We start from the raw sequence: 55,703 nt of genomic DNA, 5'->3' as shown, positions 1-55,703 counted from the left end.
CCGCGATCGGCACCTCGCCGGAGCTGCGGATCGTGGCCAGGCTCGGCGTCGGCCTCGACAACATCGCCGTGGACGCCGCCACCGACCGGGGTGTCTGGGTCACCAACGTGCCCGACTACTGCGTCGAGGAGGTCGCGGACCATGCCGTCGGCATGGTGCTGGCCTGGACGCGAGGCATTGCCCTCTTCGACCGGGACGTTCGAGCGGGCCGCTGGAACCCCGCCGGCGCCCGGCTGCGCCGCCTGTCGACACTGACCTGCGGCGTCGTCGGGTACGGACGCATCGGACGCGCCACCGCCGGCCGACTCGGCGCGTTCGGCTGCCGGATCCTGGCCCATGACCCGCACCCGCCCAGGGACACCCCCGGCGTGGAGATGGTGGGCCTGGAAGAACTGCTGCGCCGCAGCGACGTGGTGATCCTCCACGTACCTCTGACACCGGACACCCACCACATCATCGGAGCGGAGCAACTGGCCCTGATGCGGCGGGGCGGCCTGCTGGTCAACGTCAGCCGCGGCGGCCTGGTGGACACCGACGCGGTGATCAAGGCGCTCGACAGCGGACACCTGGACGGAGCCGCCTTCGACGTCCTGGAGAGCGAGCCGCACGTCCCCGACGGACTCTTGGCCCAGCCGGGCGCGCTGCTCACCCCGCACGTCGCCTTCTCCTCCGACGCCTCGGTCACGGAACTGCGCCGCCGAGCCGCCGAGGAAGTCGTACGGATCCTGGCGGGCGAGGCACCTGCCCACGCCCGCAACAGCCCCCGCGGTCTGCCCTCCGGGTCGGGTGACCGGCGATGACCTCGCTCTCCGAGCCGTTGAGCCCGGACCCGGTGCCGGACGCCTCGCTCACCGACTTCCTGCTCACCCACGGGCTCGCCGAGCCCGGCGAGGCCGCGCGGTGGACGCCGCTGGCCGGCGGTGTCTCGTCGGACCTGTGGCGGGTGGACCTGCCGGGACGCTCCCTGTGCGTGAAGCGGGCCCTGGCCCGGCTGCGGGTCGCCGCCGACTGGCGGGCACCGGTGTCGCGCAACGCGTACGAATGGGCGTGGATGCGGTTCGCGGCCCGGCACCGGCCGGACAGCGTGCCGGAGCTACTGGCCCACGACGCCGAGGCCGGCCTCTTCGCGATGGCGTTCCTGCCGCCCGAGCGGTACCCGGTGTGGAAGGCGCAACTGTTCGCCGGCCAGGTGGAGGTGGCGACCGCCGCGTCCGTCGGGGAACTGCTCGGCACCCTGCACGCGGCAAGTGCGGGCGACGCCGCCCTCGCCACGGAGTTCGCAACCGACGACAACTTCCACGCCCTGCGCGTCGAGCCCTACCTGCTGGCCACCGCGGCGGCGCACCCGGAGCTGAGCGACACCCTCCATGGCCTCGCCCACCGGACGGCCACGACCCACCGGGCCCTGGTGCACGGCGACGTCAGTCCCAAGAACATCCTCGTCGGTCCGGCGGGGCCCGTGCTGCTGGACGCCGAGTGCGCCTGGTACGGGGACCCGGCCTTCGACCTGGCCTTCTGCGTCAACCATCTGCTCCTGAAGAGTCTGGTGGTACCCGGGCACCGAGCCGCTCTCCTCGGCTCCGCCCGGGTCCTGGTCGAGAAGTACATCCGGTGCGTCGACTGGGAGCCTCGGCAGGCCGTTGAGGCGCGGGTCGCGTCACTGCTCCCGGCGCTGCTGCTCGCCCGCGTGGACGGCAAGTCCCCGGCGGAGTACCTCACGGACGACCGGCACCGGATGTTCGTACGCACGACGGCAGCCGCCCTGCTGAGGGCGCCCGCTCCAACGACGGCGGACGTCCTGGATTCCTGGGCGGCCGCGCTCGAAGTCGCTCCCACCGAGCCCGGCGGCGACCGCCCGGACTGACCGAACCGACGGAATCGCCGGACCCACCGACCCGATCGACCCGATCGACCCGATCGACCGAGGAGAGACACATGCGCAGAGTCGTCACCGGCCATGACGAGAACGGCAGGTCGGTCGTCGTCAGCGACGGCCCCGTCCCACGCAGCCGGGAGTTCACCAGCCTGCCGGGCTGGGTGTCCCGCCTGCCATGGGCGACCGAGCCCGGCGAGCAGGTCAGCCGGACCGGCGAGGACCCCACACCGAAGATCACCAGCCTGGTCCCGGCGCCCGGCGGCACACGGTTCATCGTCCTGACCTTCCCACCGGACAGCGCGATGGCCGACCCGGCGTTCGACCCCGTCGCCTTCGACCGGGAACAGCGGGCGGACTCGCCCGGCATCGCGGACCTCATGGAACCCGACGGCATGCACACCACGCCGACCATCGACTACGGCATCGTGCTCCAGGGCGACATCGTGCTCGAACTCGACGACGGTAACCGCACCCCCCTCTCGGCAGGGGACATCGTGATCCAGAACGGCACCCGACACAGCTGGCACAACCGCAGCGGCAGCCCGGTCACCATGGCCTTCGTCCTTGTCGGAGCGGAGCGTGACGGCTGACAGGGGCGGAGCGGTTCCCGGACCGGCGCCAGGTCCGCGCTCCCCGCGCTGGTGGATGTGAGCCCCACGGTGTCGACGACCCGTGGGGCTGACGCCGTTCGCCGGAGCCGGCCGACGGAGCCGGACACGCGTCAGTCGATGGTGTGCGGCCCGCGGGAGCCGGCGAGCGTCTTCTCGGCGTACTGAAGGAACGCGCGGGCCCGGTGTGTGGGGACGACGTGCGAGGCGTGGGCGATCACGAGTTCGACATCGTCCAGCGGGTCGCTGAGCGGCAGGGATGCCAGCGGAAGTCCTTCGACGCTGGTGTCGGTCGGCCAGCTCTGGATCAGCGTGGCGAAGCCGAGACCACGGGCGACCATGCTGCGGACGGCCTCGATGCTCGAGGTCCGGTACTGGATGTTCGGCCGTGCGCCAGCGAGGGAGAACCAGTGGTCGGCGTTCTCCCGGGCGGGCGGCTCCGCGTAGATGATCAGTGGCTCGTCCGCCAGTTCGGCGAGTGAGACCGACTCGCGCCCCGCCATGGGGTGGCCGGCGGCCACGATGACGTACGGACGGCTCGCGCGGAGCGTCGTACAGGACAGTCCGGCCTCTTCCCCGAATGCGTACAGCAAAGCGACATCACATGATCCCTGGATCAGGGCTTGTCTCAATTCGTCCTGCTGGCCCTCGATCAGTTCCAGGTCGACCGCCGGGTGGAGCCGGGTGAACCCGTCCACCAGGAGTGGGATCAGGAAAGGCGTCAGAGCCGCATAGCAGCCGACTTTCAGACGGCCTGCCAGTTGCCCTTCCTCGGCCTGGGCGCCGGCCGTTATCTCGTCGGCCTGAATCAACATGGCCTGGGCGCTTCCGAGAATCCGGCTGCCCGCCTCGGTGAGAGAGACCCCTTTCGCCCGACGCCGTATCAGCAACTGGACACCTAGGCGGCGTTCGAGGTCGGCGATGGCCGTGGAGATGCTGGCCTGGGAGGCGTGGCACCGCACCGCTGCCGCGCTCATGGAGCCGGTGTCCGCCACAGCGACGAAGTATTCCAGCTGCCGGAGGGAAAAACTGGCTGCCATTTCTCTCCTACTGCCATCGGAACTCTCAATAAGCCTTATCGGAAAGTTCTGCTTTTCCTGGCCGTAACGCGGATGTCATCCTAATCCGCAGATCACCTGTGGAAAAGGCTCGTTTTCCGAGCGAGCTCCCGCGTGCCCGACGAGGAGACCTTCATGACCACGCTTCTTGACCCCACCCGATCCACAGAACGAGGAATCGGCGACGGCGTGCTCGGCCGTGTCCGCCCGCTCCTTCCCGAGATCGCCGCACGCTCGGCCGAGGGAGAGGACGCCCGGGCGGTCCCGGCGGAGATCGTCGCCGCGCTGCGCGAAGCCGGTGTCTTCCGGATGGCCCTGCCCCGGGTGTGGGGCGGCGAACAGTACGGGCTTCTGGAAGGGGCCCGGGTGGTGCGGGAGATCGCCCGGGCCGACGGCTCGACCGGCTGGACCGTCCAGGCCGCGTCGATGGCGTGGTTCTTCGTACGGTCGCTGCCCCGCGAGACGCTGGAGAACGAGGTGTTCGGCAGCGGCGCGGATCTGATGCTCCGCGGAGCGGTGGCTCCGAAGGGACTGGCGACACCGGTGAAGGGAGGTTACCGGATCAGTGGCCGTTGGCCGCTGGCGAGCGGTCCGTTCACCCCGGACTGGATGCTCGGGGGATTCCTGGTCGAAGGGGCGCCTCCGCTGCCGGACGGCCGCCCGGACATGAGGGTCGCGCTGTTCCGGCCCGCGCAGGTCACCTTCCTCGACACCTGGGACGCGGTCGGCCTGCGCGCCACGCAGAGCACGGACTTCGCGATGGACGACGTCTTCGTGCCCGAGCACCACACGGGGCCGATGTTCGGCGACAACAACATCCCCGCACCCCTTTACGACCTGCCCTACTCACCCACCGGAGCCTCGCACGACGCCGTCATCCTCGGCGCCCTCGACGCCGCGCTCGACGATCTCGCCGAACTCGCCGCCACCAAGCGGCCGGCGTTCGATCCGAGGGCCCTCCTCGGTGAGGACCCGGTGTTCCAGGAGCGGTTCGCCGAACTCCGGTTGCGGGCGGGGGCCTTGGCCGCCCTGTCGGAGCAGACCGGACGTATCGTCATGGACCGTGCCCTCGGGGGAGAGGCGCCCACCCCGGTCGAGTGGTTCGGCTACAAGGGCGCCACCCAGCACATTCACCACGAGGGCATCCGGATCCTCAACGAGATCATGACCCTCTCCGGGAGCGCCGGCCTCTACAGCGCCAGTCCGCTCCAGCGCCGTTGGCGCGATGTCCGCTGCGTCTCCCAGCACGTGGTCGGCAACACGGGTGCGATGCGACAGCTCGGCGCGGTCCTCTCGGGACAGAACTGACACCCCCCCGCACCCGACTGAGGAAGCGATGACAACGCCCCTGCCCCTGCCCCTGCGCCTGCCTCTGCCGGTGCCCCTGCTGCTGTCCCTGCCTCTGACCTTGACCCCCGTCCCGCGAACCCCCGCGATCCGCGCTGAAGCCGGGCCGCACCGCACACACCGACACCGGAAGGGTGGCCCTCGATGAGCCCTCTCCACGCGACACCGACCAACCCTGCCCTGCTGCGCCAGGCGTTCGGCTGCTTCCCGTCCGGGGTGACAGCCGTGTGCGCGCTCGACTCCGGCACCCCGGTGGGCATGGCCGCGAGCACATTCACCCCGGTCTCCCTGTCACCCGCCCTGATATCGGTCTGCGTTCAGGACACCTCCACTACCTGGCCGAAACTGCGGCGGCGAAGCCACGTGGGTGTGAGCGTGCTCGCCGAAGGCCAGGACGAGATCTGCCGGTCGCTGGCAGGCAAGGAAGGCGACCGGTTCGCGGGAGTCGACTGGGACGCGGACGACAACGGCGGCGTTTACGTCCACGGCGCCAGTCTCTGGCTCAGCTGCTCACTGCACGCCGAACTCCCCGGCGGTGACCACACGATCGTCCTGTTGGAGATCCAGGGCCTGCGGGCCGAACCCGACCGTGAACCCCTGGTGTTCCACAACAGCAGGTTCCGACGCCTGGCCGTTTCATGAGCAACGGCCGCTGCGGGCCACCGTCGGCATATCGGCATTCGTCGTCCGTCCGCAGCCGGTGCGGCGGCCGGCACTCGGATCGGGCCCGTCGCGCAACACCGTGGACCTTCGGATCGGGGTGCGGATCAGGGTGTGGATCGGGGTGATCGAACCGGAGGGGCCCGGAATAGGGAGCGGCGACAGCGGCACGACAACGCACGGCCGTCGCTTCCTTCACTGGTCTGGGTGTCGTGGTGAGTGCGAGGAAGCCGGGGCGGGCGGGGCACCAGGTTCTTCCTGCAGATCCAACACGCCCTGCAGCACCTGGCGCAGGCTCCTGACCGCGCGTTCCAGGCGGGCGGCCGAGGTCCTCACCGTCGCTCTCGATGCCTGTGCCTGGAGCTGTCCGGTCAGGTCGTGCGCCTGCGTCTCGACGTCGGACAACAGGGTCGACAGCTGCGCCAGCAGGTCGGTCGCGACCTCGGTGCGCAACAGACCCGCCTGCTGGCGCAGTCGCACGTTCTTCTCGTGCAGGCCGACGAAGACGGCCACCTTGGCGCGCAGCACCCAGGGATCGTACGGCCGCGACACATGGTCCACGGCACCGGCCGCATACCCTCGGAAGGTGGCCTGGGGACCCATTTCGTACGCGCTGACGAAGATGATCGGGGTGTCGCGAGTCCGCGAACGGCGCTTGATGTGTGCGGCGGTCTCGTAGCCGTCCATTCCCGGCATCCGGGTGGCGAGTAGAACGAGGGCGAATTTGTCGTCGTTCAGCGCCTTGAGTGCTTCCTCCCCCGACGAGGCGCGGACGAGTGTCTGGTCGAGCGCGGACAGGATGGTCTCCATGGCCAGCAGGTTCTCCGGCTGGTCGTCGACCAGAAGGATCTTGGCCTTCGTGTGTGCCGCAGCGGACCGCGCGGGGGGCCTGGTGTCCGTCTGCCGAGCCACAGCTGGCTGTGGCCGGGCCCGTTCCCGGAGTACCGGGGGTTTTGGGGCAGGGGGAGGCGAGTCGGCGGGTGGTGCGTCGATGAGCGTGGCGACGCCGAGGCGTTTCAGCAGCCGTTCCTCCAACTGGGCGAAGGATTGTTCGGGTGCGCCGACGGCGGCGGCGCCTCCCGGGTGCGCCACCCAGGCGGTGAAGCTCGGTGAGTGCCGGACACACGCTGCCAGGCGGTCGGCGATCAGTCGTGTGGTGCGCAGCAACTCGTGGGCGGGGAGCGTGCCGAGGAGGATGCGCCGTGCGTCGTCGGAGAAGTCGAAGCACTCCGGCTGCGGCGACCGGCCGGTGGTGTCCGCGACGGCGTTGTGCATGAGGCCGCCGAGAAAGACCTCCACGAGGTGCCCGGTGTCCGTCGGAGGGCCCAGGGCCTCCTGCACCATGCGCATGACGGGCGGAGTGAGGGGCGCCACGGCCGCGAGGTGGGCGGCGAGCCGATACGCCTCCGGGCTGGCCGCGCCGCGGAAGCGCAGGACGGCTTCGGCGTCCGGATCCTGCCGGGTCCCGGCGCGCCGGGGCTGGGTGACGGACCGCCCGATGTCCCACAGCGGCAGCACCGCGGTCGCGCTCGGTGAGGCGACCAGCCGGGCCCAGTCGCCGACGGCGGCCGGTGTGGGTTCGAGCACCGGGACGGGGACGGAGTCGAAGCCGACCAGATCGGCCGGCAGTCTCGGGTCGGTGACGTGCCAGGCGGTGGTGGGACCGCCCCTGCGGACACTGGTGACGTGCCACGGCCGAGTCGTGATGCCCGAGTTCGCCCAGAGCCGGTCGGGCAGCGCCTGCAGGATCGCGGTGGGTTGCCGTCGGGCCCACAGAGCCGCCGCCTCGCTCATCCGGCCGTCCCACCAGGCGTCGCCGACGCCGTCGCTGACCACGAGGACAAGGGTGCCGCCGGTGGGGTCGCAGAGCGCGGCCGGCGGAAGGTAGGGACCTTGCTGCCGGTAGGGACGGTTGCTCAGCAACGGGGCATGGGGCCCACGGGTGTTCAGTCCGAGCACGCGGACGTCGCGGAAGGCCCCGGCCCGTTCCATCAGCGTGCGGATCTCGGAGGCCAGACGCTTCCACAGGACCATGGACACGCCGTCGTCGATCAGCAGGGCGAGGGAGAGCCAGCGGCTACGGGCGGGACTCGTCACGGTCTCGGGCAGACCCGTCTCGGCCATGGCGTCCACCGTCCGTGCCACGTCCAGTTCCTGACGGCGCCGATCGGGGAGCCGCTGCCGCAGCGGTCGTAACGCCTTGCCGAGAGTGAGATGACGGCTGGGCAGGACATGGGGGCCCGGGGCGCGTACGGCGTGCGCCCGGTGCGGGGCCGGTTCCGGCCTGCTGCTCCCCTTCCCCCGCGGGGCCGCGTGCAGGGGGAACACGCGGTGCGGGGCGATGTCCGGCTGGGTGCGCGCGCCCGGTCGCGCGGGATCGTCCGCCCCGGGGGCCCGGGGCTCACCCTGCTCTGCGGCCTGCCGTGAGGGGGCGGACGGGGCCGGACGTCGCGCCAACGGACGGACGTCGCCGGGCAGGTTCCTGGCCAGCCACAGGATGTCGAGGAGCTCCTCGTCGGCGAGGTCGACGCCGCTCCTGGCCAGGATCTCTCTCAGACGTCCGACCATGGCCTCATACCGCCCCGCCGAGTTGGTGCAGAACGGCGTCGAGCAGTCGGCCGGCGTCCAGATCGATGCCGCCCTTGCGCAGGAAGACCGCGTTGAGGAGCTGATCGGTCGCGAGCTCTCCGGGCGCGCGGCGGCCGAGGAACTCCTCCAGCAGGTCGTCGATGTCGTGGAGCGCCTCGTGGCCGAGGTGTGCGGCGACGATGTCCCGCAGTCGCTCCTCGTCGGGCTCGGGCAGGTCGAGACGGACGCACCGTCGGAGGAAGGCGGGCGGGAACTCGCGTTCTCCGTTGCTGGTGATGACCACGACGGGGAACTCACGGCAGCGGACGCGGCCGCGGACCACCGGGGCCGGCGCGTCCGGGGTGTCGGTCCGGACGTGGACCGTGGAGTGTTCCTCGGGGAGGCGGCTGAGCTCCGGGATCTCGAACTCGCCCTCCTCGAACACGGTGAGCAGGTCGTTGGGCAGATCGACGTCCCCCTTGTCCAACTCGTCGATGAGCAGGACCCTGGGCCGGTCCCGGGCCAGCAGCGCGTTGCCCAGGGGGCCGAGCCGGACGTACTGGCCGATGCCGGGTTCGGGGGCGTCCGTGTCCCGGTGGAGGTTGGCTTCCCGCAGTCGGCCGATCGCGTCGTAGTGGTAGAGGGCGTCCTGCAGGGTCGAGCGGCTGTTGACCGGCCAGTGCAGGACGCGGCCGAGGTCGAGTTCGTGGGTGATCGCGTGGGCCAGGGAGGATTTACCGGTACCGGGGTGTCCCGTGACCAGCAGAGGGCGGCGCAGGTGGAGGGCGGCGTTGACGATGTCCGCGTCGTCGGGGTCGATCAGGTACGGGCGGGGGCGTGCGGTCCGCGTGCCGTCGGGCTCGTCCGGGTGGAGCCGGCGCCAGGGCGGGGCGGGCGGGAAGGTGACCGCGCGGGGTGCTCCATCGCCCCGGAAGAGCCGCCAGTCCCCGTCGGCGGACGGGGTGGGGTGGTCGGTGGCAGCTGATTCTGCGGCGGTCATGACGCGTGGGCTCCTTCTGAGGGGTCTTGCAGGGTCAGCGATTCGGGGCGCGGTCGCCGGCCGTGCTCTTCCCATACGAGTGCGGGGCGCGCCGGGAGTGTTTCCGGCTCGTCGAACGCCGTCCCGCGGAAGACGCGGACCCGCTCGGGCAGATCGCCGAGCGGGCCGGTGGGGTCCAGGTCTCGCAGCCCGGCCGCGTCCGCGGGGCAGTCGGCCCGCCGGTCCCAGAGGACGACCGGGACGCCGAGCGCCAGGCAGAGTTCGAGCAGTGCGTCCCGCTGTTCCGGGGAGCCGTGGAGCACGACCTGGGTGGTGTCACGGTGAGTGGTCTGCAGCAGTCGCCTGAGCCGTGGCCGAGTGACACGTTCGTCGTCGACCACCAAGGGGGCGGCGTGTCCGCTCTCCCAGCGCCGCCGGTGCTCACGTTCTCTGCCGCGCACCAGGTCGCTCATCTCCGGGCAGCTCAGGGTGATGCAGAACTCGGCGCCGATCGGCTGGTCGGGCACGAACTCGTTGGGTGCCCCGGGGTTCCATTCGTCGATGGGCAGATGGAGGCTGTCGCGGGCCACCAGAACCGTCGCGTGGGGCGCGGCCGTCGGGCCGAGTTCGTCCGCGACGACCTCGACGGCGTCGCGCACCCGCCGGGCCACTTCCTCGGGTGTCCTCGGCACGCTCTCCGCCTCGTGGAGGGGGGTGTGCGTGCCGTCGGCGCGGGCGAGCAGGATGCGGCAGTAGTAGCTCTCGCGCGGTTCGGTCCGCGCGCGGGAGACTTCGACGACGACGCGGGAGAAAGGGGGCGACTGCCGGGCGGCCCAGCGGCCGGCGTCGGTGCGGCGTTCGGCAAGCGCCGCCGGATGGATGCCTGTCCGGGCGGCCACCTGATCGGACCAGCCGCGTAACTCCGCGCCCGCGTCCCTTCCCAGGGCGGCGGCCACGCATTCGACCAGGCGGAGCAGGGCCGGGACGGGCGGTGTGCCGTCCAGTACGCGCTCGCTGTCGGAGACGGACTCCAGGTGCTCGACGACGTGCTCGAGGTCGTCGGCGCAGAGATGCGTGCGGTTCAGCGCGTCGGGCAGCCAGGCGTAGCGCAGGGCCTCGCGGGCGGCGCGAGGTATCAGAGTGGGCTGCTCCTTGCAGATCCCGCGGAGCAGTTCCAGTAAGTTCTCGCACTCGTCCAGGGACAGGAGCAGGCACAGTCCGCCGGCACGGGCGCGAGTGAGGACGTCCGTCAGGCGGGTGCGCTCGTCCTCGCCGGTGAGGGCCGGGGCCAGGGTGCTGCTCAGGGAGGGCAGGGCGCGTGGATGGGCCGCCGCGAGTGCCGCGAGGTCGGGCACGGTCGGTTCATGGCTGTCCGGGACGGTGTATCCGAGCCGCCGTGCGAGGGCGCGGGCGTGTGCCGTGTAGGTGAGCCGGCCGCCGAGCACCGACCACAGGAGCCGCTCGGTCTCCTGCTCGGCCGGGCTGCGTTCCGCCGCGGGCCGGGCCGTCGGGAGGGCGGCGCCGATCTCGGTCAGGCGGGGTGGGCCGTCGGCGTACTGCCGCAGGAGTGCCTCGAAGCCGTCGTCCTGGACGAAGCGATGCGCCGGGAGGGCCCGCAGGCGGCGGTTGCCGTAGGACCGGTCGTCGTGAATCACCACGCCCACCAGGTGGTCCTCGCAGAACACCGCGGTTCCCGAGGCGCCTCCCCAGGCCTTGCGGCCGTCGTCGCGGAGGTCGGGTGCGGGCTCCTGGTCGAGCACGTAGAGGCCGCGAGCCCCGGAGGACAGCGGAGGCAGGACGCCTCGGAGGTGTTCGGCGTCGCGACCGTCATTCGCGGATGCCAGCGGAAAGCCCAGTCCCTCGTAGCGCAGCGGCGCCGTGTCCACGGGGCGGCCCCATCGAACCGACCCCGGTAAGTCGATCTCGTCGTGTGTGAGCAGCAGGGCGACGTCCAGGTCCTGCGGATGGGTCCAGATCAGCCGCGCTCCGGTGCGCAGCGTCTCGCCGCGGCCCGGGTGTCCTACTCTGACCTGGATCTCGTCCCAGTAGGCGCGGCTTTCGCCGTCCCGGAGAACGTGTCCGGCGGTGAGCACCAGGCGGGGTGCGACGAGATAGCCGGAGCCGACGCGATGGAGCATCCGCGTGGTCCCGCTGCGGATCAGCACCAGTCTGTGCGGATCCATCACTCCTCGTCCCAGGACCCGGTTTCGGTGTCGCTGATCTCGGGACCGGAGCCGCCGAGGGCTCGGTCCCGGACCGAGAGTCTCAGCGTCAGTCTGTGGGTGCGGACGGTGGAGTGCTCACCACCCGCGCCGACGGCCGCCACACCGAAGCTGACCTTGCCGTCCCCCTTGCCGCTGTTGCGCAGCTCCAGTTGCAGCTCCAGTTCGGCCTCCTCGATGCCGAACGCGAATTGCTGGTCCGCCCCCAGGTCCTGTGCCCGATAGAGCTCCTGCCGCAGTTCCTCGATCGCTGCGGCAAGACCGATCCCCGCCATCCGAACCCCCCACGCGCACTGTGCCTGCGGAGTAGTCTGCCAAGGTTTTGGGGCCGGGCGCCCGGGGTTCGAGGGAACGGGCGCGTCGGGGTGCGTGTCCGGCGGGTGGGAGACGGATCCGCGCTCGACGTCGCGTGACGTGCGCGTGCGACGACACGAGCCGGGTGCGGCCACCGCGGACGCCACCCACCGCTTGGTACCAGCTGTTACCATGCGGGGTATGGCGAAGACACAGCTGGGCGCGCGCGTGGATGAGGACGTGGCGGCACTCGCGAAGAGGCGTGCTGCCGATCTGGGGTTGAGTGTCGGGGACTACCTCGCCCGGCTGGTGCAGGATGACGCCAGTGGCCTGCGTGCCCGTGGGGTGGATGCGGCCGCCCGCTTCCTGGCCGAACACCAGGAGGTCTTCGACGAGGCAGAGGAAGCCGAGCAGGCGCCTCGCGGAGCGCGGGGAGCGCGCGCGGCCTGATGGAACTGCACATCGACGTTCCCTGGATCCTGCAGGTCGCCGAGGCCGCCGGGGCGAACGATCCGGCGCCTGACGACTACGGCGTTCCGATCTCGGCGGTCGCCCGCCACCGGGCCGAGCTGCTGGAGCAGCCCGTCTACGACGGCCCCTACGCCAAGGCCGCCGCCCTGGTGCACACCCTGGGCCGGTGTCGCTGGCTGGAGCGTTCCAACATGGCTGTCGCCGCCGCCACCGGTGTCATGTACCTCGAAGCCTCGGGGATTCCTGTCAAACCCGCCCGCGAGGACGCCGTAGCCCTCAAGGATCTGCTTCTCGACCCCACCTGCACCGCCGGAAAGATCGCCACACTCCTGCGGACCTGGCCCACGGCCACCTGAAGCCTGCCAGGGCATGGACCGCTCCCGCTCCCGGTCCTGCCCGTCCGAGGACAGACAACTTCGTCGCGGCCGGCTCGGCTTGGCGACGCCCGCGAGAGCCCGGCCTGTTCCCTGTCCGTCAGGCGGATCGTTGCCCCGTGGCGGATGAGCTGGCGGATGAGCCGGCCGTTGAGCCCAGGGCAATGATCCGCTGGATGCCGTTGGAAGTCGCTCGTCGGACGATCGCGAACTTGGCGACGTACTCGTCGAAGGGCTCGATGCCGACTTCCGCACGGAGTTCGTCGATGCGCTCGGGCTCTTCGCACGGCCATGGAACCGGTGATCCGTCCTGCACGCCGGCGATCTGAGCGCCGTAGATCTGCTTACGGCCCTCGTCGACCCGTGTGCGATCGTGCGGAAAGGCCAGCTCGCACGGGCCGGCTGAGCCTGCCGAAACCGACTGCCGCATCAGTTGGAGGGCGCGTCGCTGCCTTCGCGGGCGCGGGCCGCTAGGCGATCACCGTGCCGTGCGGTCAGTCGGCGCCACGCCAACTGCTCGGCGGGGTCGTCGCTGTTGGCGTTGACTGAGGACTGGTGATCTGCAGCGGAGCCCTAGAGTTCGGTCGAGCGCGCGAATCCGAGCAGAGAGGCAACTCCATTGCGGGACACGCTGGACATGCTGGGCGGGCTGGACGAGTTGGACGAGTTCTGTACGAAGGCGCTGTTGCAACACGGCTGTGCGTCGGTCTCCATCGCGGTGGCCGAACGCGACGAGGTCACGCTCACCAGGGCCTACGGCCAGGCGGACGTCGTCAACCAGCGTTCGGCTACCCCGGAGACCGTCTACGGGTTGGCCTCCGTGACCAAGGCATTCACCGCCATGGCCGTCCTTCTGGTCGCCGATGAAGGCCTGCTGGACCTCGACACCCCGATCTCCGGCGCTTACGCGTGGCCCGCCCCGACGCCGCGTCAGCTGCTCCAACACCGGGGCGGTTTCCCGGCGTTCTACGCCTTCCACTACGCGGCCGGCCCGCCGCCGATCGACATCGACCGTTACCGCACGCTCGTACGCGAGCCCGGCACCGATTTCGAGTACTCCAACATCGGCTACCGCGAACTGGGCAGGCTGGTGGAGGCAGTGACCGGCCAGAGCCTGGGCGACTACCTGCGAGGGCAGATCTTCGAGCCGCTGGGCCTGCGCAGCGTCGGCTACGGGCCGGCTTACGACGGTTCGGCCCCGGTCGCCCAGCGCTACTCCGCCGACGGCCGTGCCTATGCCACCTGCTTCAGCGGGCACCCCGCCGCGGGGGCCGGCTGGGCAACAGCCGCCGATGTGGCGCTGTTCGCGCGGGTGTCTCATCGCCTGCTCAAGCCTGCCTCGGTCGCGGCCATGTACGACGGCGTGCCGTTCAGCGAGGATCTCGGCTATGGGCTCGGCCGGATCGTCTCGCGTGGAGCCGGACCGGTGATCCGCAGCCATGGCGGCGGCATGGGCGGCATCGCCACGATGATGATCGATATCCCCGAGCGTGAGATCTCGATCGCCGTCCTGACCAACTCGACCAACAAGGCGGCCCGCGACACCATCGTCGACCACCTGATGAGCAGCCTGGCTCCCGGCTTCCGCAGCAGCCAGCTCAACCCGATGCCCGAACCCACTCGCCCGATGAGCCTCGCGCAGGGTGAATGGAACGGGGAGATCAGCACCGCGGAAGGCGACATCCCGCTGCGGATCGGGATCCGGGCGGATCGCCAGGTGCAGATCCAGATCGCCGACAGTGCGCCGGCCACCGCGGCAGCCACCGCCTCCCAGACTTGGGACCTGCGCGCGAGTGCCCAGCTGCAACTGCCCACGGCAGACGCCCGTATCAACAGCCCGGACTTCGCCCTCGAACTGCGCACGGAGCAGGACCGCCTGGTCGGCCGGGCCATAGCCTTCAAGGGCGGTGACCGGGAGGGCCGGTTGGGCGCCTACCTGGTCCACCCCTGCGTACTGCGGCGTTCCCTCTCATCCCAAACGTGATGGTCGACCCGCACCCGCCAGTCCCACCACCGTGGTCACCCTCACCTGCTCGGTGAACCGCTCGTCCGCGGGGAGTGCCCGCCGGATACGTTCGGCGAAGTCGGCGCGATCGTCCGGTCCGGGCAACTGATGGGCCGGGATTGCCGAACAGACGCCGCCGAACAAATGATCGAAAGTCAGCTCGCCGCTGTACTCGACCACCGCTTCCCGCACTCCGACGAAACCCGCGGCCTCCAGCGCCCGCGCGTACCTCAGCCGATCACGGCCGCTGGTGCCGCAGGACGCTTCCAGCGTGGTTCCCAACCACTCCTCCAGACAGCCACGCAGGCCTCGGGACCAGGCGCTGTCCTGCAACCACAGCGGCGTTCCGTTCGAAATCACCGCGATGCCGCCGCCGCTACGGAGCAGCGGTGACACAGCTCGGAAGAGTTCCTCGTGCCGCATCCAGTGAAGAGCCTGTCCGATCACTGCCAGGGCCAGCGACCGCTCTCCCAGCAGCGCCCCCAGCGCCGGAACGTCGGTGTCGGCGCCCAGCATCCAGGTCGCGTTCCGGATCCCCTGGTCAGCGGCTGCCTCCCGCGCCAGCCGCAGCATGTCCGGCTCGGGGTCCACTCCCACCACGGAACGAACCCGGGAAGCGAAGGGAAGGGCAAGCTGACCAGTGCCACACCCCACGTCGAGTACGACATCGTCCTGCGACAACTCGAAGACTTCCTGCAAGGTGTCGAACACCTGGGAGGGATAACCCCGCCGGAACTTCGCGTAGTACTCGGCCACAGCGCCACTGAATCCCACCGTCATGCCGCCACCCTGCCGGGCATCCGCACCACCGGGAACCTCTCGCACCGGATGGACGCTGTCCGCTGAACCCGAGACAGATCCCCGTACGGCCTGGTGCAACGCATACGTTCCCCGAGATCACGTCAAGCCACCCCGACCATCGACGACGAAAAGCGCTTCACGGTCTCCTCCTGGCCCCGGCATGATTCCCCTCGTGCATGAGGACAGGGACCGACGCGGGCAGGGGCGGTACAGGCTGACGGACACGGGAAGTGGTCATGTCTGGGGCGTCTGCGCCGAGGTGGAGGGCCTGTTCAGGGAACCCCGGCGTGGGACGTACGAATTGTTCGGCTGGGTTCCGGAGGCAACCGAGCTGTGCGGGTGGGTGGGCAGCCGGGTGTGGCTGGTGCCGGAGGACAGGGCGCTCGATGCCTGGCTACTGGAGGACGCGGAGAGCCACGGACGGCACCCGGGAACGGACGGCCTCGTGCTCATCTGTCTCGACGGCTATGACGGCCCGCCCGAGGGACACCGGGCCCCTGTCCGACTGCACGACGGCTACCGGTGGTTGGGCTCCTGCCGGGAGTTCGCGCGCGTCCTGCCGCCGGAGCAGGCAGAGCCCCCGCTCGTCCTGCGGGGGCTCGCCCCGAGTGATCGGCTACGAGGGGCACTGGCGGCGGGCACCCGGCGCGCGCTGGACCTGGGGGAGTCGTGGCTGGAGATACGGGACGACAGCGGCGAGCCGCTCACCGACCGGCTGCTGCGGCCCAAAGTCCGTACGTGGCGCCGGTCCTCCCACGATACGAAGCTGATCGATCTGGAACTTGAGGGTGATCTCGTCCCCGTTCCGGGACACGCCCAGCCCATCTGGGAGCGCCGACTCGCCGGCCCGCCGGACACCCCTGGCGCCTGGGCCGGCCTCGACACCCGGCAACGCGGTGCCTGGCTCGACCTCGTCCGCGAGCGCGGCTGCCGGTTCGAGCACCACGACAGGCCGGCCGGACGCACGTACGAGCTGGACGGCCGGCACATCACCGACGAACCGGGCCTCTATCTGGCGCTCGGCGAGGCCGTCAACGGGCCAGGTGGCTACTTCGGCGGCTGCCTGCACGCCCTCGTGGACTGCCTGCGCGGCAACTTCGGCTACACCGCTCCCGCCCAACTGCTCTGGCGGGACGCCGTGACCGCGCGTGAACACCTGTCCCGCGTCCTGACACCAGAGGGCGAGCCGTACGACCTGGCCGCCACGGTGCTCGAAGTCCTGGCCGAGGGCGGGATGAACGTCACCTGCACATGAATCGGCATCCGCCGCGCCGACGCCGGAGTGACTCATTGGTCATTGCTCATCAGGTGTCGAAGCAGAGCTCAAGTCGGCGGCGGACAGCCTGTGCCACCAGTGCCCGCACCCGTCGGCGCAGTAGCGCTCGCGCCGTCGTCCGTCGGCGATCGCGAGTACGGCTACCAGCAGCCGGAACGCCTTGCGGCGTTCGTCGTCAGGGGTGAGAGCGGCGATCTTCCACAGTTGGTGGTCCATCCGGCCGCGTGTGATCAGGACGGCGGGTGTGTGCGTCGGGCGCAGGCCGGCACGGCGAATGCCCTCCGGTCCGTCCTCGGCGACGGCGCGCGCCTGGACACAGTGGTGGCACAGGAACCGCAAGGCCTCGGACTGTTCCTCCGGCCCGAGTGCGTCGAACCATGCGATGCCTTGTGACATCGGGCGCAGCCCCTGCGCGAGTTCGTTGAGCATGATGTCGCGTGCGGTCACGATCGCTTCCCGTCGGACGAGGAACGACTCGCTGCGGAGGCGAGTCCGGCCCGGTGTCGCCCGCTCCACCGCAGGCTTGCCGCTGCTGCCGCCCTGGTCCGAGAAAGCTTCTGGCCCACGGCCGTGCCGGCCATCATGGGGCCCCGGTCACGGAAACGCCATGACCGGGGCCCAAGATCAGCCACCGCCGAAGGTGCCGACCGCCGCTAGTTCCGGTAGCGGAACACGATTCGGCCGCGTGTCAGGTCGTACGGTGGGAGCTCCACCAGCACCCGGTCCTCCAGCATGATCTTGATGTAGTTCTTGCGGATCTTGCCGCTGATGTGCGCGAGCACGTGGTGGCCGTTCTTGAGTTCCACGGTGAACATGGCGCTGCGCAGGCACTCGACGACCTTGCCCTCGACCTCGATGACGTTCTTGTTCCTCGTCATCGCACCAGCTCCAGGTTGCTGCTCATCCGCCGGGCGCCGATGCCCTCGAACAGTGCCGAGGCCGCCTGGTTGGACTCGTGGACCTCGGTCCAGGCCGTGGCGGACCCGGAGTGGTGCAGCGTCCCGAGTGTGTGGGCCAGCAGCGCCCGTGCGATGCCGCGGCGCTGTTCGCCGGCCCGGACCGCGACCAGTCCGATGCGCGGCCGTTTCACCGTCGCCACCCGGATCAGACCCAGGTAGCGGTCCGGTGCCGCGGCCACCGCGTACTTCGCCGGGTCGACGATGGTGTCGCCGACGGGGCGGGGGAGTACCTCCGCGGGCATCGACTGCCACCCGACGGTCGCCTCGACTTCGGCACGGATCGCGCGGTCCACCGCCCGCAGCAGGCTCTCGTCCGCCTGACCGGCGGGCACGATCGTCACGCCCGGGGGCGGCAGGACTGCTTCGAGCCCTGTGATCCGGGGGTCGGTCGGCACGGTGTACTCCCACTCGCGGCGCCGGATCGTGAAACCGGCCCGCCGCCAGCCGGCCGTCAGCTCGGTGTCGGCTTCGTCGACCACCGTGTACAGCGGCGCCGGCAAGTCCGCCAGCATCGCTTCGGCGAGCCGGTCGAAGGCGGTGTCGTGCCAGGCGTCGATGCTGACGAACATGCGTCCGTCGGGCCGGTGCGCCGCATGTCCCCGGCCGACCACCAGGTCGTCGTCCAGCGCATGCCATTGCCTGTCCGCGACGCGCGTGATCGTCACCGCGTTCTCGCTCAGGCCGGAGGTGAAAGGTTTTGTGTTCATCGGAGTCTCCTCCCAGGAGTGCCTCGATCTCAGGCGCTCCTGGCGACACCGAACGTCAGCCGCCGGACCGTGACGGGTTGAGGGAGCACCCACGGGTAACTGTGTTCACGGGGCTCACCTCCCTACGACGATTTCACGGTCCAGCACGAAAGTAGCAGCGGGTCGCCGCCCCGCTCAATGCATTTTCCTGTGAGCTCGTGGCGGCCCGACATCACGTGACGGGCCTTGTCCCTCCCCCCACTTCCCCCGGATTGACGACCCGTCTGATCATCGGTAGCGCGTCATACTCCGATGAAGCTCACGGTTTCTGCCATGTCCGCGCGCCCGGTACGCAGCCGTGGCACGCCCTCCTTCTCCCGTCCCACCGCGACACCGCAGAACAGCGCGAGGCCGTTGCCGGCTCCGACCGTCTGGCTGACGGTCTTGCGATACATCGTCCACATCACCTGGGGGCAGCTGTGCAGTCCCTCCGCCCTCAGCAACAGCATGACCGTCTGCAAGTACATCCCCGCGTCCCCCCACTGCCCGGGCCCCATCGTCCGGTCGAGGTAGCAGAACAGAACGACCGGCGCCCCGAACGCCTCCGAGTTCAAGGCGGCGATCTTCATGGGCCTGTCGGGGTCGTCGCGCTCGATTCCCAGCGCTCTGTACCGCTGGGCAGCCGCGGCGGAGAAACGGTCCAGATACGGCGAGGTCAGCTCGGCCGGGTACATCGGATAGTCCCGCTCATCACCCGGGTCTCCGGCCAGCGCCCTGGCCGTCGCACGTCTCTTCAGCTCGGCCAAGGGCTCGCCGGTCACGACATACACATGCCACGGCTGAAGGTTGCCACTCGACGGAGCCCGCGCCGCTGCGGCCAGCACTCGTTCAAGCACCTCTTTGGGCACCGGCTCCTCGCTGAACGCCCGTACCGCCCTGCGACTGTTCACGGCTTCATACACATCCACGTCTTCTCGTCCTCCTCCATCACGCGACGGCGGTCCCTTCGAGCTCGACCAACTGGCCGGGGATCGCCAGTCGAGTCACGCCGAGCATCGTGGTGGTCGGCGCCACCCCCGCGGCACCCAACCGTGCCGCAAGTACGCCGTAGTGCGGGAAGAGCAGATCGACGTCGGTCGTGTAGACGTTGAGCCGGACGAGGTTCGCGAGGGACATGTCGGCCTCACCGAGCACAGCCTCCAGGTTGTCGATGCTCAGCGCCAACTGGGCCGCCATGTCACCGTCATGCCGGGGCTTGCCGTCGCCGCTCATCGCGGTCTGCCCCGAGATGTACAAGGTCCGTGTGTGCCCGGAGACGACCTCACCCTGGTTGAATCCCAACTCCGCCGCCGACGTCACCTCATCATGCGGAGGGCGGTCGCTCATCGCGGTGTGGGTGCGGTGTAGGTACCGGGCTTCGGAGGGCGTCGGATGCCTCCCGGCTCAGTGCGCCGAGCTCGCCCAGGGCCTCGGCCACCTCCGACCCGGTCTCCAGGTGGCGCCACAGCTCGTGGAGAGCGGTGGGGTGGAGACGTCCGAGCTGTTCTTGAAGCGCCGTACCGCGATGTCGAGGTCCCGCAGCCAGCCGTCCATGAAGGGGTCGGCCGCCAGCCGGGCCACGTACGCGTCGATCTGGGTGGCCAGAGGCGGAGCGAGCCAGGGCCCGCCGGTCTCCAGCAGCCGGCTGCGCACGGTCGTGTTGAGGAACGACCAGTGCGCCGTGACCTCGGCCACCGCCGGAACGGCCTGCATCCCCGGCCGTGCCGCGCTCCTGAAACCATCCAGGGCACGTTCCAGCGAGCCGTCCTCCAGCAGTTGCCGCAGATCGGTGAGGCCGGCATCGCCCTGGCCCGACTCCCAGTTCCTGATCGCCTGTTGAGCGGCACGCTCCAGCGCGAGCAGTCCGGTCGCCGCCTCATCCAGTACGGCCGAGGGCCCAAGGAGCAGACGGGGAACGGAGGAGGCGAAGTCGCCCGCGACCTGCCCGGCGAGACGCCGCGCCGCACGGGCTTCCACCGCCTCGGCCTGAGCCATCCCGATGCCGCTCAGTACGACCAGGGCCAGCGGGACACCGAAGGCGGCCGCCGTCGCGGACGAGAAGACGTTGAACGCCGCCTCGGCGGGCCGACGACCGGCCCCGTGCCCGATGCCTGTCCTGCGCGGAGCCGATCAGTAGGAGAGCGCGTCCTCCGCGGTGCCGAGGAAGCTGGTGACCGCGCCGTCGTTGACCGTGACGGGGCCACCGCTGATCGGCACTGTCGCCGGGCTCTCGGACGCCGTGAGCGCGACTTCCACCTCGTCGGCACTCTTGCCGCCCTCGGTGTCGGCGCGCGAGAACATGATTCCGGCGTAGGCCCTCTCGCCGGCGTTCAGAATCCAGTCCTCGCCGGTGGGCCCCATGTGCTCGGCGGCGCCGTCGAGTTCGGGAATCGTGATCACCAGCTCGTTCGCCGACAGCAGGCAGGGGTCGCCGCTCTTGTTGGTCGCGGTCAGCAAGGCGTGGTTGACCGGCTTCGAGGCGACGGTGACGCTGTAGCTCAAGTCGCTCGTCTCGCACATGCCCACACCGCCGTCCTGACCGTCGTCGTCCTGGCCGCCGTCGGATCCGGACTCCTCGGATCCGGGCGCCGACGCGGACGGCGTGCTGCCGCCGCTGCCGGAAGAGCCGCCGTTGCCGGAAGAGTCGTCACTGCCGCCACCCGGGTCGGCCGTCGAGGACGCGTCGGCGCCCTTGTCCTTGCCCGCGGTGGATGGGCTTGCCGACGTACTCGGGGAAGCCGTGTCCTTCTCCGCGTCGCCGGCGCACGCGGTCAGTGCCACGATGCCGAGCGAGAGAGCCGCGAGTACGGCGGTGATACGGCGTGAACGAGCTGTGTATGCCATGAGGAGCCCCCCGAAGGTCCGAACGTCCCGGTGATCGTGCCCCATGGGAGCGGTACCTCGACCCGCTCGCATCGAGAGGGAACCATCTCCGAACAGCTCTGTGACACTGCGACCGATCCCGGTACGGACGGCACGGACAGTACTGACCGCGCTGACCGCCCGCGCCCTGGCAGATGCCGCTGGGCGGGGCGGTGGGTGGCGTGCGAGGGCGGCGGCGAGGTGCGCGTGACGATGCGGTCGCGGGAGTCGGAGGTCGCCGCGTTCTCGGTCGACTGCCCGGCCGGGGCCTCCGGGGTGGGCTCGGTGACGATGGACGCCGGCGTGGTACGGACGCCCAACCGGAGCAGCCGGTGGTCGTACGACGGCGCCGCGCGGCCTCATCTCCCGTCCCGTCCCGGCTGGTTGAGCCGCGGAACACCGGTCGGTGCCGGGTCCGCGGCGGCGGTCGGCCGCGTCGAACACCGACCGCGTGACCGAGACACGTACGCACCGCATGATGGTCACATGAATGATCACGATCTTCCGGCAGCGGTGGACACGGCCGCGCTGCTCGCCATGTCCGAAGGGCACCACCCACGCACCGTACGCCCTCTGGGCACTCAGGAGGCCGGTGGCCACCTCGTCAAGGTGTACGCCCTGGAGGCGCCGGGCCGCAGTGTGACAGCGCGGGACAGCGCTGTGGCCCGGCGGCTCGCGGCGGCGCACCTCGAACTCGGCGCCGCCCGCGGATCGCTCGGGCTCGCCGTCCTGATCGTGCACGCGGGCGGCGACGGCGACTACATCCTGGTCCACACCTGGATCGAGGGACACATGTCGGACCTGGCGGTCTTCACCGGCCCGGCCGGGCTGCCCGACCGGCTCCGCCCGGGACGCGCCGGCCTCGCCCCCTGCGTCTGGGAAGCCGCGATCCTCGCCCACGAACGCGACGCGTTCTCCCGGCACATCCTCGACGGCGACACCCCGATCGCCGACCGGCTGGCAGCCTGGCAGGACGACACGCTGACGGGCGGCCTCCGATGACAGGCGCCCCGACCGTACGGCACGCACGCCCCGGCGACCTGCCCCGGATCGTCGAACTGGCCGCCGAGCACGCCGCCTTCGAACGCGCCGCCCCGCCCGCCCCCGACCTCGCGCAACGGCTCACGGCGCTGCTCTTCGACATCCCGGCACCCCGGCTGCGCTGCCTGGTGGCGGAATCACCCAGCGGTGAGGTCGTCGGATACGCCACCTGCGCCCCGGAACTCTCCACCTGGCAAGGCCGCGAGTACCTCCACATGGACTGCCTCTTCCTGAGATCCGGCAACCGGGGCTCAGGCCTCGGCGTACTCCTCATGGACGCCGTGGCGGCCGAGGCGCGCGACCTCGGCCTCGACGAGATCCAGTGGCAGACCCCGGCCTGGAACGACGGAGCGGTCCGCTTCTACGACCGGCTGGGCGCCCACGCCCAACAGAAGTTGCGCTACAGCCTGAGCGCACCGGACTGAGCCCGGTCGACGAGTCGGCTGCCGTCTTCTTCGTCATGTGGCCGACGCCCGAGCACAGACACCGCGACGCCAGGCACTCCGCCCGACAGAAAGCCGAGACCATGGCCATCGACCTCACCGCCCTGCGGGCCCACTTCCCCTCCCTCGACACGGGCCTCGCCTTCTTCGACGGTCCCGGCGGAACGCAGACGCCCCGCCCCGTCGCCGAAGCCGTCGCCGCGACGCTGACCGGCCCCCTGTCCAACCGGGGGACCGTCAGCCCGTCCGAGGCCAACGCCGAGCGCGCGGTCGTGGACTTCCGCGCCGCCTACGCCGATCTCCTCCACGTCCCCGCGAACGGCGTCGTCCACGGCCGCAGCGCCACACAGTTGACGTACGACTTCTCCCGCCACCTAGCCAAGACCTGGCAACCGGGCGACGAGATCGTCCTCAGCCGTCTCGACCACGACGCCAACGTCCGCCCCTGGATCCAGGCCGCCGACCGCGCCGGAGTGACGGTCCGCTGGATCGAGATCGACCCGGGGACGACGACGCTCGACCTGGACTCGTACGAGCGCGCCCTGACGCCTCGGACCCGGCTGGTCGCGGTCACGGCGGCCTCGAACGTGCTGGGCACCAAGCCACCCGTGCGCCGGATCGCCGACCGCGCCCACGAGGTCGGCGCCCTGGTGTACGTGGACGGCGTCCACTACGCCGCGCACCACCTCGTGGACGTACCCGCCCTCGGGGCCGACGCGTTCGTCTGCTCGCCGTACAAGTTCCTCGGACCGCACTGCGGAGTCCTCGCGGCGGCGCCCGAGTTCCTCGAAACCCTGCGCCCGGACAAGCTCGTGCCGTCCCCGGACACGGTGCCGGAGCGTTTCGAGTTCGGCACGCTGCCGTACGAGACCCTGGCGGGCGCCACCGCCGCGGTCGACTTTCTCGCCGAGCTGGACCCGTTCCCCGCCGAACCGGACGCGGCCCCAGAAGGCTCACGCAGGGAGCGGCTCATCCGCTCCCTGGACTCTCTGCACCAGCACGAACTGACGCTGCGCGCACGGCTGCAGGAGGGGCTGGAGTCCCTGGGCGACGCCGTCACCGTGCACTCGAAGGCCCCCGACCGCACACCGACACTCCTGATGACCCTCGAAGGCCGCGACGCCCGTGAGGCCCAGGCACACTTGGCGGCGCGCGGCGTGGTGGCACCGGCCGGTTCGTTCTACGCCTACGAGCCCTTCACCGCGCTCAAACTCGAAGCCCCCGCCCTGCGCGCTGGCCTGGCCCCCTACAACACCACCGACGACGTGGACCGCTTCCTCGACGGGCTCGCCACCTTCCTCCGATGACCGCGGCGAAGCGCGCACCACGCACACCGGCCGGGGATCGGCGGGGTACCACCTTGCCGTGCGCGAACCCCCCGGCTCCGGCGGAGTTCATGCTGAGTCATTCCCGTTTCCGCGCTGCCGCGATTCCGCGTCGATGGCGAGCAGCGCCACCGCACGGGCGGCGCGGGCGGGAGTGCCGCTGCCCTGCAGTACGCACTCCGCGGCGGCCCCATCCGTCAACGTGGCCAACTGCCAGGCCAGCGCCGCCGGGTCCGTCGCGGGCAGCGCCCGTGCCAGCGCGCGCAGCCGTGCCCGGAACCGTGCCTTGTGATCGCGTACGACCTGTCGCCCCGGATGTCCCGCGGGCAGTTCCAGGCCGGCCCGTACGAACGGGCAGCCGTGGAAGCCGGGGCGGCCGGCGGCTCGGGCGATCCTGTCGAACATTTCCGCCACCTGGCGGCGCGGTTCGAGATCGCTCTCCGGCAGCAGCCACTCCAGATGGGTCTCGTCCCTGAACCTCAGCACAGCGACGACCAGATCGTCCTTACTGGGAAAGTGCCGGTACAACGACATCTTCCCGACCGACGCGTGTGTGGAGATCACATCGACCCCGGTCGCGACGATGCCGTGCTCGTAGAACAGGGAACTCGCCGAGCGCAGTACCCGCTCTCGGGCGTCCCTGGTGCCGACCATGAATCTCACGATACAGGTCGGTATCGCTCTTCTCATGGCCGTCTCGCAGGCGGACGATACCGACCTGTATCGTCGTCGGGGTGATGAGCGAGCCCTTCTACCACCGGGCCGGACCCGCCGCGTTCGAGCCGACACGGGCCACCGAAAGCCCCTGGGACCAGTCGCTGCAGCATGGCGGTCCGCCCTCCGCGCTCCTGCTCGGCGAGATCGAGAGAGCGGTGGCCGGCCACGGGCGGATCACCTCCGCCCAGATCGACTTCCTCGGCGCGATCCCGCGCGAGACCGGACAGGTCGAGGTCCGGACACTCCGCCCCGGTCGCCGGGTCCGTCTCGACGCGGCCACGCTGACGATTCGGGGCAGGGTGGTGGCCGAGGCCAGGTGCTGGACGATGGCCACGAGCACCGGCGCGGATCGGCGCGTCGAACACCGCACGTCACCGCTGCCACCCGTCCCGGATGCCACACCTGACCCGCCGTTCCCCGGCTTCCCGAGGGCCTGGCACTATCCCGACGCGATCGAATGGCGGTTCGTGCACGGTGGCGGCGGGGAGCCGGGGCCCGCCGCGGTGTGGACCCGGGTCCGGGTTCCGGTGGTCGAGGGCGAGACCATCACCCCGTTGCAGCGCCTGGCGGTGGTCGCCGACTCGGCGAACGGCATCTCCGGCGAACTCCCGCTGGATCGCTTCCTGTACGTGCCCACCGCACTGCAGTTGAGCCTGCACCGGCATCCGGCAGGCGAGTGGATCCTGCTGGACGCCCGTACCTCACTGTCCGGCGACGGGATCGGGGCCACGGTGACGGGCCTGTACGACCAGTCCGGACCGATCGGCACCGGAACCCAGCCGCTCCTTGTCGCACCACGCTGACCCGCCGGACTCGCTGTTCGTCTGTCGCGCGGATGACGCTGTCGACAGCAGCATCCCCCGGCCGTTCCCGGTGAACCGGGTGGCCTACTCCCGCCACGGTTTCGAAGCGTCTCCCCGCCTGCTACTGCTCGCCCAGACCCGTGGCGTGTTGGTCCACCTCGATGTCCGTGCGCCGTACGCCGGTGAATCGCGTGGGCCGGAAGGTCCGGAGGAGGTCCTGTTCCTGGTCGGTGGTGATCTCGGTCGCGGCCAGGCGTCCCAGAATCGGTGCCAGGGTGATCCCGCTGTGCGTGACGAGACAGTAGACGCGGGACTGGGCGGAGGCGTAACCGGCGATGGTGTGGCCGTCCGCGGGCAGTGACCGGAGACCGATGCGCAGGTCGATCTCCGGTTCCCGGAAGGGGCCGGGCAGTAGTGCGGAGAACCGTCGAGCGAGGGCGTGCGCGATGTCCCCGTCGGCGGACGGAGGAGCCGCCGGGTCGATGTCGGCGTTCAGGTCGAGTGCCTGCAGGACGGTGTGCCCGGCGGTCGAGGGGCGGAGGTTCAGGCCGGGGCTGTGGATCACACAACGCAGGTCGAGTTCCGGGGACCTGGCGTACCCGAGCAGGCCGACGGTCTGCGCTCCGCGACCGGTGTCCGTCACCATGGGAACGTCGATCCCGGCCCGTGCGGCGAGCCGTTGTGTCCAGCGGCCTGTCGCCAGGACGACGCGATCGCCCGTGTGGACCTCGCCCCCGGCCAGGGTGACGGCTACTCCGTCCGGCCTGTCCTCGATGGCCTCGACCTCGCCGATCGCGCACATGGCTCCGTGCCGCTCGGCATCCGTCAGCAGGTTCTTCACGAAGAGGTCCGGCAGGACGTATCCCTCGCTGGGGAAGTGCGCGATGGACGTGATGGCCGCCGGGATGCGGAGGTCGCCCGCGATCCGCGCGGCCTCGTGGGCCGTGACCCAGTGCGCGGGGTAGCCGAGGTCCCGCAGTCGTGCCACGTTGTCGGCGAGCCGCCGCTCGTTCGCGGCATCCGCCCACTGGAGCGCCCCGCTGGGGAAGTACGACCGTGCGCCGCGCAGTTGCCCGGCGAGCCTGGCGTGCTCCTCCATTCCCGCGAGGTTCAGCCGGTGGTAGTCGGGGTCGGGCTTACGGCTGGAGTTGGTCCAGGCGAAGGTGGTCGCGCTCGTGCCGGTGGCGACCCCCGACCGGTCGAGCAGGAGAACGTCCACGCCGTGGGCCGCGAGGTGTCGCGCGACGCTCACACCCAGCACGCCGGCACCGATGATGATGACCTTCATTGTCTGCGCATCCCCTTTCCGGAAGCGACAGGGTGCTCACATGGCCGGGACCGGCAGCTCCAGGAAGAACTCGGCGGTTCCCGGACGGACGAGGGTCGTCACCACCTCGACGGTGCTCGCGTCGTCGGCACGCAACTCCCTGCGCCTCATGAGCGCGGGCGTACCGATCTCGCTGTGCAGCAACGCGGCGTCGTGCTCGCCGAGGGTCACCGGGTCGAGATAGAGCCGGATCGCGTCGATCGGGACGCCTCTGCGCCGCAGATAGGGGAGGGTGACGAGGTCTTCGAGGTTCTCGTTCAGCAGGTCGGGGGCGGCCGAGAAGAGCACGACGTGCCGCTCGACGGACTGTGGCTCCTCGCGAACGTCGAGCTTGCGGCGGACCAGTTCCACTACGGCGGTGTCGGCGGAGGCACCGGGGAGGGTGAGGACGGCGTCGGCAGCCCTGACGACGCGCGCGGAAACCACTTCATGCCTGCCCGGCGTGCCCTTCGCGGCTGTCGCGGGGGTGACGAAGTTGAGCAGGTTGATCTGCCGCGTCACATCCGCGACGAACGTTCCGTGGCGCCGCCGACGGATCGCCAGTCCCGCCTCCGCCAGCTCGTTGAGGACGCGTTGGGCCGTGGCGCGGCTGACGCCGTACCGGGTGGAGAGGTCCTTCTCGGTCGGCAGCCGCGCGCCGGAGGGCAGTTCCCCGGCCCGGATCTGCGCTTCGATCTCGCGCCTGATCTGGAGGTAGAGCGGCACGGTCATCGTCGGCCTGCCCCTTCAGTTCTTCAGTCCTGCGGTCTCCGCCTGCTGTTCCTGCTGTTGCTCCATCAGCCTCCATAGACCGTACAATTAATCATTTGACCGGTCAATTGGTTGGCCGCGCGGTCTCGACCCGATCCGGGAACAACATCGAGGTCGCCGTCACCGGATGACGTTCGGGATCGCCGGCGACCAGTACGTAGTCGATACGCTGCGCCCGCTTGCCGCTGGGCAGGAGTTCGGGTGGTCCCGCGTCCTGCCCTGTCCCGCCTCGTGGGGTGATGGGCCGCCGTGAACTCGGCGATCACTGGTGCGAGTTACTCGCACCGCTGATCCCGTGGGACGCCACGCGCCAACGGCGGGGGAGCTGCCACCGCACTCCGCCGACGACATCGGCATCAAGCCGTCGCCTGCCACTGCGACCACCTGGGCCCAACCCGCACCCACCTGAAGCCCAACGATCCGATTCTCACGGATATTTGACGCAACATCAGCTCTCGCCCCCAGGAACAGGCCCCTGAACAGCGGGAAGGGCGAAACGGCGCCGAAGTGCCGGAGGAGCAGACCGCATACCTCTCCTTCCGCTCGGGCCTGACTCCCCGTGCTGCCGCCGGGCACGCCCGTACCCCCGTCCCTCTGGCGCCTCTCGCCGGGGGCACAGACCCGCCAAAAATGCCTGCCGCAACTGTCGTGGCGCATCCCATGTCCGGCCGATTGGCGGCAGCTCCGCGTGCTGCGGGCAAGTCGTACAGCGGTGTGGACCGGGGGTAACCGTGCCGGTCGCCCCGGGGCGCAACCTGACCGTCCGCGTGCCGTTCATCCGAGAGCACGCGCGACCGACACCGCGACAGCGCCCACGGCACAGCGGCCCGCGAAACAAGCGGCAATCCGGACCGGCCGAATCGAAGGGTCCGTCGAAGCGGGGAACAGAGCGGCCGATCTGAGGCTGTTTGGCATGTCCCCGCCCCGCCTAGGTTCGCGGTGCTCCGCACACTGACTGGCCTTTCCGTCACAAACACGCACTCCAACGACCATCGAAGGAGCAGTTCGTGCGCAGTCTCAGACACGCGATACTTCCGCTGGCCGCGGCCACCGTACTGGCACTGATCGGTGCGGGAACGGCCGCGGAGGCGGCACCCGCCCCGGCGGGAACCAAAACCCAGCTCACCACAGGTACTTCCACCGCCTCCGGGAACGGCGCGACCAGCGTCGGCCGGGCCGCGCGGCTGTCGAACGGCGCCCCGGTCGACTCGGCGCAGGACATCGCCGCGCTGGAGCGCTTCTGGACGCCGGAGCGGATGGCGAAGGCCGTCTCGCTCGACAAGGCGCCCGCCGCGCCGAGGCCGGACGCCGCGAAGGAGGCCGGTCCCACGGGGAAGCCGGGAAGGATTCCGTCCGCCCCCGCGCGTTCCGGCATGCCGGCCCCGCTCATCAACGAATCCGCCGCCGTGGGCAAGGTGTTCTTCACCAACCCCAGCAATGGCGGCACCTACGCGTGTTCGGCCAGCGCCCTCAACAGTGACTCGAAACAGATGGTGGTCACGGCCGGGCACTGCGTGCACGGTGGCAGCGGCGGCACGTGGATGACGAACTGGGTCTATGTGCCGCGTTACCGTTCCGGAGCCCGTCCCTTCGGCACCTTCGCCGCCAAGCAGATGCGCACGTTCAACGCCTGGATCAACAGCAGCGACCTCCGGCGGGACGTGGCGATGGTGACCACCTGGCCGCTCAACGGGAACAAGATCGTCAATGTCACCGGCGGTCACGGAATGAGCTGGAACTTCTCGCGCACCCAGCCCATCACGATCTTCGGCTACCCCGGCAACTTCGACAGCGGCGAACTCCAGTGGACGTGCACGGGCACGACACGGGCAGCCAGTGACGGTGGCATCGAGCTCCAGTGCAACTTCGGCGGCGGGTCCAGCGGTGGACCATGGCTGCGTGAGTTCAACGACTCCAACGGTCTCGGCTCAGTCAACGGAGTGATGAGCACGGTGACCTCGACCGGCTGGAACGAGGCCGCCTACTTCGATGACGCGGTCAAGGCGATGTACGACGCCCAGGGCGGCGTCACCTGACGCACCCGAACCCAGGCCTCGGACAAGGAACATCGGCCTCGGACCAGGAGTACCGCCCTCGAACAAGGAGACAGTCCCGTGCGTCGCAGTAGTCCGAACCGCTGGGCAGCGGTCGCCGCCCTCGTCGCCGCCTTCGCCGCCGTCGTGGCGGTGGCCGCCTGGCGTACGGCGGCCGCGGCCTCGGAACCCGAGCCGCAACCGGACTCGGGAACCACGACCAACGATGTACGGCAGGACGCGGAGAAGGTCCGCGACTACTGGACGCCCGAGCGGATGAAGAACGCCGACAACGCGCCCATGCCGAAGCGCGACTGACGGCGCGTAAGTCCTGCCGCGAGCACGGCACCCACACGCGCGAGCGGGCGAGGGCGTGCTCTCCTCCGTAGCCCTGGGGGTGCCGTGTACCGATCTCGGGAGCGCTGGGGGTACGGGGAGGTTGCCCGGCACCTTCGGGGTGCGGTGCGGTGTTGCTCCCCCGCACCGCACCGCACCCCGGGGCAGACACGGGCCGGATACCTTTCCAGCCATGAAGATCGTGATCTGGTCCTTGCTCGCCCTGCTCCTTGTCGTCTGTGCCATCGGCGGCTTGCTCAGTGCCGTGAACGGACACGACGCCCCGGACACCATCCGTGGCCTGGTCGTCAGTGCCCTGTTCTCGTGGGGGGCCTGGGGCAGTTGGAAGAGGGCATCCCGCCCCCGGAACCCGGGGTTCGTCGGCATCGAAGAACCGCGCCGGAGACCATGGCGGCGACGGTGACCCTAGTGCCCGGCACCTTCTTCGGCCCCTCCCGATCCTTTGGTACCTCCCGACAGTCACGAGCCCCTGACACCCGACCCAAGCCTCTGGTCAGCACGGCGTTTCGACGTCATGCCCCGCGTAACCTCTTCCTGTGCCAGCCTCCCCCCTGCATCGCGTCGCCGTCCTCGTGCTGGAGGGCGCGAAGCCGCTCGATGTCGGGATTCCCGCGCAGGTCTTCACGACCCGCGCGAGCATGCCGTACGAGGTGCGGGTGTGCGGGGCGACACCCGGTCTCGTGACCGGCGGCGACGGCCTCGCGTACTACGTCGCCCACGGCCTCGACGCGCTCGCGTGGGCCGACATCGTCTTCGTCCCCGGCTACCGGTTCCCGGACCGCGACGACCCGCCGCAGGCCGTCGTCGACGCGCTGATCGCCGCCCACGACCGGGGCGCGCGGCTTGCCGCCATCTCGACGGGCGCCTTCGCGCTCGCCGCCACGGGCCTGCTCGACGGCAGGCGCGCCACGACGCACTGGCACTACGCGCGGGCACTCGCGGCCAGGCATCCGCTCGTCCAGGTCGACGAGAACGTGCTGTTCGTCGACGAGGGCAGCGTGCTCACCTCGGCCGGCGCCGCCTCCGGTATCGACCTGTGCCTGCACATCCTGCGCGGCGACCTCGGAGTGGCCGCGTCCAACCACGCGGCCCGGCGGCTGGTCGCCGCCCCCTACCGCAGCGGCGGCCAGGCCCAGTACGTGCCGCGCAGCGTGCCCGAACCTCTCGGCGAGCGATTCGCCGACACCCGCGAGTGGGTGCTGCACCGGCTCGGCGAGCCCCTCACCCTCGACATACTGGCGCGGCAGGCGGGCGTCTCACCGCGCACGTTCTCCCGCCGCTTCGTCGAGGAGACCGGCTACACACCGATGCAGTGGGTGATGCGCGCCCGCATCGACCTGGCCCGCGAACTGCTCGAACTCTCGCAGCGCAGTGTCGAACAGATCGCCGCCGACGTCGGGCTCGGCACCGGCGCGAACCTGCGCCTGCACTTCCAGCACATCCTCGGCACCACACCGAGCGAGTACCGGCGCACCTTCACCCGGGGCGAGTGACCCGCCTGGCGCGGTGCTGTGGGTACGGCAGGTAGGGCAGGTACGGCAGCAGGTGCGGTGGGCACGCCGGGGATTGCTGGTACGGCGGGCATGACGGATGTGGCGGGATCCTTTTGAACCATGGCGTTTCCGCCACTGTCAGCGATGCCGACCGCGGGCGAGCCTGGTGTGGAGAAGGGAAGGGACCTCACTCATGACTCGCATCGCCATCAACGGATTCGGCCGCATCGGACGCAATGTGCTGCGCGCACTGCTGGAGCGCGACAGCGCCCTGGAGATCGTCGCCGTAAACGACCTCACCGAGCCCGCCACGCTCGCCAGGCTGCTCGCCTACGACAGCACGGCCGGCCGGCTGGGGCGCCCGGTGACCGTCGACGGGGACGCCCTCGTCGTCGACGGCCGTCGAATCAGGGTGACGGCCGAGCGCGAACCGGCGCAGCTGCCCTGGGCCGAACTCGGCGTCGACATCGTCCTGGAGGCCACCGGCCGCTTCACCTCGGCCAAGGCCGCCCGGGCGCACCTCGACGCGGGCGCGCGCAAGGTGCTCGTCAGCGCGCCGTCGGACGGCGCCGACGTCACGCTCGCGTTCGGTGTCAACACCGACGCCTACGACCCGGCCCTGCACACGATCGTCTCGAACGCCTCCTGCACCACCAACGCTCTCGCGCCGCTGGCCAAGGTCCTCGACGAACTCGCCGGTATCGAGCACGGCTTCATGACGACGGTGCACGCCTACACGCAGGAACAGAACCTCCAGGACGGCCCGCACCGCGACGCCCGTCGCGCCCGTGCCGCCGGCGTCAACATCGTGCCGACCACGACCGGCGCCGCCAAGGCCATCGGCCTGGTGCTGCCGAACCTCGACGGCAAACTGTCGGGCGACTCGATCCGCGTACCGGTGCCGGTGGGCTCGATCGTCGAACTCAACACGACCGTCGCCCGCGACGTGACCCGCGACGACGTGCTGGCGGCGTACCGCGCGGCAGCGGACGGCCCGCTCGCCGGCGTTCTGGAGTACTCGGACGACCCGCTGGTGTCCTCCGACATCGTCGGCAACCCGGCGTCGTCGATCTTCGACTCGGCCCTCACCCGCGTCGAGGGCCGCCACGTCAAGGTGGTCGCCTGGTACGACAACGAATGGGGCTTCTCGAACCGCGTGATCGACACGCTGGAACTCCTCGCCACCCGCTGACGGGACGCCGGTACGTCCCTCGGGCGCTCTGGTCGACCAGTCGGGCCGACCAGAGCGCTCAGCCACAGAAGGGCCAGAGCGCGTGACCGACGACCACCGCTGACCCACCGCTGACAGTCCGCGACGCCCCTCGACGAGCCAGGCCTCGTGTTGTGAGCCGGAGCCCCGTAGGATCACTGTCGTACCGCATCGCATGGCGGCCTCCCGACAGTGTTCTTTCGACCGGAGGCTTCGCATGCCCGAAGTGCGCCCCTTCCACCGCGCCGACCGTGATCAGCTGACCGATCTGGTCAATGCCCATGTCGCCGCCGTCATCCCCGGTGTCTTTGTCTCCGTGAACACGGTCCTGAGCTCGCTGGAACGGCAGCCGGACGAGTTCATCACCGACCCGTGGGTGAGCGAGCGGGTCACCCTCGTCGCCGAGCGGCGCCGGTACGTGGTCGCGGCGGCCCATCTGCTCCGCTACGGCGCCGACGCCGAGGTGGGCGAGAGCTACCGGAACGCGGGGGAACTCAACTGGTTCATCTTCCAACCGCCGACCTCTCTCTTCCCCGACACTGAGAAGGCCGCGGACCAGCTCATGAACGCCTGCCTGGCCCAGCTGGCCCGCTGGAACGTCCGTGCGCGCCACGCCGACGGCGCGCTCCCCGCCCCGGCCGTGTACGGGCTGCCGCGCCCCTGGCCGCACATCCGCGCCGTCTACGAACGCGCGGGCTTCCGCCACACCGGGGACACGGAAGTGCTGTTCCTCGCCCGCGTCGCCGACCTGCCCCTGCCCCAGCCTCGGCCCCGGCCCGGCGTCAGGGTCGAGCGCACGGTGGGGGAATGCGGTACGCGCCTCACCGCGTACGTGGACGAGCGGTCCGTCGGATTCATCGAGGTCGACACCTCCCTGCCCCGCCCCGAGCGGCATGCGCGGGCAGCGGGCCTCGCCGACCTGAGCAACCTGCACATCACCGCTCACCACGACGAGGACTGGGACCTCCTCCTGGCCCATGCCGCCGACTGGCTGCGCCTCTGCGGCGTGGACCGCCTCCTCGCCTACGAATCAGCCGACGACCAGACCGCCATCCGGCGCCTGCTCACCGCCGGCTTCCGAGAGCTGACCCGCACGGCCCGCGGCTGGGAACACCGGCCCTGACCTCACGGCAAGCACTGTCCGCGATGCTCATGGCTGGGCGAGGAAACGGGTTCGGTGTTGCGGGTGGCGAAGAGACCGATGGTGCGGTGCCCGAGGTAGTCGATGCCGGGCGGCCCGTCGTCAGCCGTGGGGCCGCCCGTGATCGCGATGCGCTTGGCCAGTTGCCGTAATGCCATGTACGCCTCCTGCCTTCCCTGTACCGGATGCGGGCATGGCCACCGTGGGGGTCGCGGCTGTGGCAGTAAGTCGCTCGGCGGGGCATGGCAGGGGGAGCGGGCTGCGACAGCGAGTTGGATCGATAGGTTGGATCGATGACTGACTCCTTGCCGTCCGGCGGTTCTGTGCTCGATGTGGACGAACTGGATGCCCGGTGGGCGGACGCATGGGGGCCGGAGCGGGTCGCGCAGCGGTTGGGCGGGGTCAGTACCCCCTGGTGTGTTGCGGCGGGGTGGGCGCTGGATCTGTTTCGCGGGGCGCAGTCGCGTGCGCACGGTGATCTGGAGATTGCGGTGCCCGCAGCGGGATTCCCGGAGATTCGGGATCGCTTTCCCGAGTACGCGTGGGACGCGGTGGGTTCGGGACGGGTATGGGCGGGGGCGGGAGCCGAGGCGCTGATGGCCACGTACCAGACCTGGCTACGGGATCCGGCGAGCGGTCAGTTCCTGTTCGATGTCTTTCGCGAGCCGCACGAGAGCGGGATGTGGATCTGTCGGCGGGATGAGAGTCTGCGACTGCCGTACGACACGATCATCGAACGGACGTCGGACGGGATCCCCTACCTGGTGCCGGAGTTGGTGCTGCTGTTCAAAGCGAAGGAGCCGCGCCCCAAGGATCAGGCGGACTTCGACGGGGTGCTGGCGTTGCTGAGCCGAGCGAGGCAGGACCGCCTTGGTGAGTGGCTGGAGCGCCTGCATCCTGGGCATCCGTGGCTGGCGAAGCTGGCAACGTAAGGGGCGTGCTCCCATGCCGTAGTTGTGGATCTTCATCGCGTGGCTGTGCGACGGCGGTAACGGCATGTGCGGGGCTTGGGTTTGATGCCGGCGAAGAGTCACTCGATCTCGACCCCACCCAGACCTCCCCCCTACCTCGCGTACGGCTCCGGCATCGCCCACATTGGCCTGTCAGTCCCGGCGGTCAGCTCCTGGCCGCGTCGGATTCCGCTCCGGGAGACCTGCTGCCCAGCCCCGGGATCAGCACCGCCGCCACCGCCAGGTGCATCAGGGCGAGGGAGATCCGGGTGCCGGTGTCCATGCCGCCGCCGGTGAACGGGAGGAAGGACAGGGCCAGTACGGTGCCGGCCACCCCGGTCCAGATGGTGCGGGCGCGCCGGGCACCGAACCGTTCCAGGGTGGCCAGTAGTCCCCAGCCGGAGAGGGACGCGAGCAGTGCGGCGATCGCCACGGGTACGGCGCCGATGTCGAGTGTCTGCTCGCCGTCGACGATCCGCAGCCGGTGCTTCAGCAGGGGGTCCGCGACCAGCCACACCAGGACGGGGGCCAGGACGGCCAGGGCCGTGACCCTCAAGCGCCTTCTCCGCGCGCTCACTTGGCACCCCCCGAGATCGCCCCATGGAGGAAGACGTCCACCAGCTCGTGCGGGGTCAGGTCGGGCTCGTCGTCCGTGCGGGGCTGCGTGAAGAGCAGCCCGAAGAAGAGGGCCGCGATCTGCTCCGGCGGCCGGCGCAGGGTGGCCTTGTCGGGCTCCAGCAGTTCCGCGAGGGCCGCGCGGATACGGGTCGTCGACGTGTCGCGGCCCGCGCCGCGCACCGTGCCGGGGTGCTTGCCGCCGCGATGCCCCAGCGAGCCGGCGATCGCCCCCATCCTGGACAGGTGCGCCTGCAGGGCCTCGGCCGCCTCCGCGAGCCTGTCGGGCAGCGGCTGGGACACGTCGATCGCGTCGAGTTCGCGGACCGCGTGCTCGGGGGAGAGTGCCTCGGCCATGCAGGCGTTCAGCAGTTCGTCCTTGTCGGCGAAGACCCGGAAGATCGTGCCCTCGCCGATGCCCGCGGCGCGGGCGATCTTCGCGGTCGTCACCGCGGCGCCGTACTCGGCGATCAGCGGAATCGCGGTCTGGATGATCATCGCGCGCCGCTGCTCCGGCGACATACCGGGGGAGCGGCGGCGGGTGGTCTGGTTCTCCTTGGGTGCTGTCATGACGACGAGAGTACGGAGTGAGTACTCACTCCGTCAATGAGTGAGTACTCACTCCGCTACCTTTTCCGGGCTATTCGTCGAGGTACTGATATCTGATGTCGGCCGGTGCGATGAAGAGTTGGCCATCGCGGACCTGCCATTCGGTCATGCCCTCGACTTCGTGGCTGACGAGGAACACGCCCCGGACGAGGTCTCCGTCCTCGTCGGAAGGGGGGATCCGGGCGATCGCCCGAATCTGGTCGGCGAACCAGTCCAGGGACGCGTCACGGATGTCGGCGCCGTAGAAGACGTAGTGGGTCCAGTTGACATGCCGGCGCGGTGAGGCCCATCCGTTGGTGTAGTGGTCGTCCTCGTGGGAGGAGATGACCTCCTGGAGTGTGACGAGTTGTTTCTCGTCGCACTCCAGCCACCCTCGGATCGACACGTAAGTACCCATGGCCTCATGTCCTCTCTTGTCTTGTCGTCAGTCCTGACGTGACAGCTACGTTGCCTGCGAGGCAGCGAGCAACTCCATTGCTCTTTGCTTCAGTTGGGGAGTGGCTTCCGCGGCGTCGCCGGAGTCGAAGGGGGCTGGGGGTCGTACTCGATGGCGAGTTGGATCGCTTTGGCCGTGTCGTCGTCTGCGATGAGGGAGGCGAGATACAGGGCCATGTCCACTCCCGCCGACACCCCGGCCGCAGTGATGATCTTCCCTGAGCGTACGTAGTAGCGCTGCGGCACATGGGTCACGTCGAACGTGGACCGGAGGTACTCGGCGGAAGCCCAGTAAGGTCGTCGCCCGCCTTCCGTCCAGCAGCCCGGCTGCGGCGAGGACATAGGCACCGGTACAGACAGAGGCCACCCGTCGACTCATTCCGGCCAGTCTGCGCAGCTGTCCCAGCAGACGCTCGTCCGACGCCGGCGTTCTTACAGCCGATGCCGCCCACCACCAGCAGGGTGTCCAGGCGCCCCGCGACCGTCTCCAGCCCCTGCCCCGCGCCCATCGCGATCCCCGCCGAGCTACGGGCGGCTCGGCAGGACGGGGTCCGTTTTTCTCCCGCGCGCTGATGTCCGGCAAGCTCCTGCCGTCTGCCCAGCTCAAGGAAATGAAGACCACCACGTCAATGTCTCAGCTGCCCCGGCGGTGGTCAGCCGCGGCGGCGAGCTGTGACGATCCAGGCGCGTGAGTCGAAGTACACGCCGCCGTTGGTGCTGTGGGCGTCGAGGGTGGTGCGTAGCCGCGTACGCGCCTGCTCGGCGGCCGGGGCGTCGAGGGCGGCGAGCAGGTCCTTGAATTCCCACAGGCGGAGCACGGCGTCGAAGGCGGTGGCGCTGTCCGGACCGTAGTAGACGGGCTCGCGCACATCGGTGAAGCCGACTTCCGTGAAGCCGGCCGCCGTCAGGATGCCTTCCGTGACAGCCGGGTCGGCGAGTGAGAACGGGTCCGGACCGCGAGGTGTGGCCGACGCGTGGGTGAGGGTCTGGCGGATGGCGGTGGCCCACTCGTTGCGGTCGCGCTCCTGCCAGACCAGCAGCACCAGGCGCGAAGCGGGGCGCAGAGCGCGCCCGATATTGGTGAACGCGGCGACGGGGTCGGCGAAGAACATCGTTCCGAACCTGCTGATGCAGAGGTCGAAACGCGCCGGTGGAAAGCGATGAACCTGAGCGTCCGCCTGCTGGTAGGTGACGTTGGTCAGACCCTGGGCGTCGCTGAGCCGACGGGCCCGTTCGAGCATGGGCGCGGAGAGATCGACGCCCAGCGCGCTGCCGTTGACGGCGGCGCGGGCGGCCTCGCGCGTGGACTGGCCTGTGCCACAGCCGATGTCGAGCACATGGTCGCGAGAGCCGACGCGGGCAGCGGCGCGGAAGTGTTCGTTGTGCAGGCGCAGTTCCGCGTCGTAATCAAACAGATCGGAGGGACCGGAGGGATCGGAGGAAGCGGAGGGACGGGATGGGTCGGGCAGGTCGCACGGGTTGGGCAGGTCGGACGGGTCGGACGGGTCGCACGGTCCGGGCATAGGGGTCACCGGATCCTCTCGGTATCGCATTCGGCGGGGCCGTCGCGGAGTACTCCGCGCACCTGGTCCAGAGACACCGTTTCCGGGGCGAACTCCGCCAGCCACCACGTGGCACCCGCCTCGGCGTAGGCCGCGTGATCGGCGTCGGGCGGCAGGGGGACGGCGATGTCGTACGGGGTCGTCCTCGGCTCGCGGAGAGCGGTGAGGGTGGTGACGATGTCGGCGAGTTGGTCCGGGTGTTCGAGATTGACCGGGACGAAGCCGTCGTGCCGGGCGGCGCGGCGCAGCGGTTTGACGTGGCCGGGACGTCCCGCGGCCCACACCGGGACGCCGGGGCGCTGCACCGGGCGGGGGAGGAAGGAGATGCCGTCGACGGTGTAGTGCCGACTGTGATGACGCACTGGCCCACCTGACCACGCGGCGACGAGGATCTCCAGTGACTCGTCGAGCATCCGGCCCCGCCGCCGATCGTCGAGCTCTTCGCCGGTCGCACTCAGCTCGCCGGCGAAGCGGTCGCTGCCGAGGCCGACGCCGAGGGTGAGGCGGCCGTCGCCGAGCCGGTCCAGCGTCGCGGTTTCGCGGGCGACCTTGGCCGGCCGACGGCGGGCGAGGGGCGTGACCATGGGCCCGAACCGTAGGGATTCGGTGGCGGTGGCGATCGCGGCCAGTGTGATCCACGGGTCGGCCACCAGCCGGACCGGTTCCCGCCAGCGCAGATGGTCCCATACGAACACGCCGTGCCAGCCGGCCTCCTCCGCCTCGGCGGCCAGCCGCGCGACCACCACCGGGTCGGCGAGCTCGTCGAAGAGCGGCAGCCAGAGCGCCGACCGCAGCCGGGTCATCGTGGGCCGCCTTCAGTGTGCTCACCTTCGACGTGCTCGCGTTCGGCACGTGCGTGTTCGGCACGTTCGCCTTCGGTGTGCTCGGCTTCGGCGCGTTCGCCTTCGGTGTGCTGGAGCAGAGCCGGGACGAACACGTCCCACAACGGCTTCGGCAGGTCGTGCCCGGCGCCTTCCAGGATCAGCAGCGTCGCGCCGGGAATCGCGTCGCGCAGCGCGTGTCCGTGGGGGAGTGGGAAAACCGGGTCGTGGTCGCCGTGCACCACCAGAGTCGGTGCCTCGATGGAGGCGAAATCGCGGGACGCCCCGTCGAAGGCCATCGCGTAGTGATTGACGAGGGTGGACGCGATGTCGCGGGTCCGGGCCACGTCCCGTTCGACCAATGCGCGGGTGGCGGTCTCGTCGAAGTGGGGCGAGCCGCCCGAGTACGCCTTGGCCGATGCGACGACGAAGTCCACCACCGCGCCGGAATCGGCGGGGTCCGGGTCGGCGGGGACACCAGCGGTGACCTCGTCCGACGGTGGCGGGAGTCCGTCCCCGCCCGTGGAGGTGGACACGAACGTCAGTGACTCCACCCGGTCGGGGTGGTCCACCCCGATGATGAGGCCGATCCCGCCGGACATGGAGCGGCAGACGATGTGCGCGCGCTCGACGTCCAGGGCGTCCAGGATGCCGAGCGCGTCCCCGGCCAGGTCGGTGAACGCGTAGCCCGGCCGCCCCGGCGGGTAACTGGTGGACCTGCCGGTGTCCCGGTTGTCGTAGCGGATCACGAACCGGTCGCCGTGCGCGATCCGTTCGCACAGTTCGGCTTCCCACCACAGCATCGAGGCGGCCGCACCATCGATGAGCAGGATCGCCGGGTGCGCGGGGTTTCCGAAGGTCTCGAAGCACAGTTCGACATCGTTGATTCCGACGAGTTTCTCGCCGCGCGAATGGAGATCGGGATCGGTCATGAACCTCACGCTAGGCCCAGCAGTTAATCGCGAAAAGCGATAGTTTCTGATCGATTCAATCGTGTTCCGTGATGCTAGAGGCTAGAGGCTAGATGCTGAATGTCAGTGGCTAGGGGGGCGTATGTCCGACGTAGAACTGCGGCATCTCACCGCGATGGCCGCCGTCGCAGACGAAGGCACGTTCGGCCGGGCGGCCGCGCGGCTCGGATACACCCAGTCGACGGTGAGTCAGCAGATCGCGGCGCTGGAGAAGGCCGTCGGCGGTGCCGTGTTCGACCGGCCGGGCGGGCCGAAACCGGTGCGGATCACCCCGCTCGGCGCGGTGGTGCTGGCACACGGACGTGAACTGCTGGCGAAGGCCCAGGCGATGGCCTCGGCCGTCGACCGGTTCAAGGCCGGCGACGGCCGGGTCGACATCGGCACCTTCCAGAGCGTGTCCAATGTGATCCTGCCGCTGGTCGTACGCGGGCTCCGGGACGAGCACCCCGACTGCGACATCAGGCTGTTCGAGGAGGAGACCGATCGGCCACAGGTCCACGAGCTCGACCTGACGTTCTTCGACGGCCGTGTCGACGGCGACGTCGAGCACCGCAAACTGCTCGACGATCCCTACCTGTTGGTGGCCCGCCGCGGCACCTTCCCCGACGGCCCGGTGCGCCCGACCCGACTCGACGGTGTCCCGATGGTGGCGCACCCGCCGATCTGCGACCAGGCCCGGTTGGAGCAGACGCTCGCGCGCCGTGGCGTCCGGCCGCACTTCGTGTGCCGTACGGCGGGCAACGAGACCGTACTGTCGATGGTGCGCGCCGGAATGGGTTCGGCGATCCTGCCGCGACTCACCCTCCACAGCGCCGACATCGGCTCCGACGCGTCGCTGTCCGTCCACGAGCTCAAGCCAGGACTCCCGCCACGCGAGATCTTCCTGCTGTGGCAGGCACACCGCACCCACTCCCCACTCGCGGCCCGGGCGATCGAGATCGCGGTGGAAGTGGCGGGCACGATCGCCCGGCGCACTTGACCCGGTGAGGCGCGGGCGTGGGCGTGGGCGTGTGCCGCGCCGTGCTCGCCGTCGAGGACGGGGGGTTCCGTCGCGCTGTACGATCGGGATGTCGGCCTCATGGACGTCCCGTGGCGAACTCGCGGGCCCGCTGTCGGCAGCTACGCAAGGACCTTGCATGAGGCTGTCCACATTCCGTGCCCCTGTCGTGCTCGCACTGGTTTCCGCGCTGGCGCTGACCGCCTGCAGCAACAGCGGCGGCGCCTCTACTGAAGCCGCCCGCTCGGCAGACTCCGGTTCTCCTTCTCCTTCTCCTTCTTCTGCCCCCACGTCCGATCTGACGGATGATTCGATCCGCGCGATCCTCGACAGGACCCTGCCCCGAGACTGGAGCGGCACGATGATCGCCGCCCGGGGCGGTGAGGTCACGCACTGCGCCGGTCACGGGATGTCCGATCGGGCCCACCGCATCGCCGCGAGCTGCGACACGGTGTACGACATCATGTCGATGACCAAGTCGTTCACCGCCGTGGCCATCATGAAGCTGCAGATGGCGGGCAAACTGCGGGTCGGCGACACGATCAGCGAGTTCGTCGCACCTGTCACCGCGGACAAGCGCGACATCACGATTCACCAGTTGCTCACCCACACCTCCGGGCTGCCGGAGGGACTGGGAGACGACTACGATCCGGTCTCCCGCCGGGAGATGATCGACGCAGCCGTCAAGTCCGAGCTGGTCGCCCCGCCGGGCACGAAGTTCGCCTACTCCAACGTGGGCTACAGCTTGCTGGCTGCCGTCATCGAGATCGCCTCCGGCACGGACTACGAGCGCTTCCTGGCGGAGCAGATCTTCGCTCCCGCCGGCATGAAGCACACCGGCTACGTCCTGCCGCGCTGGGACACAGAGCGGATCGCGGTGGAGTACGACGAACAAGGCGCCTCCCAAGGGCGCCCGTTGGACCACCGCTGGGCCGCTGACGGCCCGTACTGGAATCTGCGCGGCAACGGCGGACTGCTGTCCACGGCCCACGACATGTACCGCTTCCATCGCGCGTTGTCCGACGACACCCTGCTCGACCGCGACGTGCGAGCCATGATGTTCAAGGCCCACGCGCCCACTGGCCTGCCGGGTTACGACGGCTACGCCATCGGCTACGGGTGGGTCATCATGCCCGACGGGAGCCTCGCGACCCACTCCGGCGGCAACGACTGGTCGTACGGTGTGAACGTGCACTCCGTGCGCGGTGACCTGATGGTGTTCTGGATGAGCAACCAGGCTGTCCAGGACGGGAAATGGGATCTCCAAGAGATCGCCCGCCCCCTCATGCTGAAGCTGATCGAGCAGCTCCGAACCGGCCCCGGCACCGGTAGCCGGTGACCTCGTGGGCAGCGGCGAGAGAGCCCCAGGCGGGGAGCGGGTCGCCTTAACCTGCGACCCGACTCCCGCCGGGGGCCCGGCCGAGTCACTGCCCCTAGCTCGTCCAGCTGTGGGCCACGTCGACCACGACCCGGTCGTCCAACTGGACCACACGGAACGGCAGTCGGGCACGCACGCCGACGGCGACCTGCGTCTGGCCCTCGAAGGTGCCGCCGAACCGGGTGTCCCGGAAGGTGCTGTAACCGCTGATGTTGACGCCGGGCAGGGGCTTGCCCACCTGGCCCGGGTAGGTCGGCGCGCCGGCCTCCAGGTCGTAGCTCCACGCACCGACGCGGATTTCGAGGATCGCTCCGCCGGCGACCGGTATGTGCTCGCCCGAGGGATCCGCCTCGAACCGGTCCACGTAATGGGCGTGGTAGCTGATGCGGTCTCCGCCGCCGGGCACGTCGAACACGATGCGGTCGTAGCACTCGTGCCTGCCGGTCCTGATGTCCTCCAGGTGATCGGCCCCTATGGCGGCACCCCCCTTGGCGCCGCTGCCCCAGCCCGTCGGACAGGCCGCCGCCGCGCGCGAGCCCTCCGCCGTGGCCGCCCCCGCGGTGCTCGCAGCCGTCCCCAGCGTGGCGCCCGCGAGCACGAGCACCGCCACCGCCGCTCCGATACGTCGCATCATGTCCCCCTTGGTCTGGTCGCGCCTGGTCGCGTAACTCTGACGCCGGGTGAGACGGCCCGCAGCACCGGAAGGTTGTACGCCAGTTGGGGCAAATGGGCTGGGCTGTGTGCAGGCCGCCGAGCCGACGCCGGTGTGGTCGCGCGTTACGACCTGTCCGTCAGGCGGGGTCACCGCGCGTTCCGTCAGGCGGGGTCGCTGCGCGATTCGAAGGTCCAGATGTTGCCGGTGTTGCGGCCGCCGCGACGCATCACCGTGCCGAGGGCGGCCGTGAGGTCGTGCTCGACCTCGGCCAGGAGTTCGGCGCCGAAGACGCACAGGGACTCCTCCCAGGGGTGCCAGAACGTGCCCATGCGCAGGTCGCGGGTGAGGAGCTTGTAGTACTCGCCCTCCCAGCAAGCGGCACCCGGCCAGGTCGGTCGGCCGGAGCCTCCGACGCGGGCCGGGTCGAAGCGGTAGCCCTGGTGCCACCAGCTGACCGAGTAGAGCTGCTCACCGGGGCGGACGCAAGCGCGCAGGCCGCGTTCGATGGTCCTCTGGAGGCGTGCGACACGGTGCTCGTCCGGAAGGTCGCGCATGAGCTGGTACACATGGCGCGTGTCGGTGACGTCCCCGACGTGCCAGGTGACGGAGTCGGGCGGCTCCGTGATGGCGGGGTAGTAGGTGTAGCTGGGCTTGAAGGCGAAGCGGTTGCTGAAGTCCAGGCACAGCGCGTCGTGATCCCGGTCGTCCATGAGCATGGAGACGGGGCGGGTCGCGGCCGGCGGCGGACCGGCCGGGGTCCATGCGTAGCCGCGGACGGTCGACACGGCCCTGAAGCCGACCGCGAGGAGGGCGTCGCGGAGCGGACCCTCGGGCGCCTCGGCCATGAGGTGGCGACGGTCCGGTGCTTGTCCAGGCCCACCGGTGACCATGTGGAGCGAACGGCCGTTGCGGGCCCACTGGATCCAGTTGGGCAGGAACTCCGTATGCGGACCGGTCATCCCGCGCACGGCCACGAACTCCGTCGACCCGACAGCCTCCGCCCAGCCGACGCCGACGAGCCGGGTCTCCGCCTCCAGGAGCTGGACGTTCAAGGCCCAGCCCAGCAGGTTCCCGTGATCCTCGCGAACCTCCGCGAGACCACGCGTGTAGGGGCCGCCCGCCTCGACGAGGCGATCCAACTCCCGCTCGCGGTGGTAGCCGTAGGACAGCCGACGCACACGCATGCCCTTGGGCGGGGCCACCGTGCTCGTGCCGTCCGCCACGTCGTCCAGGTCCGCGAGGAGCAGCGTCCGCTCCGGACCGGTCGCCGTGAAGCCGGCGGCGCGCAGCGGCTCGTCCAGGGCAACCGGGTCATGGCCGTAGGCTCGCCACTCGACCGGCTCGCCCCGGGCGGCGAAGGCCGACTGCGAGCGGCGGATCAGCTCAGCCACCTCCGTCGGCGTGGACCCGGCGGGCAGCGGAGTGTGGCGGACCGTCCCGTGGGTGCCGTAATGACTGCGAAGGACAGGCCCGTCCTGTTCGACCACCGCCCCCGTGGGTGCCCGTCCCGGCACATGCCCCCGCACTTGCTCGTCGTACGCCGTCAGTAGCGCGTCCACTCCGTCCAAAACTCCCCAAGTCTTGGCATGCCCCTGCTCGCGACCATGCCGATTATCGGGACGAGGGTCGTCGCGAGCCACTCAATATGCGGAGGGGCGTGTGCTGACCCCTGCGCCGGGCCGAGCGGTATCGGCCGGCGGCTCAGAGCGGTACCGCCGACCGGGCCTTGGCGAAAGCGGCAGTGGCCTGCGGCCACGACGACCTGACCCAAGAACCGCAGGAGTGACCGCCCCGGGCCAAGGTTGATTTCACGCCCATTGTGACGTGCACCTGTCGAATCTGCGGGTGGGCTGGCACTCTGCGTTGCGCGAGTTCGTCCTCGTCCCCACCGCGAATGGAGTACGCGTGAGAGACATACGCCGGGTGTCCCGCCCCTTGCGCAAGTCCCGCTCCGTCCTCGCCGCCCTGCTCGGCGCGACCGCGTTGCTCGGCACCGGCGTGTTCGCCGCGCCCGCCGGGGCGGCCTCGGCCGCCGCCGACCCCGCCTCGTTCTGGACCACGGAGCGGATGCGCCAGGCCGCTCCGCTGGATCTGCTGCCCGTGGACCGTACCCAAGTGAAGGCGCCCTCGCTCGCCAAGGGCAAGGAGAAGACCGTCGCCCCCACCCTCCCGGGCGCCCCGAACGATGTCGGGGTGCTGGCCTTTCCCCAGAGCGGCGGGCCCTGGACCGGAGGCGGAGCCGTGGTCTCCACGGCCGGACGGGTGTTCTTCACCTACCAGGGCCGTACGGCCTCGTGTTCCGGCAACGCCGTCACCAGCGCCAACAAGAGCACCGTCATCACCGCCGGGCACTGCGTGAAACTGGAGGGCGCCTGGCACACCAACTGGGTCTTCGTGCCCGGCTATCACGACGGACAGGCCCCCTACGGCAGGTGGAGCGCCACGAAGACGCTGGCCACGCCGCAGTGGACCGCGAGCGAGGACATCAACTACGACATCGGCGCGGCCGTCGTCGCCCCGCTGGACGGGAAGCGGCTGACGGACGTCGTCGGCGGGCAGGGCCTGGCCTTCAACACCGGCTACAACCAGGCGATGTACGCCTTCGGGTTCCCCGCCGCCTCCCCGTACGACGGGGAGAAGTTCATCTACTGCAGCGGCACCACCAACCGTGACTTCCTGCTCTCCAACGACCACGGCATGAACTGCAACATGACCGGCGGCTCCAGCGGCGGCCCCTGGTTCACCCAGTTCAACGAGTCCACGGGCACCGGCCTGCTGTCCTCGGTGAACAGCTTCAAGTACAACTTCCTGCCGAACCGGATGTACGGGCCGTACTTCGGCACCGACGCGCAGAACCTGTACCAGAGCGCACAGTCGTCCTGACCACCGGTCGGATCGCCCTGACCACCGTTCGGATCGCCCTGGGCCCGTGTAGCCGCGGGCCCAGGGCGATCCGCGTACGACGGCCGCTGTCAGCCGATGTCGAAGAGATTCGGCAGGCGGAGGAGATGGCGGGTGCGGTCGTGGCGTTTGAGCGCCTCGAACTCGGGGGCCCGGTACAGCGGGGTGACGGTGCACCGTTCGGCGGCCGAACCGATCTCGTCCAGCAGGGCGTTGACGGCCTGCCGGGCCGAGGTGTTGGCGCCTTCCATGGTGGCGAGATCGATGGGTACGGCCACGTAGTCGCCGGACAGGAAGAGGTTGGGGATCCTCGTCGCCGACCGCGGACGGTGGTGGAAGGTCCCCGTCGGATGGATCAGCAACTGTTCCTCGTTGACCGGGTTCGGGGTGCCGAGCCCGTCCACGGCCGGATCGAGGAACCAGGAGTGCAGCACGGAGTCCTTCAGGACCGTACGGCCGCTGTCGTTGAGGGACGCCTTCAACTGCGCCCACACCTCGCGGGCGACCTCGGTACGCGTGCACTGCTTGGCCGTCTTGCCGTACAGGATGCCCGGCCGGTCCCACTCGGAGACGTCCACGGACAGGCAGTCCCTGACCGTGCCGTCACCGAAGTCGGCGGGGAAGTCGTGGTTCGGCCAGTGCTGGGCCTGGGCGATCGCGGTCAGTGACCAGGGGGAGTCGATGAGGTCGAGATGGCCGTGCAGGATCGGCGTACGCTCGGTCAGATAGAACTGGATGCCGGTCATCCAGTCCGTCTCCAGCCGGTCGCACGCGGCCAGTTGGGGATCGGCGGCACGCACGGCGGAGTTCCAGGTACGGCGGGCGTGCTCGACCGGCATGGCCGAGATGTAGTGGTCGGCGGTCACGGTCCGACGGGTGCCCCCGGGGTCCGTGATGACGGCTCCGGCGATCCGGCCCGAGTCCAGCGTCAGGTCGCGTACGGTCCAGCCGATGCGGAACTCGACCCCGAGCGACTTCAGATGGGTCACCCAGGGGTCGATCCAGGCCTCGTTGGTGGGCGCGTTGAGGATCCGGTCCAGCGGTCCGTCCGCGCCCCGGCCGAGAAGGTTGAAGGCGAAGGCCTCCAGCAGCGTGCCGACCGTACGGGTACTGGCCTCCTCCGCCTTGGTGGCCACGATGTTGCGGGTGATGCCGACCGCGAGGATCCGCTGGTAGTCGTACGACATCCGCCCGGCCCGTACGAACTCCCACCACGGCATCCGCTCCCAGGCGTCGTCGCGGCGCTCGTCGCAGCTGGTGAGGAAGACCAGGAAGCGGTTGGCGAAGTAGAGGGCCTCGTGGAGGGGGAGGTTGAAGGCGGTGTCCAGGAGTGAGGTGAGGGCGCGCCGGATCTCGTCGGGGGTGAGTTCGGCCGGGGTGGTGTCCGGCCAGGGGAGCGGGATCCGGATGTCCTCGCGGCCGCCCGAGCGGGCGAACAGCATCTCCTTGGGGGCGACGAGGTTGTCGTGGACTCCGCCCGGGTTGCCGGGGAAGGGGATGCGCCGCATGGTGTCGGGCAGGTTGTGATAGATCCCCGGGATGAAGCGGAAGCCGTGCTCTCCGGGCAGCGGGGCGCGGCCGCCCGTGCCGCTGTCGGGCACGTCCATACTGCGGGCCTTGCCGCCCAGCGCCTTGCGTTCGTAGACCGTGACCCGGAAGCCGCGTTCGGCGAGTTCGTGCGCCGCCGTGAGCCCGGCGACACCCCCGCCCAGGACGGCCACGGTGTGTGGGTCGGCACCGCTCCGGGCCGCGGCTCGATGGGGCGTTCCGAGAGCGACGCCACCGCCGGCTGCCGCGGCCGTACCCAGGAACCCTCTGCGCGTGGTGCCGCTCATCGCCACCTCTTACCTTCGGTAACCATTGGCGCACGAGGATAGGAGCGGCACACCGATCCCGGAAGGCGACCGACGGAGCCCGGACCACTTTGGCTTGATGCCGCATCACCTCGACGTCCCCGGACGCCCTTCGACGCGCCCCGACGATGTGCGGCGAGGCACCTGGACCGACCGGGGCATGGTGACCTGCGGTCAGGGGTGCTCGCGTCGGAAGGGGCCCCGTCGCGCCTCCGGAGCGCGAGGTCGTGTCCGCGTGGCTGACCGCGTCGGAGCGGGAGTTGCTGGAGGCACTGCGGGAGGCCGGCCCGGATCGCGGTTGCTGGAGGTGGTGGGGTGCGTCGCAGTCGCCGCGGACTGTGGTGCCGTGGCCCGGCACCGGCTCCAGCACCAGGAGGTCTTCCCGGGCGCACGGACCCGGGACGGGTGAGGTCACGGCGTCGGCACGTGCGCCGCCACCTTCGCCCTCCCGTCCGGCCGCACATCGGCGGCCGGAACGCCGCTCGACCTCGGTGCGCGGATCGACACTGACCGAGTGGGGCGCTCGGCCTCGGGCTCGAATTCTTTTCCGTTCGATGGGCCGGCCTCTCGGCTCGACGCCGAGCTCACCGGCCGCGTCCACGATGCCCCGAGCGACCTCCAGCGTGTACGGACCGCGTACCTGATCAGAAACTTCGCCGCAACGTAACGGGACCCGACACGGGGAGGCAAGACCGGAGCGCTCTGTACCTCTGGCAGCGCGAACTCCTCATCACGGAGCCGGCCGCCACCCGAGGCCCTCCTCGCCCTCGCCTGCCGCGTGATCACCATCTCTGCCCTCATCTGCCCTCAGAGGTGCCCCTTCGGCTCTGGTCCGGCCGGCCGGACCCGGGCTATACGGGTAACTCGAAGGGCTCGGGGAGGAGCGGGATGGTTCCACGGCGGGAAGACCTTGGCCACGGTGACCCCGGGAGGAGGCGGGATCGGTCCGGCTCGGCGGGGAAGCCGACGGCCCCGGCGATGACCGGTGACGCCGCTCTGCTGGCGCTGCACCGCGCAGCGGGCAACGCGGCGGTGACCACGATGATCCAACGGCTGCGCTCCGCGACCTCGACGCCGGGCCCCGCGAACGATCAGGACGCACATGTCCACGGCACCGGATGCGAGCACGACCTTCCGGCCGTCGCACCCGTGCAGCGGAGACTGGCCGTTCACGATGTGCTGAGTTCGGCCGGCCGGCCGATGGAGCCCGCCCTGCAGCGCGAGATGGAGCAGCGCTTCGACGGAACGCGGTTCGACCACGTGCGCATGCACACGGGCGAGGAGGCGGACCGGTCCACGGCCGAGCTGGGGGCCGAGGCGCTCACCTCCGGGCATCACATCGTGCTGAGCCGGAAGGCCGCCGAGAACAAGCACGTCATCGCCCACGAGTTGTGGCACACGGAGCAGCAGAGCCAGGGCCGGGTGGAGGGATCCCACGTCGGTGGAGGCATCAGCCTCTCCGACCCGTCGGACCGGCACGAGCGGGAAGCCGAGTCCGTGGCGAACGACGTCATGTCGGATCGGCCCGTGTCCGGTCGGACCCCCGTACCGGCCGGCGGCGGGCAGCAAGCCCCGCGAGCCACCATGGCGATCCAGCGAGCTGTCACGATGCATGTGACCGGACGAGGGAGTGGCGTCGACTTCAGCGCTGCCGCGGCCGCCGCCCTCAATGAACCGGACCCGAGGCTGAACCAGGTGTTCGCCTTCCTGCTCGAGGAGGCCGGCAAAGAGAAGAGTGGCGCGAACGGCCTGTCCGACGAGGAGAAGGAGGCGCTGAAGAAGAACCAGAAGGCCGTCGAAGCGCAACTGGAGAAGTGGACGGTCGCAACACCTGGCACGCGGGTCGAGAAGTCGCATCCGCTGTACGGATCAAAGCAGCAGAAACGGTCCTACAACTCCTACAGCGACTTCGCGCGGGCGCTGCTCGGCTGGGTCGGGTCCAAGGAGAACCGGCACCGCGAGAAGGAGTTGGCGCAGAAGGTCAAGGGGGACTCGGACGTCGAGATCCACCTGGAAACCCTGTTCGTCCGGATCCGCGGCTGGATCGAGGGTCAGGAAAGCGGTGCACCCGATACGGACAAGGCGAAGTGGAAGGGTGTCCGACGGGAGCTGGAAACAGGAATCTCGGACGCCCCCGACCCGCACGGAGGCCACGAGATCGGCCACTACCAGAAGTTCTTCGACAGTGTCATCCAGAAGAACGAAGACCTGTCTGACGATGTCCGGAAACAGCTGCGCACGGGCATCCGGGGCGGCATGTGGAAAGTTCTGGTGGATCCGGAACAGTTCAGCTTCCGCGACAAGATCATCGTGCTGCACGACCTCATGGAATACTTCGGCACCCACCGTCACTGGAACGCCCCCTTCCATGGCAATGACACCATTGTCGATCAGCCGGGCCAGGGCCTGAGCACCACGGCGATCGACAAGGAGGGAAAGCGGATCGCCGCGGACGGGGACCGGGGTCAGGAAGTCACCCGGATGCCGGGTGGCGTCCTCAGGTCCCAGCCCTCCACCCGGCGCGAGTCCGCGGACAACACCCGCCTCGCCCGCCGCCACAACATTCCCGTATGGGCGGGCTCGTCCTTCACCGCCATGCGGATGCTCAATGTGGCGCAGACAGTGGGCGGCACGCTGGACGAAATCAGCGCCGTCGCTTGGGGAACCTTCGCCTTCTGGCGCCTCGATTACGATCACACGAGCGAACTCGCCTACCATCCGCTCCACGAAGTGATGGACATCGCCCAGAACTTCGGCATCCCGTACAACATGCTGAACCGGGAGGAAGACCTTCAGCGGCATCAGCCGGGAACCGTCAAGAGGAAGCTGCTTTCCAGCCTCACCGACGTCACCGAGAAGCTCGACACGGCCGTCCAGGAGATGGACGCCTGCATGGACGAGGTACGGAAACGCCTCCAAGAAGATCCGAAGCTCCGCTACGCGGACTCCGACCAGGTGCTTGCCTCGCTGGATGAACTCGCCGAGCGGATCGACAAAGCACGATCGGACGTGAAGACCTTCCGCGCGCAGATCGCCGGAATGGAAGATCCGCCGGGCCCGGACGGACGCAAGGCCCTGAGGCGGCAACTTGACGAAGTGCCGAAGATATCCGCGTCGCTCACAGGAATCCACGAAGCGATCGAAACCCGCCGCCACGACACGGAGATACTCCTCAAGCAGCTGGAAGTGCCTGAGGGGGAGAGCGCGTCGACGGAGAACGATGGAACGGTGCCTCTGGTGGCAGGGGTCGAGGAGGTCGTCGTGAAGAGGAAGAAGCAGAAGAAGGTGAGGCGCGCGATCATCGAGTAGGGCCAGGGAAGTACCTGTACGTTTCCGGCTCTTCACCATGCGAAGTCTTCGGTGAGGCTGATGCGCCGATTGATTTCTTACAGGAGCGACAGCTCACGACACGCTAATTTGGGGCGCCCCGAACCAGAGGAGAGCCCCGTGGGCGAGGTGGTCATGTACAGCTCGGTGTCGGTGGACGGCTTCGTCGCGGACGAGAACGACCAGCCCGGACCGCTGTTCGACTGGTTGTCCAGCGGTGACGTCCCGTTGGACGAGAGCGGCATGGTGAAGGTGTCGCAGACGTCCTACGACTACATCCGGCCGTACTGGGACCAGATCGGGGTGACGATCGTCGGCCGCCACGTCTTCGACCTGACGGACGGCTGGGACGGGAAGCCACCGGGCGGGATCGACCACGTGGTCGTCGTGACGCACCGGCCGGAGCCCGAGGGCTGGGACGCCGAGGCGCCGTTTCACTTCGTCGACGGCGTCGAGGCAGCCGTGGCCAAGGCGCGGGAGCTCGCGGGTGACCGCGTGGTCGAGGTCGCCGCCGGCGACGTCGGCGGCCAGGTGCTTGCCGCGGGCCTGGTCGACGAGGTGCGCATGGACGTCGTACCCGTCGTGTTCGGGTCCGGCAAGCGCTACTTCGGGTCGGTCCACGCGCAGCACCTGTTGGAGGATCCTGACGTGGTGATTCAGGGCAACCGGGTGCTTCACCTGCGCTATCGGGTGCGCCGTGAGAGCCACCTTTCCGAGTAGCCCCGGCCGCAGACGGGATGGCCGAGCCGCGGGCATCCCACCTCCGGCCGCCGCGCGATCCCTGTCCCGCCGCCCCACGAGGAAGCCCACCCATCATGCTCCAGGCAGCCCCGCCGTTCACCGGCCTCGGCCGACGCCGTTCGTCGCGAGGCGCGATGTCCGTGACGCCTTCTGTGACGCCGTCCGTGCCGTCGTCCGTGACGCCTCCGCGCAACTGCCGTGTAGGGTGCGCGTCCGTGTCGGGGAGGGTGTGAGGTGCGTAGGCCGGTCGATGGCGAGGTGCACGTCCACTACAGCCAGATCTACGTGGAGAGCGACCCGGACAGTGTCGGCCCAGGTCTCGCGGAGACGTTCGCCGGGCAGACCAGCGGACTGTGCGGGGCGGCGGTTCCGGGTGCGCTGCACCTGACGACCGGGCTGCACACCGGCAACGTCGGCTTCACCGTCGAAGTCCACGACCAGGCGCCGCCGTTGGACCCGGCTTGGGAGGACGTCGTGGAGGTGTCCTTCCGCCCGCTGTCCGCCGAGAGCGCGCTCGTGGAGTGGGGAGGGGAGGACGTCTGGGAGCTGCACCTGGAAGAGATCGACTACCGGGTGCGCTACTGCGCCAACGGCATGGACGCGGCCCGCGAGCAGGACACCCGGATGGACGACGAACCCCAACTCGACAGATACCTGCTGCAGTTCTGGCCCGCCCCGCCTCGCCCCGACCAGGTGATCAAGCAGACCTCGAAGGACGCCGCCCACCGGCATGAGTACGCCCGCCGGCAGCCGCCCCCTCCCACACCCGCCGAACGCGCCGAAGCCGAACGCCGGGCCCGCCTTGCCCAGGAACAAGCGGAACGAGAAAGCGACCTCGCCCACGAACGATGGGAATGGGGCGGACACCTGCCGAGCCAGGCCCTGCGCGAGGCCGTCGGCAACGCCCGTGGCCTCCTCGCCTTCGACCCCGCGCTCCCGCACGCCATCGACGCCGCCGGCCCCACCGCCCAGCGCTCGGTGGCCGTGCTCGCGGCGCGCCGGGCCTGCGAGCGGGCCGGCCTCACCCACCTGGACTGGATCGCCGACGCACTCACGGCCCTGACCGAAGGCCGCCCCCTGCCGCCGCCCTTCGACGACCCGGACCGCCTGTGGCGGGTACTGGATTCGGACCCGGGTGTCCCGGACAGGACCGTCGGCCGGGCCGTCCCGCCTCAGCGGCCGCCCTTCCAACCGCCTGTGCCGGCGGGGGAGGGGGAACCCGTGCCGGATCCCTCACAGGAGTCACCGGCGGTGGTGGGCCCTGCGGCTGCCGCGCTGGAACCGTCGAGCCCGCCCGCACCACTGCCCGACGGCGCCCCGATCCCATACGCCATGGGATCGCACACCATGGCGGTCGTCTTCGGCGCCCCGGACCCGTCCCTGCGGATGTCGCAGCCGCACATGGCACTCCCCGCGCTGACCGATGCCGCCCAGGCCGACCCGCTCCAGGCGGCCCTGGACGCGGTGTACGCGGGCGTGGTCACCTTCGGCGAGGACTACCCGGCACTGCTGGCAGAGGTCTGGTCCGTGTGCCGGAGCCATCCGTAGACCATCACTGACCCGCGCGCCCCCTCCGCTCCGATGCCCTGATCCACAGGGGAAACGGGCACCGAACGGGCACGCTCAGCGGACAAGCAGGCAACAGGCCTGCCCACCCCGGCGGCCTCCACCGCCTTGTGCAGGGCTTCCGGAGTTCGGAAAACGGTCACATTCGGTCACGAAGTGCCGCGCGACGAACCTGGTCAGCGGGTCTGCCTGCTTGTAGAAATTAGCCACCGGACGCCCAAACGGGCAGGGCTCCGGAAATCTTCTGGCGCGGGCACCATCGCGCGGAGCCGTGGAACGGAGGTGTCGCCGTGGACACCGAGGAGCGAAGGCGCTGGATTCTGGAGACGGCACGCCGTACCGGATCCGTGGAGGTCGGAAAGCTCGCCGCCGACCTCGGGGTCTCCAAGGAGACCGTGAGGCGCGACCTGAACGTGCTGGAGGAGCACGGGCTGGTCCGGCGTACCCATGGCGGTGCCCATCCCGTGGAGAGCGCGGGCTTCGAGACCACGCTCGCCTTCCGCACCACCATGCATGTCCCCGAGAAGTCCCGGATCGCGACCGCGGCAGCCGGACTGCTCGGGGACGCCGAGACCATCTACATCGACGAGGGCTACACCCCGCAGCTCATCGCCGCCGCCCTCCCTCGCGACCGCCCCCTGACCGTGGTCACCTCCTCGCTGGCCACGGCGGGCGACCTGGCTTCCGCCGAGAACATCACCGTGCTGCTCCTCGGCGGCCGGGTGCGCGGCGGGACGCTCGCCACGGTCGACCACTGGGCGACCCATATGCTGTCCGGCTTCGTCATCGACCTGGCGTACGTCGGCGCGAACGGTATCTCCCGCGAGTACGGACTCACCACCCCCGATCCCGCGGTCAGCGAGGTCAAGGCCCAGGTCATGCGGGCCGCCCGGCGCCGGATCTTCTCCGGTGTCCATACGAAGTTCGGCGCCGTGAGCTTCTGCCGCTTCGCGGACGTCACGGACTTCGAGGCCATCGTCACCGACGCGGGGCTGCCCGCAACGGAGGCCCACCGCTACTCACTGCTGGGTCCCCAGGTCATCCAGGCCTGAGCCACAGTTCCTCTCCCTCTCCCTTTCGCCCTTCCCCTCAACCTGCCCCGCAAGGCCGGGGGCCTGGTTCCTCACGCCCTCGAACACCCCTGGAGTCAGTCATGCGCACAAGAAGAATCACTCATGTCCTCATCACGGCCACGGCCGCGGGTTCGCTGCTCGTCGCCTGCAGCGGGGCGGGCGGCTCCACCGGCTCCGGCGGCGACGGGGAGAGCATCAACGTGCTGATGGTCGGCAATCCGCAGATGGAGGACATCGCGGAGCTGACGAAGGGCACGTTCACCAAGGACACCGGCATCAAGGTCAACTTCACGATCCTTCCCGAGAACGAACTGCGCGACAAGGTCACCCAGGACATCGCCACCCAGGCCGGCCAGTACGACGTCGCCACCGTCGGCGCCTACGAGGTGCCCGTCTGGCACGAGAACGGCTGGCTGCACGAGCTGGACTCCTACGCCGACAAGGACAAGAGCTTCGACAAGGGCGACCTGCTGAAGCCGATGGTGCAGTCGCTCTCCGGCGGGGACGGCAAGATGTACGCGCTGCCGTTCTACGGCGAGTCCTCCTTCCTGATGTACAACAAGGAGGTCCTGGCGGAAAAGGGCGTCACGATGCCCGAGCGGCCGACCTGGCAGCAGGTCGCCGACGCCGCCGCCGAGGTCGACGGCGCCCGCCCGGGGATGAAGGGCATCTGTCTGCGCGGTCTGCCGGGCTGGGGCGAGCTCGGCGCGCCGCTGACGACGATGGTCAACACCTTCGGCGGCACCTGGTTCACCGAGGACTGGAAGGCGCAGGTCAACAGCGCCAAGTTCAAGGAAGCGACGGACTTCTACGTCGACCTGGTGCGCGAGCACGGTGAGGCGGGCGCCCCGCAGGCCGGGTTCACCGAGTGCCTGAACGCCATGAGCCAGGGCAAGGTCGCGATGTGGTACGACGCGACCAGCGCGGCCGGATCGCTGGAGGACCCCAAGTCCAGCAAGATCGCCGGCAAGGTCGGCTACGCCTACGCGCCGGTGGTGGAGACCAAGAGCAGCGGCTGGCTGTGGACCTGGGCGTGGGCGATGCCGAAGACCACGAAGAAGGCCGACGCCGCCTCGAAGTTCATGCTGTGGGCCTCCAGCAAGAAGTACGAGCGGCTCGTCGGCGAGAAGCTCGGCTGGGCACGGGTCCCGGCCGGCAAGCGGGCCAGCACCTACGAGATCCCCGAGTACCAGAAGGACGCCGCGGCCTTCGGTGACATCACCCTGAAGTCCATCCAGGAGGCCGACCCCACCGACCCGGGTGTCCAGCCCCGGCCCACGGTGGGCATCCAGTTCGTCGCCGTCCCGGAGTTCCAGGACCTCGGGACCAAGGTGACCCAGGAGATCTCCGCGGCCATCGCCGGCCAGACCAGCGTGGACAAGGCGCTGAACGACGGTCAGAAGCTCGCCGAGGAAGTCGCCGCGAAGCACCAGTGATCCGGACGTGCCCGGCCGGCCGCCTGGAGCCTCGGGATCGCCGCGGTTCCCGTCGCCGACTACGTCACCGCGTACCACGACGAGATGG

The 55,703-nt window shown here is 69.9% G+C and carries 55 protein-coding genes and 2 pseudogenes (1 of these 57 cut by a window edge); 28 read left to right on the top strand and 29 right to left on the bottom strand.

Annotation, left to right across the window (positions count from 1 at the left end):
* From ABT147_RS01345 to ABT147_RS01335, 3 genes are all read left to right on the top strand, one after another.
* Positions 1-800 carry the 3' portion of a C-terminal binding protein gene (locus ABT147_RS01345; RefSeq protein WP_351401442.1) on the top strand. The gene continues 205 nt to the left of window position 1, outside the view, so the window shows 800 of its 1,005 coding nt (coding positions 206-1,005); the start codon falls outside the window, past its left edge; the stop codon is at positions 798-800.
* Positions 797-1,864: a phosphotransferase family protein gene (locus ABT147_RS01340; protein ID WP_351401440.1), complete on the top strand. Its 1,068-nt coding sequence runs from the start codon at positions 797-799 to the stop codon at positions 1,862-1,864. Before ABT147_RS01345 ends, ABT147_RS01340 begins: the two co-directional genes overlap by 4 nt.
* 71 nt (positions 1,865-1,935) lie before the next feature.
* Entirely contained in the window at positions 1,936-2,466 is a 531-nt protein-coding gene (locus ABT147_RS01335) for a cupin domain-containing protein (RefSeq protein ID WP_351401437.1), read from the top strand.
* A gap of 131 nt (positions 2,467-2,597) precedes the next feature.
* Here ABT147_RS01335 and ABT147_RS01330 read toward each other — a convergent pair whose 3' ends face one another.
* Entirely contained in the window at positions 2,598-3,524 is a 927-nt protein-coding gene (locus ABT147_RS01330) for a LysR family transcriptional regulator (protein WP_351401435.1), read from the bottom strand.
* 153 nt (positions 3,525-3,677) lie between these two features.
* On the opposite strand from ABT147_RS01330, the gene ABT147_RS01325 reads away from it, so the two are divergent.
* Together ABT147_RS01325 and ABT147_RS01320 are read left to right on the top strand one after the other, a co-directional pair.
* Positions 3,678-4,850 carry an acyl-CoA dehydrogenase family protein gene (locus tag ABT147_RS01325; protein WP_351401433.1) on the top strand — a complete coding sequence of 391 codons (1,173 nt, stop codon included), beginning with the start codon at positions 3,678-3,680 and terminating at the stop codon, positions 4,848-4,850.
* A 183-nt stretch (positions 4,851-5,033) separates the two neighbouring features.
* Positions 5,034-5,531: a flavin reductase family protein gene (locus ABT147_RS01320; protein ID WP_351401432.1), complete on the top strand. Its 498-nt coding sequence runs from the start codon at positions 5,034-5,036 to the stop codon at positions 5,529-5,531.
* A gap of 213 nt (positions 5,532-5,744) precedes the next feature.
* Here ABT147_RS01320 and ABT147_RS01315 read toward each other — a convergent pair whose 3' ends face one another.
* The 5 genes and pseudogenes from ABT147_RS01315 to ABT147_RS01295 form a co-directional block, all read right to left on the bottom strand.
* Positions 5,745-6,461 carry a response regulator gene (locus ABT147_RS01315; RefSeq protein ID WP_351401937.1) on the bottom strand — a complete coding sequence of 239 codons (717 nt, stop codon included), beginning with the start codon at positions 6,459-6,461 and terminating at the stop codon, positions 5,745-5,747.
* A gap of 225 nt (positions 6,462-6,686) precedes the next feature.
* Positions 6,687-8,117 (bottom strand): annotated as a pseudogene (locus ABT147_RS01310) (SAV_2336 N-terminal domain-related protein); the annotation flags it as partial.
* 4 nt (positions 8,118-8,121) lie between these two features.
* Positions 8,122-9,117: an AAA family ATPase gene (locus ABT147_RS01305; RefSeq protein ID WP_351401430.1), complete on the bottom strand. Its 996-nt coding sequence runs from the start codon at positions 9,115-9,117 to the stop codon at positions 8,122-8,124.
* Positions 9,114-11,279 (bottom strand): VMAP-C domain-containing protein, encoded by a 2,166-nt coding sequence (locus ABT147_RS01300; RefSeq protein WP_351401428.1) that lies wholly within the window; start codon positions 11,277-11,279, stop codon positions 9,114-9,116. The genes ABT147_RS01305 and ABT147_RS01300 overlap by 4 nt, the downstream gene beginning before the upstream one ends.
* Positions 11,279-11,593: a trypco2 family protein gene (locus ABT147_RS01295; protein WP_351401426.1), complete on the bottom strand. Its 315-nt coding sequence runs from the start codon at positions 11,591-11,593 to the stop codon at positions 11,279-11,281. Before ABT147_RS01295 ends, ABT147_RS01300 begins: the two co-directional genes overlap by 1 nt.
* 220 nt (positions 11,594-11,813) lie before the next feature.
* Between ABT147_RS01295 and ABT147_RS01290 the strand changes: the two genes are divergently transcribed.
* Together ABT147_RS01290 and ABT147_RS01285 are read left to right on the top strand one after the other, a co-directional pair.
* Positions 11,814-12,062 (top strand): hypothetical protein, encoded by a 249-nt coding sequence (locus ABT147_RS01290; RefSeq protein ID WP_351401424.1) that lies wholly within the window; start codon positions 11,814-11,816, stop codon positions 12,060-12,062.
* Positions 12,062-12,439, top strand: a complete 378-nt coding sequence (locus tag ABT147_RS01285) for a fic family toxin-antitoxin system, toxin component (RefSeq protein WP_351401422.1) — start codon at positions 12,062-12,064, stop codon at positions 12,437-12,439. The genes ABT147_RS01290 and ABT147_RS01285 overlap by 1 nt, the downstream gene beginning before the upstream one ends.
* Positions 12,440-12,659: 220 nt before the next feature.
* Here the strand turns inward: ABT147_RS01285 and ABT147_RS01280 are convergent.
* Positions 12,660-12,970: pseudogene (locus ABT147_RS01280) on the bottom strand (DUF6624 domain-containing protein); the annotation flags it as partial.
* Positions 12,971-13,076: 106 nt separating this feature from the next.
* On the opposite strand from ABT147_RS01280, the gene ABT147_RS01275 reads away from it, so the two are divergent.
* Positions 13,077-14,441 (top strand): serine hydrolase domain-containing protein, encoded by a 1,365-nt coding sequence (locus tag ABT147_RS01275; RefSeq protein WP_351401421.1) that lies wholly within the window; start codon positions 13,077-13,079, stop codon positions 14,439-14,441.
* Here ABT147_RS01275 and ABT147_RS01270 read toward each other — a convergent pair.
* Complete coding sequence (locus ABT147_RS01270) at positions 14,427-15,242, bottom strand: class I SAM-dependent methyltransferase (RefSeq protein ID WP_351401418.1); 816 nt, start codon at positions 15,240-15,242, stop codon at positions 14,427-14,429. The two genes, ABT147_RS01275 and ABT147_RS01270, sit on opposite strands and share 15 nt — an antisense overlap.
* A gap of 181 nt (positions 15,243-15,423) precedes the next feature.
* Here ABT147_RS01270 and ABT147_RS01265 point away from each other — a divergent pair, with 181 nt between their 5' ends.
* A complete protein-coding gene (locus ABT147_RS01265; protein ID WP_351401416.1) occupies positions 15,424-16,518 on the top strand; it encodes a barstar family protein in 1,095 nt (364 codons plus the stop codon).
* Positions 16,519-16,557: 39 nt separating this feature from the next.
* Here the strand turns inward: ABT147_RS01265 and ABT147_RS01260 are convergent, their stop codons facing one another.
* From ABT147_RS01260 to ABT147_RS01230, 7 genes are all read right to left on the bottom strand, one after another.
* Positions 16,558-16,986: a DUF5958 family protein gene (locus ABT147_RS01260; RefSeq protein WP_351401414.1), complete on the bottom strand. Its 429-nt coding sequence runs from the start codon at positions 16,984-16,986 to the stop codon at positions 16,558-16,560.
* 206 nt (positions 16,987-17,192) lie between these two features.
* Positions 17,193-17,417 (bottom strand): translation initiation factor IF-1, encoded by a 225-nt coding sequence (gene infA, locus ABT147_RS01255; protein ID WP_351401412.1) that lies wholly within the window; start codon positions 17,415-17,417, stop codon positions 17,193-17,195.
* Positions 17,414-18,205 carry a GNAT family N-acetyltransferase gene (locus tag ABT147_RS01250; RefSeq protein WP_351401410.1) on the bottom strand — a complete coding sequence of 264 codons (792 nt, stop codon included), beginning with the start codon at positions 18,203-18,205 and terminating at the stop codon, positions 17,414-17,416. The genes infA and ABT147_RS01250 overlap by 4 nt, the downstream gene beginning before the upstream one ends.
* A 281-nt stretch (positions 18,206-18,486) precedes the next feature.
* A complete protein-coding gene (locus ABT147_RS01245) occupies positions 18,487-19,152 on the bottom strand; it encodes a nitroreductase (RefSeq protein WP_351401408.1) in 666 nt (221 codons plus the stop codon).
* A gap of 19 nt (positions 19,153-19,171) precedes the next feature.
* The gene (locus ABT147_RS01240) at positions 19,172-19,570 is read right to left on the bottom strand and encodes a RidA family protein (protein WP_351401405.1); all 399 of its coding nucleotides are present in this window, start codon (positions 19,568-19,570) and stop codon (positions 19,172-19,174) included.
* 57 nt (positions 19,571-19,627) lie between these two features.
* The gene (locus ABT147_RS01235; RefSeq protein WP_351401403.1) at positions 19,628-20,218 is read right to left on the bottom strand and encodes a hypothetical protein; all 591 of its coding nucleotides are present in this window, start codon (positions 20,216-20,218) and stop codon (positions 19,628-19,630) included.
* A gap of 135 nt (positions 20,219-20,353) precedes the next feature.
* Entirely contained in the window at positions 20,354-21,067 is a 714-nt protein-coding gene (locus tag ABT147_RS01230) for a DUF4232 domain-containing protein (RefSeq protein ID WP_351401401.1), read from the bottom strand.
* Positions 21,068-21,571: 504 nt separating this feature from the next.
* Between ABT147_RS01230 and ABT147_RS01225 the strand changes: the two genes are divergently transcribed.
* The 3 genes from ABT147_RS01225 to ABT147_RS01215 all read left to right on the top strand — a co-directional run bounded on the left by ABT147_RS01225 (position 21,572) and on the right by ABT147_RS01215 (position 23,876).
* Complete coding sequence (locus ABT147_RS01225) at positions 21,572-22,087, top strand: hypothetical protein (protein WP_351401399.1); 516 nt, start codon at positions 21,572-21,574, stop codon at positions 22,085-22,087.
* Positions 22,084-22,551 carry a GNAT family N-acetyltransferase gene (locus ABT147_RS01220; protein ID WP_351401397.1) on the top strand — a complete coding sequence of 156 codons (468 nt, stop codon included), beginning with the start codon at positions 22,084-22,086 and terminating at the stop codon, positions 22,549-22,551. Before ABT147_RS01225 ends, ABT147_RS01220 begins: the two co-directional genes overlap by 4 nt.
* A 101-nt stretch (positions 22,552-22,652) precedes the next feature.
* Positions 22,653-23,876: a cysteine desulfurase-like protein gene (locus tag ABT147_RS01215; RefSeq protein ID WP_351401395.1), complete on the top strand. Its 1,224-nt coding sequence runs from the start codon at positions 22,653-22,655 to the stop codon at positions 23,874-23,876.
* An 87-nt stretch (positions 23,877-23,963) separates the two neighbouring features.
* Here ABT147_RS01215 and ABT147_RS01210 read toward each other — a convergent pair whose 3' ends face one another.
* The gene (locus ABT147_RS01210; RefSeq protein WP_351401393.1) at positions 23,964-24,548 is read right to left on the bottom strand and encodes a TetR/AcrR family transcriptional regulator; all 585 of its coding nucleotides are present in this window, start codon (positions 24,546-24,548) and stop codon (positions 23,964-23,966) included.
* 83 nt (positions 24,549-24,631) lie between these two features.
* Between ABT147_RS01210 and ABT147_RS01205 the strand changes: the two genes are divergently transcribed.
* Positions 24,632-25,414, top strand: coding sequence for a thioesterase family protein (locus ABT147_RS01205; RefSeq protein WP_351401391.1), 783 nt, complete (start codon positions 24,632-24,634; stop codon positions 25,412-25,414).
* Between the two features lie 121 nt (positions 25,415-25,535).
* Here ABT147_RS01205 and ABT147_RS01200 read toward each other — a convergent pair whose 3' ends face one another.
* Positions 25,536-26,702, bottom strand: coding sequence for an NAD(P)/FAD-dependent oxidoreductase (locus ABT147_RS01200; RefSeq protein ID WP_351401388.1), 1,167 nt, complete (start codon positions 26,700-26,702; stop codon positions 25,536-25,538).
* Between the two features lie 36 nt (positions 26,703-26,738).
* Positions 26,739-27,452 carry a GntR family transcriptional regulator gene (locus ABT147_RS01195; RefSeq protein WP_351401384.1) on the bottom strand — a complete coding sequence of 238 codons (714 nt, stop codon included), beginning with the start codon at positions 27,450-27,452 and terminating at the stop codon, positions 26,739-26,741.
* Between the two features lie 1,046 nt (positions 27,453-28,498).
* On the opposite strand from ABT147_RS01195, the gene ABT147_RS01190 reads away from it, so the two are divergent.
* The 5 genes from ABT147_RS01190 to ABT147_RS01170 all read left to right on the top strand — a co-directional run bounded on the left by ABT147_RS01190 (position 28,499) and on the right by ABT147_RS01170 (position 33,707).
* On the top strand, positions 28,499-29,527 hold the full coding sequence (locus ABT147_RS01190) for a trypsin-like serine peptidase (protein ID WP_351401382.1): 1,029 nt from the start codon (positions 28,499-28,501) through the stop codon (positions 29,525-29,527).
* A 78-nt stretch (positions 29,528-29,605) separates the two neighbouring features.
* Complete coding sequence (locus tag ABT147_RS01185) at positions 29,606-29,842, top strand: hypothetical protein (RefSeq protein WP_351401380.1); 237 nt, start codon at positions 29,606-29,608, stop codon at positions 29,840-29,842.
* Positions 29,843-30,417: 575 nt separating this feature from the next.
* On the top strand, positions 30,418-31,374 hold the full coding sequence (locus ABT147_RS01180) for a GlxA family transcriptional regulator (RefSeq protein WP_351401378.1): 957 nt from the start codon (positions 30,418-30,420) through the stop codon (positions 31,372-31,374).
* Between the two features lie 193 nt (positions 31,375-31,567).
* A complete protein-coding gene (gene gap, locus ABT147_RS01175; RefSeq protein ID WP_351401376.1) occupies positions 31,568-32,566 on the top strand; it encodes a type I glyceraldehyde-3-phosphate dehydrogenase in 999 nt (332 codons plus the stop codon).
* A gap of 235 nt (positions 32,567-32,801) precedes the next feature.
* A complete protein-coding gene (locus tag ABT147_RS01170) occupies positions 32,802-33,707 on the top strand; it encodes an N-acetyltransferase (protein ID WP_351401374.1) in 906 nt (301 codons plus the stop codon).
* A 2-nt stretch (positions 33,708-33,709) separates the two neighbouring features.
* Here ABT147_RS01170 and ABT147_RS01165 read toward each other — a convergent pair whose 3' ends face one another.
* Positions 33,710-33,883 carry a hypothetical protein gene (locus ABT147_RS01165; RefSeq protein ID WP_351401372.1) on the bottom strand — a complete coding sequence of 58 codons (174 nt, stop codon included), beginning with the start codon at positions 33,881-33,883 and terminating at the stop codon, positions 33,710-33,712.
* A 135-nt stretch (positions 33,884-34,018) separates the two neighbouring features.
* Between ABT147_RS01165 and ABT147_RS01160 the strand changes: the two genes are divergently transcribed.
* Positions 34,019-34,657: a nucleotidyltransferase domain-containing protein gene (locus ABT147_RS01160; RefSeq protein ID WP_351401370.1), complete on the top strand. Its 639-nt coding sequence runs from the start codon at positions 34,019-34,021 to the stop codon at positions 34,655-34,657.
* Positions 34,658-34,841: 184 nt separating this feature from the next.
* Here the strand turns inward: ABT147_RS01160 and ABT147_RS01155 are convergent, their stop codons facing one another.
* The 7 genes from ABT147_RS01155 to ABT147_RS01125 all read right to left on the bottom strand — a co-directional run bounded on the left by ABT147_RS01155 (position 34,842) and on the right by ABT147_RS01125 (position 39,649).
* On the bottom strand, positions 34,842-35,252 hold the full coding sequence (locus ABT147_RS01155) for a DUF6069 family protein (RefSeq protein WP_351401368.1): 411 nt from the start codon (positions 35,250-35,252) through the stop codon (positions 34,842-34,844).
* A complete protein-coding gene (locus tag ABT147_RS01150; RefSeq protein WP_351401366.1) occupies positions 35,249-35,860 on the bottom strand; it encodes a TetR/AcrR family transcriptional regulator in 612 nt (203 codons plus the stop codon). The genes ABT147_RS01155 and ABT147_RS01150 overlap by 4 nt, the downstream gene beginning before the upstream one ends.
* Positions 35,861-35,930: 70 nt before the next feature.
* Entirely contained in the window at positions 35,931-36,296 is a 366-nt protein-coding gene (locus ABT147_RS01145; protein WP_351401364.1) for a hypothetical protein, read from the bottom strand.
* A gap of 89 nt (positions 36,297-36,385) precedes the next feature.
* A complete protein-coding gene (locus ABT147_RS01140; RefSeq protein WP_351401976.1) occupies positions 36,386-36,589 on the bottom strand; it encodes a type 1 glutamine amidotransferase family protein in 204 nt (67 codons plus the stop codon).
* A gap of 398 nt (positions 36,590-36,987) precedes the next feature.
* On the bottom strand, positions 36,988-37,857 hold the full coding sequence (locus ABT147_RS01135) for a class I SAM-dependent methyltransferase (protein WP_351401362.1): 870 nt from the start codon (positions 37,855-37,857) through the stop codon (positions 36,988-36,990).
* A 5-nt stretch (positions 37,858-37,862) separates the two neighbouring features.
* Positions 37,863-38,699, bottom strand: coding sequence for an LLM class flavin-dependent oxidoreductase (locus tag ABT147_RS01130; protein ID WP_351401360.1), 837 nt, complete (start codon positions 38,697-38,699; stop codon positions 37,863-37,865).
* Entirely contained in the window at positions 38,696-39,649 is a 954-nt protein-coding gene (locus ABT147_RS01125; protein WP_351401357.1) for an alpha/beta fold hydrolase, read from the bottom strand. The genes ABT147_RS01130 and ABT147_RS01125 overlap by 4 nt, the downstream gene beginning before the upstream one ends.
* Before the next feature lie 121 nt (positions 39,650-39,770).
* Between ABT147_RS01125 and ABT147_RS01120 the strand changes: the two genes are divergently transcribed.
* On the top strand, positions 39,771-40,667 hold the full coding sequence (locus ABT147_RS01120; protein WP_351401356.1) for a LysR family transcriptional regulator: 897 nt from the start codon (positions 39,771-39,773) through the stop codon (positions 40,665-40,667).
* Positions 40,668-40,824: 157 nt separating this feature from the next.
* A complete protein-coding gene (locus ABT147_RS01115) occupies positions 40,825-42,024 on the top strand; it encodes a serine hydrolase domain-containing protein (RefSeq protein WP_351401354.1) in 1,200 nt (399 codons plus the stop codon).
* Between the two features lie 94 nt (positions 42,025-42,118).
* Here the strand turns inward: ABT147_RS01115 and ABT147_RS01110 are convergent, their stop codons facing one another.
* Both ABT147_RS01110 and ABT147_RS01105 read right to left on the bottom strand, forming a co-directional pair.
* Positions 42,119-42,694: an AMIN-like domain-containing (lipo)protein gene (locus tag ABT147_RS01110; RefSeq protein ID WP_351401935.1), complete on the bottom strand. Its 576-nt coding sequence runs from the start codon at positions 42,692-42,694 to the stop codon at positions 42,119-42,121.
* Positions 42,695-42,879: 185 nt separating this feature from the next.
* Positions 42,880-44,277, bottom strand: coding sequence for a DUF2716 domain-containing protein (locus ABT147_RS01105; protein ID WP_351401352.1), 1,398 nt, complete (start codon positions 44,275-44,277; stop codon positions 42,880-42,882).
* A 346-nt stretch (positions 44,278-44,623) separates the two neighbouring features.
* On the opposite strand from ABT147_RS01105, the gene ABT147_RS01100 reads away from it, so the two are divergent.
* A complete protein-coding gene (locus ABT147_RS01100) occupies positions 44,624-45,601 on the top strand; it encodes a trypsin-like serine peptidase (protein WP_351401350.1) in 978 nt (325 codons plus the stop codon).
* Between the two features lie 89 nt (positions 45,602-45,690).
* On the opposite strand, the gene ABT147_RS01095 is transcribed toward ABT147_RS01100, so the two are convergent.
* Entirely contained in the window at positions 45,691-47,454 is a 1,764-nt protein-coding gene (locus tag ABT147_RS01095) for a hydroxysqualene dehydroxylase (protein ID WP_351401348.1), read from the bottom strand.
* Positions 47,455-47,699: 245 nt separating this feature from the next.
* On the opposite strand from ABT147_RS01095, the gene ABT147_RS47260 reads away from it, so the two are divergent.
* From ABT147_RS47260 to ABT147_RS01065, 6 genes are all read left to right on the top strand, one after another.
* Complete coding sequence (locus ABT147_RS47260; RefSeq protein ID WP_502983010.1) at positions 47,700-48,116, top strand: hypothetical protein; 417 nt, start codon at positions 47,700-47,702, stop codon at positions 48,114-48,116.
* Between the two features lie 334 nt (positions 48,117-48,450).
* On the top strand, positions 48,451-50,781 hold the full coding sequence (locus tag ABT147_RS01085; RefSeq protein ID WP_351401346.1) for an eCIS core domain-containing protein: 2,331 nt from the start codon (positions 48,451-48,453) through the stop codon (positions 50,779-50,781).
* A 138-nt stretch (positions 50,782-50,919) separates the two neighbouring features.
* Positions 50,920-51,519: a dihydrofolate reductase family protein gene (locus ABT147_RS01080; protein ID WP_351401344.1), complete on the top strand. Its 600-nt coding sequence runs from the start codon at positions 50,920-50,922 to the stop codon at positions 51,517-51,519.
* Positions 51,520-51,774: 255 nt separating this feature from the next.
* Positions 51,775-53,088: a hypothetical protein gene (locus tag ABT147_RS01075; RefSeq protein WP_351401342.1), complete on the top strand. Its 1,314-nt coding sequence runs from the start codon at positions 51,775-51,777 to the stop codon at positions 53,086-53,088.
* 308 nt (positions 53,089-53,396) lie between these two features.
* A complete protein-coding gene (locus ABT147_RS01070; protein ID WP_351401339.1) occupies positions 53,397-54,158 on the top strand; it encodes a DeoR/GlpR family DNA-binding transcription regulator in 762 nt (253 codons plus the stop codon).
* A 101-nt stretch (positions 54,159-54,259) separates the two neighbouring features.
* On the top strand, positions 54,260-55,615 hold the full coding sequence (locus ABT147_RS01065) for an ABC transporter substrate-binding protein (RefSeq protein ID WP_351401337.1): 1,356 nt from the start codon (positions 54,260-54,262) through the stop codon (positions 55,613-55,615).
* Positions 55,616-55,703 lie beyond the last annotated feature (88 nt).

It is taken from the genome of Streptomyces sp. NPDC001868 (assembly GCF_040297125.1).
GTDB lineage: Bacteria > Actinomycetota > Actinomycetes > Streptomycetales > Streptomycetaceae > Streptomyces.
Note: the sequence above shows the minus strand (reverse complement) of the source record. Positions and strands in the feature narration are given on the sequence as shown.

What these genes read in the sequence shown, in the direction of transcription:
- ABT147_RS01340 (WP_351401440.1), top strand. Translation starts at nt 797, where the DNA reads ATGACCTCGCTCTCCGAGCCGTTGAGCCCGGACCCGGTGCCGGACGCC.
- ABT147_RS01335 (WP_351401437.1), top strand. Translation starts at nt 1,936, where the DNA reads ATGCGCAGAGTCGTCACCGGCCATGACGAGAACGGCAGGTCGGTCGTC.
- ABT147_RS01330 (WP_351401435.1), bottom strand. Translation starts at nt 3,524, where the DNA reads ATGGCAGCCAGTTTTTCCCTCCGGCAGCTGGAATACTTCGTCGCTGTG.
- ABT147_RS01325 (WP_351401433.1), top strand. Translation starts at nt 3,678, where the DNA reads ATGACCACGCTTCTTGACCCCACCCGATCCACAGAACGAGGAATCGGC.
- ABT147_RS01320 (WP_351401432.1), top strand. Translation starts at nt 5,034, where the DNA reads ATGAGCCCTCTCCACGCGACACCGACCAACCCTGCCCTGCTGCGCCAG.
- ABT147_RS01305 (WP_351401430.1), bottom strand. Translation starts at nt 9,117, where the DNA reads ATGACCGCCGCAGAATCAGCTGCCACCGACCACCCCACCCCGTCCGCC.
- ABT147_RS01300 (WP_351401428.1), bottom strand. Translation starts at nt 11,279, where the DNA reads ATGGATCCGCACAGACTGGTGCTGATCCGCAGCGGGACCACGCGGATG.
- ABT147_RS01295 (WP_351401426.1), bottom strand. Translation starts at nt 11,593, where the DNA reads ATGGCGGGGATCGGTCTTGCCGCAGCGATCGAGGAACTGCGGCAGGAG.
- ABT147_RS01290 (WP_351401424.1), top strand. Translation starts at nt 11,814, where the DNA reads ATGGCGAAGACACAGCTGGGCGCGCGCGTGGATGAGGACGTGGCGGCA.
- ABT147_RS01285 (WP_351401422.1), top strand. Translation starts at nt 12,062, where the DNA reads ATGGAACTGCACATCGACGTTCCCTGGATCCTGCAGGTCGCCGAGGCC.
- ABT147_RS01270 (WP_351401418.1), bottom strand. Translation starts at nt 15,242, where the DNA reads ATGACGGTGGGATTCAGTGGCGCTGTGGCCGAGTACTACGCGAAGTTC.
- ABT147_RS01265 (WP_351401416.1), top strand. Translation starts at nt 15,424, where the DNA reads ATGATTCCCCTCGTGCATGAGGACAGGGACCGACGCGGGCAGGGGCGG.
- infA (WP_351401412.1), bottom strand. Translation starts at nt 17,417, where the DNA reads ATGACGAGGAACAAGAACGTCATCGAGGTCGAGGGCAAGGTCGTCGAG.
- ABT147_RS01250 (WP_351401410.1), bottom strand. Translation starts at nt 18,205, where the DNA reads ATGAACACAAAACCTTTCACCTCCGGCCTGAGCGAGAACGCGGTGACG.
- ABT147_RS01240 (WP_351401405.1), bottom strand. Translation starts at nt 19,570, where the DNA reads ATGAGCGACCGCCCTCCGCATGATGAGGTGACGTCGGCGGCGGAGTTG.
- ABT147_RS01235 (WP_351401403.1), bottom strand. Translation starts at nt 20,218, where the DNA reads ATGGCTCAGGCCGAGGCGGTGGAAGCCCGTGCGGCGCGGCGTCTCGCC.
- ABT147_RS01230 (WP_351401401.1), bottom strand. Translation starts at nt 21,067, where the DNA reads ATGGCATACACAGCTCGTTCACGCCGTATCACCGCCGTACTCGCGGCT.
- ABT147_RS01225 (WP_351401399.1), top strand. Translation starts at nt 21,572, where the DNA reads ATGAATGATCACGATCTTCCGGCAGCGGTGGACACGGCCGCGCTGCTC.
- ABT147_RS01220 (WP_351401397.1), top strand. Translation starts at nt 22,084, where the DNA reads ATGACAGGCGCCCCGACCGTACGGCACGCACGCCCCGGCGACCTGCCC.
- ABT147_RS01215 (WP_351401395.1), top strand. Translation starts at nt 22,653, where the DNA reads ATGGCCATCGACCTCACCGCCCTGCGGGCCCACTTCCCCTCCCTCGAC.
- ABT147_RS01210 (WP_351401393.1), bottom strand. Translation starts at nt 24,548, where the DNA reads ATGGTCGGCACCAGGGACGCCCGAGAGCGGGTACTGCGCTCGGCGAGT.
- ABT147_RS01205 (WP_351401391.1), top strand. Translation starts at nt 24,632, where the DNA reads ATGAGCGAGCCCTTCTACCACCGGGCCGGACCCGCCGCGTTCGAGCCG.
- ABT147_RS01200 (WP_351401388.1), bottom strand. Translation starts at nt 26,702, where the DNA reads ATGAAGGTCATCATCATCGGTGCCGGCGTGCTGGGTGTGAGCGTCGCG.
- ABT147_RS01195 (WP_351401384.1), bottom strand. Translation starts at nt 27,452, where the DNA reads ATGACCGTGCCGCTCTACCTCCAGATCAGGCGCGAGATCGAAGCGCAG.
- gap (WP_351401376.1), top strand. Translation starts at nt 31,568, where the DNA reads ATGACTCGCATCGCCATCAACGGATTCGGCCGCATCGGACGCAATGTG.
- ABT147_RS01170 (WP_351401374.1), top strand. Translation starts at nt 32,802, where the DNA reads ATGCCCGAAGTGCGCCCCTTCCACCGCGCCGACCGTGATCAGCTGACC.
- ABT147_RS01165 (WP_351401372.1), bottom strand. Translation starts at nt 33,883, where the DNA reads ATGGCATTACGGCAACTGGCCAAGCGCATCGCGATCACGGGCGGCCCC.
- ABT147_RS01160 (WP_351401370.1), top strand. Translation starts at nt 34,019, where the DNA reads ATGACTGACTCCTTGCCGTCCGGCGGTTCTGTGCTCGATGTGGACGAA.
- ABT147_RS01150 (WP_351401366.1), bottom strand. Translation starts at nt 35,860, where the DNA reads ATGACAGCACCCAAGGAGAACCAGACCACCCGCCGCCGCTCCCCCGGT.
- ABT147_RS01145 (WP_351401364.1), bottom strand. Translation starts at nt 36,296, where the DNA reads ATGGGTACTTACGTGTCGATCCGAGGGTGGCTGGAGTGCGACGAGAAA.
- ABT147_RS01135 (WP_351401362.1), bottom strand. Translation starts at nt 37,857, where the DNA reads ATGCCCGGACCGTGCGACCCGTCCGACCCGTCCGACCTGCCCAACCCG.
- ABT147_RS01130 (WP_351401360.1), bottom strand. Translation starts at nt 38,699, where the DNA reads ATGACCCGGCTGCGGTCGGCGCTCTGGCTGCCGCTCTTCGACGAGCTC.
- ABT147_RS01125 (WP_351401357.1), bottom strand. Translation starts at nt 39,649, where the DNA reads ATGACCGATCCCGATCTCCATTCGCGCGGCGAGAAACTCGTCGGAATC.
- ABT147_RS01120 (WP_351401356.1), top strand. Translation starts at nt 39,771, where the DNA reads ATGTCCGACGTAGAACTGCGGCATCTCACCGCGATGGCCGCCGTCGCA.
- ABT147_RS01115 (WP_351401354.1), top strand. Translation starts at nt 40,825, where the DNA reads ATGAGGCTGTCCACATTCCGTGCCCCTGTCGTGCTCGCACTGGTTTCC.
- ABT147_RS01110 (WP_351401935.1), bottom strand. Translation starts at nt 42,694, where the DNA reads ATGCGACGTATCGGAGCGGCGGTGGCGGTGCTCGTGCTCGCGGGCGCC.
- ABT147_RS01095 (WP_351401348.1), bottom strand. Translation starts at nt 47,454, where the DNA reads ATGAGCGGCACCACGCGCAGAGGGTTCCTGGGTACGGCCGCGGCAGCC.
- ABT147_RS01085 (WP_351401346.1), top strand. Translation starts at nt 48,451, where the DNA reads ATGACCGGTGACGCCGCTCTGCTGGCGCTGCACCGCGCAGCGGGCAAC.
- ABT147_RS01065 (WP_351401337.1), top strand. Translation starts at nt 54,260, where the DNA reads ATGCGCACAAGAAGAATCACTCATGTCCTCATCACGGCCACGGCCGCG.